Source organism: Amedibacillus dolichus DSM 3991, assembly GCF_000154285.1.
Classification (GTDB): domain Bacteria; phylum Bacillota_I; class Bacilli_A; order Erysipelotrichales; family Erysipelotrichaceae; genus Amedibacillus; species Amedibacillus dolichus.
In genome coordinates this window covers 115,344-172,203 of the sequence record NZ_DS483473.1, presented here as the reverse complement: position 1 = coordinate 172,203, position 56,860 = coordinate 115,344, and the positions used below count along the sequence as shown (strand labels likewise).

64 protein-coding genes, 1 tRNA gene and 1 riboswitch (1 of these 66 running past the window's edge) are annotated in these 56,860 nt (G+C 38.5%); of the genes, 64 read left to right on the top strand and 1 reads right to left on the bottom strand.

Annotated elements, in window-relative coordinates; genetic code table 11:
- The 62 genes from fusA to EUBDOL_RS02590 all read left to right on the top strand — a co-directional run.
- A protein-coding gene (fusA, locus tag EUBDOL_RS02895) for an elongation factor G (RefSeq protein WP_004798279.1) crosses the window boundary here: on the top strand, positions 1 to 142 show its 3' end. 1,937 nt of this gene lie to the left of the window's left edge; 142 of the gene's 2,079 nt are visible here — the last part of the coding sequence; the start codon falls outside the window, past its left edge; the stop codon is at positions 140 to 142.
- 68 nt (positions 143 to 210) lie between these two features.
- Positions 211 to 1,395: an elongation factor Tu gene (tuf, locus tag EUBDOL_RS02890; RefSeq protein ID WP_004798278.1), complete on the top strand. Its 1,185-nt coding sequence runs from the start codon at positions 211 to 213 to the stop codon at positions 1,393 to 1,395.
- Positions 1,396 to 1,464: 69 nt separating this feature from the next.
- A riboswitch (TPP riboswitch) is annotated at positions 1,465 to 1,569 on the top strand.
- Between the two features lie 50 nt (positions 1,570 to 1,619).
- Positions 1,620 to 2,192: an energy-coupled thiamine transporter ThiT gene (locus EUBDOL_RS02885; protein ID WP_004798276.1), complete on the top strand. Its 573-nt coding sequence runs from the start codon at positions 1,620 to 1,622 to the stop codon at positions 2,190 to 2,192.
- A gap of 398 nt (positions 2,193 to 2,590) precedes the next feature.
- The gene (rpsJ, locus tag EUBDOL_RS02880) at positions 2,591 to 2,902 is read left to right on the top strand and encodes a 30S ribosomal protein S10 (RefSeq protein WP_004798272.1); all 312 of its coding nucleotides are present in this window, start codon (positions 2,591 to 2,593) and stop codon (positions 2,900 to 2,902) included.
- Between the two features lie 14 nt (positions 2,903 to 2,916).
- Positions 2,917 to 3,606 carry a 50S ribosomal protein L3 gene (gene rplC / locus EUBDOL_RS02875; RefSeq protein WP_040462971.1) on the top strand — a complete coding sequence of 230 codons (690 nt, stop codon included), beginning with the start codon at positions 2,917 to 2,919 and terminating at the stop codon, positions 3,604 to 3,606.
- Between the two features lie 3 nt (positions 3,607 to 3,609).
- Positions 3,610 to 4,239: a 50S ribosomal protein L4 gene (gene rplD, locus EUBDOL_RS02870; RefSeq protein ID WP_004798268.1), complete on the top strand. Its 630-nt coding sequence runs from the start codon at positions 3,610 to 3,612 to the stop codon at positions 4,237 to 4,239.
- Complete coding sequence (gene rplW / locus EUBDOL_RS02865; protein ID WP_004798267.1) at positions 4,239 to 4,535, top strand: 50S ribosomal protein L23; 297 nt, start codon at positions 4,239 to 4,241, stop codon at positions 4,533 to 4,535. The genes rplD and rplW overlap by 1 nt, the downstream gene beginning before the upstream one ends.
- A gap of 56 nt (positions 4,536 to 4,591) precedes the next feature.
- Positions 4,592 to 5,425: a 50S ribosomal protein L2 gene (gene rplB / locus EUBDOL_RS02860; RefSeq protein WP_004798264.1), complete on the top strand. Its 834-nt coding sequence runs from the start codon at positions 4,592 to 4,594 to the stop codon at positions 5,423 to 5,425.
- 19 nt (positions 5,426 to 5,444) lie between these two features.
- Entirely contained in the window at positions 5,445 to 5,723 is a 279-nt protein-coding gene (gene rpsS / locus EUBDOL_RS02855) for a 30S ribosomal protein S19 (protein WP_004798260.1), read from the top strand.
- Positions 5,724 to 5,738: 15 nt separating this feature from the next.
- A complete protein-coding gene (rplV, locus tag EUBDOL_RS02850; protein WP_004798259.1) occupies positions 5,739 to 6,074 on the top strand; it encodes a 50S ribosomal protein L22 in 336 nt (111 codons plus the stop codon).
- An 11-nt stretch (positions 6,075 to 6,085) separates the two neighbouring features.
- Positions 6,086 to 6,886: a 30S ribosomal protein S3 gene (gene rpsC / locus EUBDOL_RS02845; protein WP_004798257.1), complete on the top strand. Its 801-nt coding sequence runs from the start codon at positions 6,086 to 6,088 to the stop codon at positions 6,884 to 6,886.
- 3 nt (positions 6,887 to 6,889) lie between these two features.
- Positions 6,890 to 7,306, top strand: coding sequence for a 50S ribosomal protein L16 (gene rplP, locus EUBDOL_RS02840; RefSeq protein ID WP_004798256.1), 417 nt, complete (start codon positions 6,890 to 6,892; stop codon positions 7,304 to 7,306).
- Positions 7,307 to 7,308: 2 nt separating this feature from the next.
- Complete coding sequence (gene rpmC / locus EUBDOL_RS02835) at positions 7,309 to 7,509, top strand: 50S ribosomal protein L29 (RefSeq protein WP_004798255.1); 201 nt, start codon at positions 7,309 to 7,311, stop codon at positions 7,507 to 7,509.
- Positions 7,510 to 7,525: 16 nt separating this feature from the next.
- Positions 7,526 to 7,786, top strand: coding sequence for a 30S ribosomal protein S17 (rpsQ, locus tag EUBDOL_RS02830; RefSeq protein WP_004798250.1), 261 nt, complete (start codon positions 7,526 to 7,528; stop codon positions 7,784 to 7,786).
- Between the two features lie 21 nt (positions 7,787 to 7,807).
- Positions 7,808 to 8,176 (top strand): 50S ribosomal protein L14, encoded by a 369-nt coding sequence (rplN, locus tag EUBDOL_RS02825; protein WP_004798249.1) that lies wholly within the window; start codon positions 7,808 to 7,810, stop codon positions 8,174 to 8,176.
- Positions 8,177 to 8,188: 12 nt separating this feature from the next.
- Positions 8,189 to 8,512, top strand: coding sequence for a 50S ribosomal protein L24 (rplX, locus tag EUBDOL_RS02820; protein ID WP_004798248.1), 324 nt, complete (start codon positions 8,189 to 8,191; stop codon positions 8,510 to 8,512).
- 13 nt (positions 8,513 to 8,525) lie between these two features.
- Complete coding sequence (rplE, locus tag EUBDOL_RS02815; protein ID WP_004798246.1) at positions 8,526 to 9,065, top strand: 50S ribosomal protein L5; 540 nt, start codon at positions 8,526 to 8,528, stop codon at positions 9,063 to 9,065.
- A 12-nt stretch (positions 9,066 to 9,077) separates the two neighbouring features.
- The gene (locus EUBDOL_RS02810; protein WP_022420240.1) at positions 9,078 to 9,263 is read left to right on the top strand and encodes a type Z 30S ribosomal protein S14; all 186 of its coding nucleotides are present in this window, start codon (positions 9,078 to 9,080) and stop codon (positions 9,261 to 9,263) included.
- Positions 9,264 to 9,284: 21 nt separating this feature from the next.
- On the top strand, positions 9,285 to 9,680 hold the full coding sequence (gene rpsH / locus EUBDOL_RS02805) for a 30S ribosomal protein S8 (RefSeq protein WP_004798245.1): 396 nt from the start codon (positions 9,285 to 9,287) through the stop codon (positions 9,678 to 9,680).
- Positions 9,681 to 9,707: 27 nt separating this feature from the next.
- A complete protein-coding gene (rplF, locus tag EUBDOL_RS02800) occupies positions 9,708 to 10,253 on the top strand; it encodes a 50S ribosomal protein L6 (RefSeq protein ID WP_004798244.1) in 546 nt (181 codons plus the stop codon).
- A 21-nt stretch (positions 10,254 to 10,274) separates the two neighbouring features.
- Positions 10,275 to 10,631 (top strand): 50S ribosomal protein L18, encoded by a 357-nt coding sequence (gene rplR, locus EUBDOL_RS02795; protein WP_004798242.1) that lies wholly within the window; start codon positions 10,275 to 10,277, stop codon positions 10,629 to 10,631.
- Positions 10,632 to 10,643: 12 nt separating this feature from the next.
- Positions 10,644 to 11,153, top strand: coding sequence for a 30S ribosomal protein S5 (rpsE, locus tag EUBDOL_RS02790; RefSeq protein ID WP_004798241.1), 510 nt, complete (start codon positions 10,644 to 10,646; stop codon positions 11,151 to 11,153).
- Positions 11,154 to 11,168: 15 nt separating this feature from the next.
- Positions 11,169 to 11,609: a 50S ribosomal protein L15 gene (gene rplO, locus EUBDOL_RS02785; RefSeq protein WP_004798238.1), complete on the top strand. Its 441-nt coding sequence runs from the start codon at positions 11,169 to 11,171 to the stop codon at positions 11,607 to 11,609.
- A gap of 2 nt (positions 11,610 to 11,611) precedes the next feature.
- Positions 11,612 to 12,907, top strand: a complete 1,296-nt coding sequence (gene secY / locus EUBDOL_RS02780; RefSeq protein ID WP_004798236.1) for a preprotein translocase subunit SecY — start codon at positions 11,612 to 11,614, stop codon at positions 12,905 to 12,907.
- 12 nt (positions 12,908 to 12,919) lie between these two features.
- On the top strand, positions 12,920 to 13,567 hold the full coding sequence (locus EUBDOL_RS02775) for an adenylate kinase (protein WP_004798235.1): 648 nt from the start codon (positions 12,920 to 12,922) through the stop codon (positions 13,565 to 13,567).
- Positions 13,568 to 14,341, top strand: a complete 774-nt coding sequence (gene map / locus EUBDOL_RS02770; protein WP_004798232.1) for a type I methionyl aminopeptidase — start codon at positions 13,568 to 13,570, stop codon at positions 14,339 to 14,341.
- Positions 14,334 to 14,552 (top strand): translation initiation factor IF-1, encoded by a 219-nt coding sequence (infA, locus tag EUBDOL_RS02765; protein WP_004798231.1) that lies wholly within the window; start codon positions 14,334 to 14,336, stop codon positions 14,550 to 14,552. The genes map and infA overlap by 8 nt, the downstream gene beginning before the upstream one ends.
- A 22-nt stretch (positions 14,553 to 14,574) precedes the next feature.
- On the top strand, positions 14,575 to 14,691 hold the full coding sequence (rpmJ, locus tag EUBDOL_RS02760; RefSeq protein ID WP_008979808.1) for a 50S ribosomal protein L36: 117 nt from the start codon (positions 14,575 to 14,577) through the stop codon (positions 14,689 to 14,691).
- A 17-nt stretch (positions 14,692 to 14,708) separates the two neighbouring features.
- A complete protein-coding gene (gene rpsM, locus EUBDOL_RS02755) occupies positions 14,709 to 15,074 on the top strand; it encodes a 30S ribosomal protein S13 (protein ID WP_004798230.1) in 366 nt (121 codons plus the stop codon).
- 22 nt (positions 15,075 to 15,096) lie between these two features.
- Complete coding sequence (gene rpsK / locus EUBDOL_RS02750) at positions 15,097 to 15,492, top strand: 30S ribosomal protein S11 (protein WP_004798228.1); 396 nt, start codon at positions 15,097 to 15,099, stop codon at positions 15,490 to 15,492.
- A 27-nt stretch (positions 15,493 to 15,519) separates the two neighbouring features.
- Positions 15,520 to 16,479, top strand: coding sequence for a DNA-directed RNA polymerase subunit alpha (locus tag EUBDOL_RS02745; protein WP_004798227.1), 960 nt, complete (start codon positions 15,520 to 15,522; stop codon positions 16,477 to 16,479).
- Positions 16,480 to 16,503: 24 nt separating this feature from the next.
- A complete protein-coding gene (gene rplQ / locus EUBDOL_RS02740) occupies positions 16,504 to 16,869 on the top strand; it encodes a 50S ribosomal protein L17 (protein WP_004798225.1) in 366 nt (121 codons plus the stop codon).
- Between the two features lie 114 nt (positions 16,870 to 16,983).
- Positions 16,984 to 18,075, top strand: a complete 1,092-nt coding sequence (locus tag EUBDOL_RS02735) for a M15 family metallopeptidase (protein WP_004798222.1) — start codon at positions 16,984 to 16,986, stop codon at positions 18,073 to 18,075.
- A gap of 52 nt (positions 18,076 to 18,127) precedes the next feature.
- Entirely contained in the window at positions 18,128 to 18,703 is a 576-nt protein-coding gene (locus EUBDOL_RS02730; protein ID WP_022420245.1) for an O-methyltransferase, read from the top strand.
- Between the two features lie 73 nt (positions 18,704 to 18,776).
- Positions 18,777 to 19,358 carry a ribonuclease E inhibitor RraB gene (locus tag EUBDOL_RS02725; protein WP_004798218.1) on the top strand — a complete coding sequence of 194 codons (582 nt, stop codon included), beginning with the start codon at positions 18,777 to 18,779 and terminating at the stop codon, positions 19,356 to 19,358.
- A gap of 141 nt (positions 19,359 to 19,499) precedes the next feature.
- Positions 19,500 to 20,327 carry an energy-coupling factor transporter ATPase gene (locus EUBDOL_RS02720; RefSeq protein ID WP_004798217.1) on the top strand — a complete coding sequence of 276 codons (828 nt, stop codon included), beginning with the start codon at positions 19,500 to 19,502 and terminating at the stop codon, positions 20,325 to 20,327.
- A complete protein-coding gene (locus tag EUBDOL_RS02715) occupies positions 20,303 to 21,163 on the top strand; it encodes an energy-coupling factor transporter ATPase (protein WP_004798215.1) in 861 nt (286 codons plus the stop codon). Before EUBDOL_RS02720 ends, EUBDOL_RS02715 begins: the two co-directional genes overlap by 25 nt.
- Complete coding sequence (locus EUBDOL_RS02710) at positions 21,156 to 21,956, top strand: energy-coupling factor transporter transmembrane component T family protein (RefSeq protein WP_004798212.1); 801 nt, start codon at positions 21,156 to 21,158, stop codon at positions 21,954 to 21,956. The genes EUBDOL_RS02715 and EUBDOL_RS02710 overlap by 8 nt, the downstream gene beginning before the upstream one ends.
- Positions 21,949 to 22,707, top strand: coding sequence for a tRNA pseudouridine(38-40) synthase TruA (gene truA / locus EUBDOL_RS02705; protein ID WP_004798211.1), 759 nt, complete (start codon positions 21,949 to 21,951; stop codon positions 22,705 to 22,707). Before EUBDOL_RS02710 ends, truA begins: the two co-directional genes overlap by 8 nt.
- A gap of 40 nt (positions 22,708 to 22,747) precedes the next feature.
- A complete protein-coding gene (locus EUBDOL_RS02700) occupies positions 22,748 to 23,539 on the top strand; it encodes a histidinol-phosphatase (protein ID WP_022420249.1) in 792 nt (263 codons plus the stop codon).
- 480 nt (positions 23,540 to 24,019) lie between these two features.
- On the top strand, positions 24,020 to 24,997 hold the full coding sequence (locus tag EUBDOL_RS02695) for an extracellular solute-binding protein (protein ID WP_040462968.1): 978 nt from the start codon (positions 24,020 to 24,022) through the stop codon (positions 24,995 to 24,997).
- Entirely contained in the window at positions 24,985 to 25,773 is a 789-nt protein-coding gene (locus EUBDOL_RS02690; protein WP_004798204.1) for an ABC transporter ATP-binding protein, read from the top strand. Before EUBDOL_RS02695 ends, EUBDOL_RS02690 begins: the two co-directional genes overlap by 13 nt.
- On the top strand, positions 25,763 to 27,343 hold the full coding sequence (locus EUBDOL_RS02685) for an ABC transporter permease subunit (protein ID WP_004798202.1): 1,581 nt from the start codon (positions 25,763 to 25,765) through the stop codon (positions 27,341 to 27,343). Before EUBDOL_RS02690 ends, EUBDOL_RS02685 begins: the two co-directional genes overlap by 11 nt.
- A 12-nt stretch (positions 27,344 to 27,355) precedes the next feature.
- Positions 27,356 to 28,264 carry a phosphocholine cytidylyltransferase family protein gene (locus tag EUBDOL_RS02680; RefSeq protein ID WP_004798201.1) on the top strand — a complete coding sequence of 303 codons (909 nt, stop codon included), beginning with the start codon at positions 27,356 to 27,358 and terminating at the stop codon, positions 28,262 to 28,264.
- A 302-nt stretch (positions 28,265 to 28,566) separates the two neighbouring features.
- Entirely contained in the window at positions 28,567 to 33,675 is a 5,109-nt protein-coding gene (locus tag EUBDOL_RS02675; protein ID WP_004798199.1) for a fibronectin type III domain-containing protein, read from the top strand.
- 16 nt (positions 33,676 to 33,691) lie between these two features.
- The gene (locus tag EUBDOL_RS02670) at positions 33,692 to 34,444 is read left to right on the top strand and encodes a hypothetical protein (protein ID WP_004798197.1); all 753 of its coding nucleotides are present in this window, start codon (positions 33,692 to 33,694) and stop codon (positions 34,442 to 34,444) included.
- 626 nt (positions 34,445 to 35,070) lie between these two features.
- Positions 35,071 to 35,802, top strand: a complete 732-nt coding sequence (locus tag EUBDOL_RS02665; protein ID WP_040462966.1) for an NTP transferase domain-containing protein — start codon at positions 35,071 to 35,073, stop codon at positions 35,800 to 35,802.
- Positions 35,803 to 35,869: 67 nt separating this feature from the next.
- Positions 35,870 to 37,024, top strand: a complete 1,155-nt coding sequence (locus EUBDOL_RS02660) for a helicase-related protein (protein ID WP_040462964.1) — start codon at positions 35,870 to 35,872, stop codon at positions 37,022 to 37,024.
- Positions 37,021 to 37,719, top strand: coding sequence for a ComF family protein (locus tag EUBDOL_RS02655; protein ID WP_004798191.1), 699 nt, complete (start codon positions 37,021 to 37,023; stop codon positions 37,717 to 37,719). The genes EUBDOL_RS02660 and EUBDOL_RS02655 overlap by 4 nt, the downstream gene beginning before the upstream one ends.
- A 1-nt stretch (position 37,720) precedes the next feature.
- A complete protein-coding gene (locus tag EUBDOL_RS02650; RefSeq protein WP_004798189.1) occupies positions 37,721 to 37,918 on the top strand; it encodes a cold-shock protein in 198 nt (65 codons plus the stop codon).
- Positions 37,919 to 38,013: 95 nt separating this feature from the next.
- Entirely contained in the window at positions 38,014 to 38,211 is a 198-nt protein-coding gene (locus EUBDOL_RS02645; RefSeq protein ID WP_004798187.1) for a cold-shock protein, read from the top strand.
- A 197-nt stretch (positions 38,212 to 38,408) separates the two neighbouring features.
- Positions 38,409 to 40,748 (top strand): preprotein translocase subunit SecA, encoded by a 2,340-nt coding sequence (gene secA / locus EUBDOL_RS02640; RefSeq protein ID WP_022419684.1) that lies wholly within the window; start codon positions 38,409 to 38,411, stop codon positions 40,746 to 40,748.
- 2 nt (positions 40,749 to 40,750) lie between these two features.
- Positions 40,751 to 41,852, top strand: a protein-coding gene (gene prfB / locus EUBDOL_RS02635; protein WP_177254212.1) for a peptide chain release factor 2 whose coding sequence is annotated in 2 segments (ribosomal slippage) — positions 40,751 to 40,822 and positions 40,824 to 41,852 — 1,101 coding nt in all. Because the reading frame shifts where the segments join, the coding sequence is not laid out codon by codon here.
- Positions 41,853 to 41,915: 63 nt separating this feature from the next.
- Positions 41,916 to 42,710 (top strand): glycosyltransferase family 2 protein, encoded by a 795-nt coding sequence (locus tag EUBDOL_RS02630; RefSeq protein WP_106381509.1) that lies wholly within the window; start codon positions 41,916 to 41,918, stop codon positions 42,708 to 42,710.
- A gap of 211 nt (positions 42,711 to 42,921) precedes the next feature.
- Complete coding sequence (locus EUBDOL_RS02625; protein ID WP_004798179.1) at positions 42,922 to 43,782, top strand: YitT family protein; 861 nt, start codon at positions 42,922 to 42,924, stop codon at positions 43,780 to 43,782.
- Positions 43,783 to 43,925: 143 nt separating this feature from the next.
- A complete protein-coding gene (gene ftsX, locus EUBDOL_RS02620; RefSeq protein ID WP_004798178.1) occupies positions 43,926 to 44,822 on the top strand; it encodes a permease-like cell division protein FtsX in 897 nt (298 codons plus the stop codon).
- Positions 44,819 to 46,195, top strand: coding sequence for a murein hydrolase activator EnvC family protein (locus EUBDOL_RS02615; RefSeq protein WP_004798177.1), 1,377 nt, complete (start codon positions 44,819 to 44,821; stop codon positions 46,193 to 46,195). Before ftsX (EUBDOL_RS02620) ends, EUBDOL_RS02615 begins: the two co-directional genes overlap by 4 nt.
- A gap of 41 nt (positions 46,196 to 46,236) precedes the next feature.
- Complete coding sequence (gene ftsE / locus EUBDOL_RS02610) at positions 46,237 to 46,926, top strand: cell division ATP-binding protein FtsE (RefSeq protein ID WP_004798176.1); 690 nt, start codon at positions 46,237 to 46,239, stop codon at positions 46,924 to 46,926.
- A complete protein-coding gene (gene ftsX / locus EUBDOL_RS02605) occupies positions 46,919 to 47,821 on the top strand; it encodes a permease-like cell division protein FtsX (protein WP_004798175.1) in 903 nt (300 codons plus the stop codon). The genes ftsE and ftsX (EUBDOL_RS02605) overlap by 8 nt, the downstream gene beginning before the upstream one ends.
- A 200-nt stretch (positions 47,822 to 48,021) precedes the next feature.
- Entirely contained in the window at positions 48,022 to 49,497 is a 1,476-nt protein-coding gene (locus EUBDOL_RS02600; RefSeq protein ID WP_004798174.1) for a S41 family peptidase, read from the top strand.
- Positions 49,487 to 51,463, top strand: a complete 1,977-nt coding sequence (gene uvrB, locus EUBDOL_RS02595; protein WP_004798173.1) for an excinuclease ABC subunit UvrB — start codon at positions 49,487 to 49,489, stop codon at positions 51,461 to 51,463. Before EUBDOL_RS02600 ends, uvrB begins: the two co-directional genes overlap by 11 nt.
- Positions 51,464 to 51,481: 18 nt before the next feature.
- A complete protein-coding gene (locus EUBDOL_RS02590; protein WP_004798172.1) occupies positions 51,482 to 52,624 on the top strand; it encodes an AI-2E family transporter in 1,143 nt (380 codons plus the stop codon).
- Positions 52,625 to 52,779: 155 nt separating this feature from the next.
- On the opposite strand, the gene EUBDOL_RS02585 is transcribed toward EUBDOL_RS02590, so the two are convergent.
- Positions 52,780 to 54,276: a carboxypeptidase M32 gene (locus tag EUBDOL_RS02585; RefSeq protein ID WP_004798171.1), complete on the bottom strand. Its 1,497-nt coding sequence runs from the start codon at positions 54,274 to 54,276 to the stop codon at positions 52,780 to 52,782.
- Between the two features lie 104 nt (positions 54,277 to 54,380).
- Between EUBDOL_RS02585 and EUBDOL_RS02580 the strand changes: the two genes are divergently transcribed.
- Positions 54,381 to 56,162 (top strand): DUF885 domain-containing protein, encoded by a 1,782-nt coding sequence (locus tag EUBDOL_RS02580; protein ID WP_004798170.1) that lies wholly within the window; start codon positions 54,381 to 54,383, stop codon positions 56,160 to 56,162.
- A gap of 300 nt (positions 56,163 to 56,462) precedes the next feature.
- Positions 56,463 to 56,539, top strand: a tRNA-Arg gene (locus EUBDOL_RS02575).
- Positions 56,540 to 56,860: the final 321 nt, after the last annotated feature.

Sequence of the window (56,860 nt, the reverse complement as noted above, 5' to 3'; positions counted from 1 at the left end):
ATCAGAAATGTTTGGATATGTAACAGATTTACGTAGCTTTACTCAGGGGCGTGGAAATTACTCTATGAAGTTTGACCACTATGCCGAAGTACCTAAGAGTATTGCTGAGAAAATCATTAAAAACAATAGTTCTGACAATTAACTGTTGCTTTTATAAAACGTTTGAATTAGAATATATTTGAACTTGAAAATTTAGGAGGACATTAAAAAATGGCTAAAGAAAAATTTGACCGTTCCAAGACTCACGTTAACATTGGAACTATCGGACATGTTGACCACGGTAAAACTACATTGACTGCGGCAATCACTAACGTACTTGCAAAAACAGGTATGGCTGAAGCAAAAGCTTACGATGCAATCGATGGTGCTCCAGAAGAAAAAGAACGTGGTATCACAATCAACACTGCACACGTTGAATATCAGACAGCTACTCGTCACTATGCACACGTAGACTGCCCAGGTCATGCTGACTACGTTAAGAACATGATCACTGGTGCTGCTCAGATGGACGGTGCGATCCTAGTAGTTGCTGCATCTGACGGACCTATGCCTCAGACTCGTGAGCACATCTTGCTTGCTCGTCAGGTAGGTGTTCCTTACATCGTTGTATTCTTGAACAAATGCGACATGGTTGATGATGAAGAACTTATCGACCTTGTTGAAATGGAAGTTCGTGAATTGTTAAGCGAATACGGATTCGACGGAGACAACGCTCCAGTTATCCGCGGTTCTGCTCTTAAAGCACTTGAAGGTGATGAAAAATACGTTGGTGCTATCAATGATTTGATGGCAGCTGTTGATGAATTCGTACCAGATCCAGTACGTGAAACTGACAAACCATTCTTGATGTCAGTAGAAGACGTTATGACTATCACAGGACGTGGTACAGTTGCTACCGGACGTGTTGAACGTGGTGAAGTTAAACTTAGTGAAGAAGTTGAAATCGTTGGTATTCACGAAACTCGCAAGACAGTTATTACTGGTCTTGAAATGTTCCGTAAGCAGTTGGATCTTGCACAGGCAGGAGATAACATCGGTGCATTGCTTCGTGGTGTAAACCGTGATGAAATTCAGCGTGGACAGGTTCTTGCTAAACCTGGATCAGTAAACCCACACACAAAATTTAAAGCTCAGGTTTACGTTCTAACAAAAGAAGAAGGTGGACGTCATACTCCATTCGTATCTAACTACCGTCCTCAGTTCTACTTCCGTACAACTGACGTAACTGGTGTTATTACTCTTCCAGAAGGAACTGAAATGGTTATGCCTGGGGATAACGTAGAAATGACTGTTGAATTGATTGCTCCAATCGCTATCGAAAACAACACAAAATTCTCTATCCGTGAAGGTGGACGTACTGTAGGTTCAGGAAACGTAACTGAAATCTTAGGTTAATTTTACAAAGAAAGAGCGCTTTATGTGCTCTTTTTCTTTACATATCAATGAGATGATGTATAATGGTATTAGTCATGACAGGGGCGCTGAAAGGCTGAGATTTGCGTGAAAACGCAAGGTCCCTTATGACCTGATCTAGTTAATGCTAGCGTAGGGAGTCAGATCTAATCGAATAAACGATTTTTTTAGATTTGTTTGCTTACGCCTCATGGAGGTGTTTTTTTATGAATCAGAAAACTAGAAAACTTGTATTTGTTGCATTTTATGCAGCGCTTGGTATCGTGTTGAACTATTGCACAGAATTTCTGCCATCTATGCCAAATGGAGGGACGATTGAAATTACGGTTATTGCCTATTTTGTGGCAAGCTTTCATCTCGGGTGGCAATATGGACTTGCAACAGCTGTGCTGGGGTGGTTAGTAGGCTGCTTGTTTGGCTTAAGCAATTATATTGTATCGCCTATGCAAACAGCACTAGATTACATTGTACCGGTGGCAGCGTGTGGTTTGGCGGCCTTGTACCCTAAAATTAAATTTGGGAAATGGAGCATAAGCAATGTTTACTCCGGTATGGTTATCGGAATGTTCTTGAAGTATGCTTCCCATGTGCTGGCAGGTGTTTATTTTTGGTTTCCGGAAGGAAGTGCTGCCGGAAGCCTAGCTGCTTGGATCTATTCAGCTTGGACTTATAATTTGGCATACAATTTAGCGACCTTGGTTGTATGCTTGCTGATTGTACCGGTGTTGATCAAAGCACTGCAGCATGCTAGTAAGGATAAATTTGCAGGTATTAAATAGTGAATGGAAAAGTCAGAGTGGTGATACACTTTGGCTTTTTTTATAATTTAGGGGGATTTTCAAGGAAGGGAAAGAGAAAAAACATGTGGGTTGAAGAGCATGTTAAGGTGCAATGGTATGAAAGAAATGGTGTTGTATATGCGCAAAGCTCGGTAGTTGATATATTATGAAAAAAGATAAAAAAGACTGCATTTATCGGGATTTAAGCGATTTGTAAAGAAATCTAAAAAGTTTAAAAAAGTGCTTGCAAAGACATATTGCTTTTTGTTATAATGGGTGCATGACCGCGAGGACATGCGAGGTTGCCGACCCACTGAAAGGCGTTGTCATGAAGACAGTGCTTCGGGGAATTCGCATCGAGCGAGTCTATAGTCGATATAGACGAAAGGAGAATATTCATGGCAAAAAATAGCGTAAGAATTCGCTTAAAGGCTTATGAGCACAGAATTTTGGACGCATCTGCAGAAAAGATCGTTCAGGCTGCTAATGCTCACGGAGCTAAAAAAATTGTTGGACCCGTACCTCTTCCAACAGAAAAGCAGGTAGTAACTGTCCTGCGTGCGGTACACAAGTACAAGGATTCTCGTGAACAATTCGAGATCAGAACTCACAAGCGTTTAATTGAGATTGTTGGACCTACAGCAGAAACAATCGACTCATTGAGCCGTTTGGAATTGCCTAGTGGTGTTGACATCGAAATTAAGCTGTAATGGAGGTGGACAACATGAAAGGAATTTTAGGACGTAAACTTGGGATGACACAGGTTTTCACTGAAGATGGAACATTGATTCCGGTTACAGTGGTTGAAGCTTGCCCTAATATCGTATTACAGAAGAAAACTGTTGAAAACGATGGCTATAATGCTGTGCAGATTGGATTTGAGGATATCAAAGAAAAACGCACAACAAAAGCTAACGTTGGTCACGCTAAGAAAGCAAACACTACTGCAAAGCGTTTTGCTAGAGAAGTTCGCGATGCAGACTTCGCTGATTTGGATCTTGGCGCTGAAGTAAAGGTTGATATCTTTGTTGCTGGAGAAACCGTTGATGTTATCGGTACTTCAAAGGGAAAAGGTTACAACGGCACAATCGTTCGTAACAATGCTCATCAAGGACCTAAGACACACGGTGGTTCTAAGAACATTCGTCATATCGGTTCTTTGGCAACCAACGGTATTACTTCCCGTCAGGGTAAGATCCTGAAAGGGACAATCATGGCTGGTCAGGAAGGTGGATATAGAACTACAAACCAGAACCTGACAGTTATCAAGGTAGATGTTGAAAACAACTACTTGTTAATCAAAGGAAACGTGCCTGGGCCTAAACGTGGTCTTGTCATGGTTAGATCTGCGAAATGTTCAAAAGGTAACAGCGAGCCTGTAACATTGGTAGATTACACGAAAGAGGAGGAATAAAAGATGCCTAAGATGGTCGTACTTAGCCAGAATGGTAAAGAGCTAAAAGAAATCACTCTTGCAGATTCTGTATTTGGCATCGAGCCAAATCAGCAATGTATCTTTGATGCCATTGTTATGCAGCGCGCAAGCGTTCGTCAGGGTACTCACGATACAAAAAACCGCACGGAAGTAAGCGGTGGTGGACGTAAGCCTTGGCGTCAAAAGGGTACTGGTCGTGCTCGTCAGGGTAGTATCCGTGCTACACAGTGGAGAGGTGGAGGAATCGTATTCGGACCAACACCAAGAAGCTACAGCTACAAATTAAACAAAAAAGTTCGTCGTCTTGCACTGAAATCAGTGTTATCTGAAAAAGTGTTGGAAAACGCTATGAGTGTTGTTGACAAGTTTGAATTGGCTGAACCAAAAACAAAAGCATTCAATCAAATTATTGCAGATATCAACGCACCTAAGAAAACATTGTTCGTAGTAAGCGAAAACGAAGACTTTGAAAATGCATTCCTAAGCATGCGCAACATTCCGACAATGATGATGCTGACTGCTGATGGTATCAATGTTTATGACATTGTAAATGCTAACAAGATCGTGTTCACAGAAGCTGCTGTGAAAGATGTTGAGGAGGCACTTGCATAATGAATAACTATAAAGATATTATTATTCGTCCGATCATCACAGAAAAAACGATGAAATATATGGACGCTGATAACAAGGTAACATTCGAGGTTGCGAAGGGTGCTAACAAGGTGTTGGTTGCTCAGGCAGTAGAAAGCATCTTCGGTGTTGATGTTGAAAAAGTAAACATCGTAAACGTTAAACCTAAAACAAAAAGAATGGGACGTTACGTTGGAAAAACAAAAGCTATCCGTAAAGCTTATGTAAAAATCAAAGCTGGTCAGGATATCAACTTATTCGGCGAAGAAGCTGAATAAAATCAGGAAGAAGCACGCTATTTCCTGAATAAATATTGCGTAAGGAGGAAATTTAGATGCCAATTAGAAAGTATAAGCCGACCACTCCAGGTCGTCGTGGCATGACAAGTTTGACGTATGAAGAAATTACGACAAACAAGCCAGAAAAATCATTGTTAGCACCTTTGAAAAGCAAGGGTGGACGTAATAACAATGGTCGTATCACTACTCGTCATCAGGGTGGTGGACACAAAAGAGCATATCGTATCATCGACTTCAAGAGAAACAAAGATGCGATTCCAGCTCGTGTAGCAACGATTGAATATGATCCAAACCGTTCTGCAAATATCGCATTGTTGAATTATGCGGATGGTGAAAAACGCTATATTATCGCTCCGAAAGGTTTAACTGTCGGAATGGAAGTTGTTTCCGGAAGTGAAGCGGATATCAAGGTTGGTAACTGCTTGCGTCTAAGAGATATTCCAGAAGGTACATTCGTACACAACATTGAATTGAAGCCGGGGAAAGGCGGACAGCTGGCACGTTCTGCCGGTACATCTGCACAGATCCTTGGTATTGAAGAAAAATATGCTATTATTCGTTTAGCATCAGGTGAAGTTCGTAAGATCCTTGCTGATTGCCGCGCTACTATCGGTCAGGTTGGAAATGAAGATCACAGCCTTGTAAACTATGGTAAAGCGGGACGTAACCGTTGGAAGGGAATCCGCCCTACTGTTCGTGGTTCTGTAATGAACCCTAACGATCACCCTCATGGTGGTGGTGAAGGACGTACACCAGTTGGACGTAAATCACCAATGACTCCTTGGGGCAAGAAAGCTATGGGTGTGAAAACTCGTAAGAACAAAAAAGCTTCAACGAAATTAATCGTTCGTCGTCGCAACGGTAAATAGGCAAAGGAGGAAATGAAAAATGAGTCGTAGTCTTAAAAAAGGCCCATTCTGTGATGATCACTTGATGAAAAAAGTGGAAGCACTGAATGCTGCCGGTAAAAAACAGGTTATTAAAACATGGTCACGTCGTTCAACTATATTCCCTCAGTTCGTGGAACACACATTTGCTGTTTACAATGGTAAAGAACACCTGCCTGTATATGTTACAGAAGATATGGTAGGACACAAACTTGGTGAATTCGTGCCAACTCGCAAATATGGTGGGCATGGCGATGATGACAAGAAAGCTAAGAGATAAGGAGGAACGTGAACAATGGAAGTTAAAGCAACCGCAAAAACATTACGTATCCCACCTAGAAAAGCTCGTATTGTTATCGATTTAATTCGTGGGAAAGATGCTGCAGAAGCTGCTGCAATCTTAAAATTTACACCAAACGTTGCTGCCGAAGCAATTGGCAAAGTTTTGAAATCAGCTGTTGCCAATGCAGTGCACAACAACGAAATGAATGAAGAAAAATTATACGTGAAAGCATGTTATGCTAACGAGGGAGTTACTCTTAAACGCTTCATGCCACGTGCAAAGGGATCAGCAAGTGCGATCCACAAACGTACCAGCCACATTACAGTAGTGGTTGCAGAGCGTGATTAAGGAGGTAGCCCATGGGACAGAAAGTTAGTCCGATCGGATTACGTGTCGGTGTCATTCGCGACTGGGAGTCAAGATGGTATGCTGACAAAGAATATGCCGATTTATTATTAGAAGATGTTAAAATTCGTGAATTTATTTTCAAAGAGCTGAAAGCTGCATCTGTTTCTCGCGTAGAAATCGAGCGCTCTAAAAATCGTGTCGAAATTATGATTCGTACAGCTCGCCCTGGTGTTATCATCGGAACAAACGGTGAAAGCATTGAATTGTTGAAAAAGAAGATTGAAAAGCTAACTGGTGGTAAAAATATCTACCTAAAGGTTTTGGAAATTGCTAACCCTGATTTAGATGCTAAGCTAGTAGCTCGTAGCATTGCCGATCAGTTGGAACAGCGTGCAAGTTTCCGTACAGCTCAAAAAAGAGCTATTCAAAGAACTATGCGTGCTGGTGCAAAGGGTATCAAAACAGCTGTATCCGGTCGTCTAGGTGGCGCAGATATGGCACGTACGGAAGGTTATTCTGAAGGAAATGTTCCTTTGCATACACTTCGTGCGGATATCGATTATGCTTGGGAAGAAGCACACACTACTTATGGACGTTTAGGTGTTAAGGTTTGGATCTGTCGTGGAGAAGTATTGCCAGGTCAGATGGTAACAGAACCTGAAGCCCCTAAAAACCCAATGAATGATCGTCGTCGTCGCAATAACCGCGGAGGAAGAAACGATCGTCGTAACAACAGAAATAATGCAAAAGCAGCTCCTGCAAAGGAAGCAAATGCTGAGCAGGCTCCTAAAGCTGAGGAAGGAGGAAACTAAATTATGTTAATGCCTAAGAGAACAAAATATAGAAGACCTCATCGCCTAAGCTATGAAGGGCGTGCAAAAGCCGGACGCGATGTTGCGTTTGGTGAATATGGTCTTGTTGCGGATACTGGTGCTTACATCAGCAACCGTCAGATCGAAGCGGCTCGTATCGCTATGACACGTTACATGAAACGTGGTGGTAAGGTTTGGATTCGTATCTTCCCTCACATGGCAAGAACGAAAAAACCATTGGAAGTACGTATGGGTTCTGGTAAGGGTGCACCTGAAGGTTGGGTAGCAGTCGTTAAAGCAGGACGCGTAATGTTTGAAATCGCCGGTGTAAGTGAAGAAGTGGCTCGTGAAGCGTTCCGTCTTGCATCTCACAAATTACCGGTGAAAACAAAATTCGTTGTTAGAAAAGGAGATAAGTAATCATGACAGTGAAAGAGATCAGAGAAAAAAGCAATACTGAATTATTACAAGAGATCGAAACGCTTAAAGATGAACTTTTTAATCTTCGTTTCCAACAGGCTACTGGACAATTAACAAATACTGCTCGTATTAAGACAGTAAAGAAAACGATTGCCCGTATTAAAACAGTGATGACTGAGCGTGAGCTTAGTGGTCAGGATTAAGGAGGATCATTAAGTTATGGAAAGATCTAACCGTAAAGTTTATCGCGGTACTGTTGTATCTGACAAAATGGATAAGACAATTACCGTATTGGTATCAACTAAGAAAACACACCCATTATATGGTAAACGTGTTAACTATTCTAAGAAATTCAAAGCTCATGACGAAAACAATGAGGCTAAGATCGGTGATGTAGTAACGATTATGGAAACACGTCCATTGTCAGCTACAAAGCGTTTCCGTCTTGTTGAAATCGTTGAAAAGGCTGTTCAGCTATAAGCGCTAGGAGGTAAGATACTCATGATTCAAAACGAAAGTAGATTGCGCGTCGCTGACAACACGGGTGCTAAGGAAGTTTTGGTAATCCGTTGTTTAGGCGGAAGTGTTCGCAAGTTTTCAAACATCGGGGATATCGTTGTCTGTTCAGTAAAACAGGCTGCTCCTGGTGGAAGTGTTAAAAAAGGTGATGTTGTAAAAGGTGTAATCGTACGTACAAAACGTGGAATTCGCCGCGACAATGGAACATACATCAAATTTGATGACAATGCTGTTGTTCTTATTAAAGATGACAATACGCCACGTGGAACTCGTATTTTTGGACCAGTGGCAAGAGAATTGCGTGACAAAGACTTTATGAAAATCGTGTCTTTGGCACCGGAAGTACTATAAGGAGGTGTCTTTGTGAAAATCAAAAAAGGTGATAAAGTTCAGGTTATTACAGGTGCTTACAAGGGCACTATCGCTGAAGTAATTAAAGTTTTCCCTAAGGACGATAAAGTAATCGTTGAGGGTGTTAACATGGTTAAGAAACACTTGAAACCAACACAGGCAAACCCAGATGGTGGCATCATTGAAAAAGAAGCTCCTATCCACGTTTCCAATGTTATGGCATACGATGCAAAAGCTAAGAAAGCAAGTCGTATCGGTTATGAAATCAAGGAAGATAAAAAAGGCAACAAAGAAAAAGTACGCGTCTATAAAGCAAGCGGCGCTGCTGTGAAGTAGGAGGGGTTAAAAGATGAACCGCCTAAATGAGAAATATACACAGGTTGTTGTACCAAATATGATGAAAAAATTTGGTTACAAATCCGTAATGGAAGTACCTGCTGTTGAAAAAATTGTAATCAATATGGGAATTGGTGAAGCTATTCAGAATCCAAAATTATTGGAAGAAGCAGTAGCTGAACTAGCTCAGATTACTGGACAGGCTCCAGTAATTACAAAGGCAAAAAAATCCATTGCGAACTTTAAGCTTCGTGAAGGTATGCCTATCGGATGTAAGGTTACGCTTCGTAAGGAAAAAATGTATGATTTCCTTGATAAGCTAATGAACATCTCATTGCCACGTGTTCGTGACTTCCGTGGAGTAAGCGATACTTCATTCGATGGTCGCGGAAACTATACTTTGGGTATCAAAGAACAGTTAATCTTCCCAGAAATTAACTTTGATAAGGTAAACAAAGTACGTGGTATGGACATTGTAATTGTTACAAGTGCAAAAACAAATGAAGAAGCTAAGGCATTACTTACAGAAATGGGTATGCCTTTCAAGAAGTAGGAGGACTTATACATGGCTAAAAAATCAATGATCAACAAACAGAAACGTCCTCAAAAGTTCAAAGTGCGTGAGTACACACGTTGCGAACGTTGTGGTCGTCCTCACTCAGTTTTACGTAAATACAAACTATGCCGTATTTGCTTCCGTGAATTGGCTTACAAAGGTCAGATTCCCGGAGTAAAGAAGGCTAGTTGGTAGTCAGATAGGAGGAATACAGTCATGATTATGACAGATCCGATTGCAGATATGCTTACAAGAATCCGTAACGGGGTACAGGCTCGTCACGAAAGCGTAGAAATTCCTGCAAACAAAGAAAAAATTGAAATCGCTAAGATTTTGAAAAACGAAGGTTTCATTACAGACTATAGTGTTGAAGGTGATGTTAAGAAAACAATTAAGATCACTTTGAAATATGGTCCTAACAATGAAAAAGTTATCAATGGATTAAAGAGAATTTCAAAACCAGGTCTTCGTGCTTATGCAAAAGTGGATTCTATTCCACGTGTATTGAACGGACTAGGTATTGCGATTATCTCTACATCTCATGGTTTAATGACAGATAAAGAAGCAAAAGCAAAACATGTAGGTGGCGAAGTTATCGCCTACGTATGGTAATTTGCATAAGCTAACGGAGGTAAGAAGATGTCACGTATCGGTAATAAAGCGATTACCATTCCTGCCGGCGTTGAAGTAAGCATCGCCGCAGGCAATGAGGTGACTGTTAAAGGACCTAAGGGAACTTTAACTCGTCAGTTTAACCCTGCTTTAGGAATTAAAGTAGAAGAAAATGTTTTAACTGTAACAAGACCAAACGATGAAAAACACATTAAACAGCTACATGGTACTACACGTGCTTTGTTGGCAAATATGGTTGAAGGTGTTAGCAATGGATTCGTTAAGGAACTAGAAATCATCGGTATTGGTTATCGTTCTGCTGTTAGTGGAAAGAAATTAACATTGAACGTAGGTTATTCTCATCCAATCGAATTTGCGATTGAAGATGGTTTAACGGTAGAATGTACATCTGCAACCGAAATTAAAATTTCAGGTATTGATAAACAGCGTGTTGGTGAATTCGCTGCAAATGTACGTGCTGTAAGAAAACCAGAACCTTACAAGGGCAAGGGTATCCGCTATAAGGGTGAATTTGTTCGTCGTAAGGAAGGTAAAACAGCAGGTAAGAAATAGTGGGAAAGGAGAAATTGAACAATGCTTAAGAAGGTATCTAGAAATGATGAGCGTTTACGCCGTCACGTGCGTGTTCGTACCAAAATCAGTGGTACTCCTGAATGTCCCCGCCTGAACGTTTTCCGTTCAAACAGCAACATTCACGCGCAGATTATTGATGATGTTAATGGAAAAACTTTAGTTTCTGCAAGCTCTGTAGAACTAAAGCTTGAAAATGGTGGAAATGTAGAAGCTGCAAAAACAGTTGGTACTGAAGTTGCAAAACGTGCTTTAGCTGCAAATATTGAAAATGTAGTATTTGACCGTGGAGGTTACATTTACACTGGACGTGTTAAGGCGCTAGCTGATGCAGCTAGAGAAGCCGGATTGAAATTTTAGGAGGTTATGCGAATGGAACGTAAACCAAGAAGAAATGAACGCGAAAAAGAATTTGAAGAACGCGTTGTTACCATTAACCGTGTAACAAAAGTAGTTAAGGGTGGACGTCGTTTCCGCTTCGCTGCTCTTGTGGTTATCGGAGATAAAAAAGGACGTGTTGGTTTCGGTACAGGTAAAGCCAACGAGGTTCCTGATGCTATTAAGAAAGCAATCGAAGATGCTAAGAAAAACGTATTCCGTGTACCAGTTATCGGTACAACGATTCCTCATGAAATCGTTGGTACGTATGGTGCAGGTGAGGTATTCCTTCGTCCGGCTTCTGAAGGTACCGGAGTTATCGCCGGCGGTGCAGTACGTGATGTACTAGAGCTAGCAGGTATCAACGATGTACTTTCTAAATGTATCGGATCTCGTACGCCAATCAACATGGTACACGCGACAGTAGAAGCTCTTCAGAACTTGAAAACAGTAGAAGAAGTTGCTCGTCTTCGTGGTAAAAAACCAGAAGAAATTCGTGGTTAACAGGAGGACTAAGAAATGAAATTACATGAAATGAAATATACTGAAGGTGCACGTCGCGATTCATTCCGTGTAGGACGCGGACACGCTTCAGGAAATGGAAAAACGGCTGGTAAAGGACACAAGGGTCAAAAAGCTAGATCCGGTGGAGGAGTACGCCTTGGTTTCGAAGGTGGACAGACACCACTTGCTCGTCGTTTGCCAAAACGTGGATTTACTAACTTCAACCGTAAAGAATTTGCAATTGTTAATGTTGCATCTTTAAATAACTTTGCTGACGGTACAGAAGTTACTCCAGAATTGTTAATTGAATGTGGTCTAGTAAAGAAAGAACTAGATGGCATTAAAATCTTAGGAGAAGGTGCTTTAGAAAAGAAGCTTACTGTTAAAGCAAACAAATTCTCTAAGTCAGCTTTAAGTGCTATTGAACAAGCAGGCGGAAAAGCAGAGGTTATCTAATCATGTTTAGGACCTTTGTTGACATGTTCAAGAATAAAGATATTCGTAATCGAATTTTCTTTACTCTTGCCATGCTGTTTATCTTTCGCTTTGGTTCTGCAATTACGGTACCAGGTGTAGATGTTACAGAGCTCACAAAAGGTATTGAAAATAACTCACTATTCAACATGATCAATTTGCTAGGTGGTGGAGCCTTGGAACAATTATCCATTTTTGCAATGGGTGTTGGTCCTTATATTACGGCTTCCATCATCATTCAGCTGCTATCAATGGACGTTGTTCCTACCCTTACAGAACTTGCTAAGGGTGGTGCTTCAGGGAAGAAACAGATCGACCGCTATACTCGTTATTTAGCGGTTGTTCTTGCATTCTTTCAAGCAACTGTGCTTGTATATGGATTCTCTCAGCAATATACAACATTGCTTATTGGCGGACAGTCATGGGCTTCCATTTTATATGTTGTAACATTATTGACTGCAGGTTCTATGTTTACTTTGTGGATCGGTGATCGCATTTCAATGAAGGGTATCGGAAATGGTATCTCTATGTTGATTGCTGCAGGTATCATTGCCAGACTTCCACATCAGTTCACAAGTGCTTGGCAGACAATGGTAGGAGAAAGTGCAACGGCAGCCGGTATCGGAAGCTTTGCAATTTATCTTATTTGTTATCTATTGATTATCGTATTTGTTGTTTGGATGCAAACAGCAGAGCGTAAGATACCGATTCAATATACAAGCAGTACAGTAACAACGAGAAAGCAGGATAATACATACTTGCCATTAAAGATTAATTCCGCGAGTGTAATTCCGGTTATCTTTGCTTCGGCTATTATGGTAGCACCATTACAGATTTGTCAGATGATCTGGCCAGATGCAAGCTGGATCTCAACAATGGCTCGCTTTATGGGAATGCAGACTGTTGAAAGTTTAGTAATTTACGTAATTCTGATTATCTTATTTACCTTCTTCTATGCTAAATTGCAGGTCGATCCTGAAAAAATCGCAGAGAATTTAGGTAAATCCGGAACGTATATTCCAAATATTCGTCCAGGTGCGGAAACAAAGGATTATGTAAATAAAGTATTAAGCAGAATTACGGTATTAGGATCAATCGGACTAGCTTTCATTGCTGTTCTTCCACATGCCCTTCCATTGATTAAAAGTATCAACCTTCCTGCAAATATGGGAATCGGTGGTACCGGAATTATCATTGTTGTCGGTGTAGCAATGGAAACAGTGAAGCAGATCAAAGGACGATTGACACAAAAATCATACCAAGGATTTATGCAGAAATAGAAGGTGAAAGCAATGAACATATTGATTATGGGAGGACCCGGTGCCGGTAAAGGTACGATGTCCGCTAGAATCGTTGAAGCTTTTGATGTAAACCATATTTCAACCGGAGATATTTTCCGTAGTGAAATCGGGAAACAAACAGAGCTTGGAATGATGGCAAAAAGCTATATGGATCAAGGTCTATTGGTTCCTGATGAAGTTGTTAATAATATGGTAAAAAGCTATTTGGAAAACTTAGAGGACAAGAAAAACGGTTTCTTGTTAGACGGATATCCAAGAACACTTGATCAGGCAAAAGCCTTCGATGAATTATCAAAGGGTAGCGATTTGGAAATTAACAAAGTTATCTTATTGAATATTGAACTTGAAGAATTAACAAATCGTATTACCGGTCGCCGCCTTTGTAAGGATTGTGGCGAAATCTATCACATGACATCAAAACGCCCGGCTGTTGAAGGTGTTTGTGATAAATGTGGTGGAGAATTGTATCAGCGTAAAGATGATACAGTGGAAAGCCTGCAGGTTCGATTGGACGAATATAATCGTTTGACTGCCCCTGTCATGAATTATTATGCAGATAAAGGTTTAGTTTATACGATTGAAGCAAATCAGCCAATGGAAAATGTTTGGGCAGACGTAAAGAAAGCTCTGGAGAAGTAAATGGTGAGAGCCAAATCAAATCAAGAGTTGACATTTATGAGAAAAGCAGGTATAATTGTTGCGCTTGCACATCGTGCTGCAAGCGCAGCGATGCGTGCTGGAATTACAACAAAAGAAGTTAATGACATTGTCGAAGATGTCATAAGAAAAAACGGCGGAGAGCCGTCTTTTAAGGGTTTGTATGGATTTCCGGCAGCTACCTGCATTTCTATAAATTCCGTTGTTGTACATGGTATCCCAGATGATACAAAATTACAAAACGGAGACATTGTTTCAGTAGATATCGGTGCCAGTTATCATGGATGCCATGGAGACTCTGCGTGGACATATACCGTAGGCGAGATCAGCAATAATGCACGAGAATTGCTGATGATAGGAGAAAATGCTCTTTTCGAGGGTTTGAAAATGGTAAAAGCAGGGAATCATCTTACTGATATATCTCACGCAATCGGAGAGTATGTGTATGCACATAACTGTTCTGTGCCGCGTGAATTTTCAGGACATGGCATTGGAACTTCCGTTCACGAAGATCCAAGCGTTCCGAATTTTGGCTCTGCAGGACATGGGATTATTTTAGAAGAAGGCATGACGCTTGCCATTGAACCAATTGTTCTAGCAGGCAAACCAAAGATAAAAGTGATGAACGATGGTTGGACGGTTAGGACAAAAGATAAAAGTCTTGCGGTTCACTTCGAGCACACGATTGTCGTTACAAAAGACGGGTATGAGATACTGACCGCATGGAATAAGGAGGAACTTCCAGATAATGGGTAAACAAGATGTTATTGAAATTGACGGAGTTGTTGAAGATACTCTGCCAAATGCAATGTTTAAGGTGAAGCTAGCGAACGGACACGAAATTCTGGCTCACGTTTCTGGTAAAATCCGTATGCATTACATCCGCATTTTACCAGGGGATCGTGTAACTGTTGAGATTTCACCCTATGATTTAACACGTGGGCGTATTACATTCCGACATAAATAGTCGTGAATAAGGAGGAAAACGCATGAAAGTAAGACCATCTGTCAAACCAATATGCGATAAGTGCCGCATTATTAAACGTAAAGGCCGCGTTATGGTTATTTGCGAAAATCCAAAACACAAACAAAGACAAGGAAACTAATGGAGGTGTAATGTAAAATGGCTCGTATTGCAGGTGTAGACTTACCACGCGATAAGCGCGTAGTAGTGTCATTGACGTACATTTACGGTATCGGTCGTCCAACAGCAGAAGAAATTTTGGCTAAGGTTGGAATCAGTGAAGATATCCGTGTAAAAGATTTAAGCGAAGAGCAGGTAAATGCAATTCGTAAAGAAGTTGACACCATTAAAGTAGAAGGTGATTTGCGCCGTGATGTTCAGTTGAACATTAAGCGTTTAATGGAAATCGGATGCTATCGTGGCATTCGTCATAGAAGAGGATTGCCAGTACGCGGTCAGCGTACTAAGACAAACGCACGTACTCGTAAGGGGCCTGTGCGTACAGTGGCAAATAAGAAGAAATAGGACGATAGGAGGAAATTAAATAATGGCAAAGAATGTAAAAGCGGGCGCACGTAAACGTAAAGCACGCAAGAATATTGCTCGTGGATGTGCACACATTCACTCAACTTTTAACAATACCATCGTTACTATTACTGATGAAAGCGGAAATGCCGTAGCATGGTCTAGTGCCGGAGCACTTGGGTTTAAAGGTTCTCGTAAATCTACTCCATTTGCTGCACAGATGGCCGGTGAGGCTGCAGGTAAGGCTGCGATGGAAAATGGAATGAAAACTGTATCAGTAAACGTTAAAGGACCTGGTCCTGGACGTGAAGCTGCTGTTAGAGCATTGCAGGTAGCTGGATTAGAAATTACAATGATTAACGATGTAACGCCTATTCCACACAACGGATGTCGTCCACCAAAACGACCACGTGGTTAATCGCAAACCTAAATGAGGAGGTAACGTATGCAAAAATTCGAACGTGCACACTTTGAAGTAAAAGAATACAATGAAGCAGACAATTATGGTAAGTTTGTATTTGAACCTTTAGAAAGAGGTTTTGGAACAACGATTGGAAATGCACTTAGACGTGTTTTGCTCTCCTCTTTACCAGGAGCTGCTGTATTTTCCATTAAAGTAGACGGAGTATATCATGAATTTACATCAATTCCGGGAATTGTGGAAGATGTAAGTGCAATGATCTTGAATATCAAAACATTGGTTATGAAAATTCAAGATGATGAGATTTATACTCTGCGTATTTCTAAACAAGGTCCGGGCGAAGTAACCGGTGCGGATATTATTTGTCCGGAAGGTGTTGAAGTCTTATCGAAGGATCTTCACATTTGTACTTTGGAAGAAGGCGGTATGCTGGAAATGGAACTGCAGGCACGCAATGGACGTGGCTATGTTAGTGCAGACACAAACAAGCAGTTATATCAGACACCTAATCAACCGTTAGGTATCATTTATACAGATTCAATTTATACGCCAATCGAAAGAGTGGCATATAATGCGGAACCAACTCGTGTTGGGCAAAATGCACACTATGATAAGGTAACCTTGGAAATCTGGACAGATTCTTCAATCTCTCCGGCAGAATCCGTTGCGCTTGCTGCAAAGATTTTGATTGATCACTTAGAGCTACTAACGAATGTTCACGAAGCTGTAAACGATATGGAATCTTTGATGAAAGAAGCACAGGGTGAGGTTCAAAATAAAGGACTTGTCATGATGATTGAAGATCTAGACTTATCCGTTCGTTCCTATAACTGTTTAAAACGTGCAGGTATTCAAACTGTTGAAGAACTTACACAGAGAACAGAAGATGAAATGATGCGTGTAAGAAACTTAGGTAAGAAATCATTAAAAGAAGTTAAAGATAAGATCTATGATCTGGGGCTTAGCTTCAAATCATACGAATAGACTCGTAAGGGAGGTTAATGACCAATGTGGAATCGTAAATTAGGACGCAGTGCTGATCACCGTAAAGCAATGTTACGTAACATGGCTACTTCTGTTATTGCTCATGGACAAATCGAAACAACGGAGATGAAAGCAAAAGAACTTCGTAGCGTTGTTGATGAATTGATCACATTAGCAAAACGTGGGGATTTACATGCACGCCGTCAGGCAGCTGCTTATGTACGCGATATTGTTGTGAACGAAGAAACTGGACAGACTGCTGTTCAGAAATTGTTCGATGAAATCGGACCTGCTTATAAGGATCGCAACGGTGGATATACTCGTGTTATTAAAACAAGAGTACGTCGTGGTGATGCTGCTCCAATGGCTATCATTGAGTTAGTAAAATAATCTATAAAGCACTGTGTTGATCATAGTGCTTTTCTTTTATTTGAAATTCTTAGTGAAGAAAGGTATGATATAGATGAGTAAAAATAAATTACTTTGATTATATTGGAGGAAGCTATGAAAAAGAAAACAATACTAGGGATTGTTGTTGCAAGTATTCTTGTTCTATGTATTATTATGGTATGTATTATATGGAAATCAAAAGCAGATGCGATTGTATTTGTGGAAGATAATGTAATTGAATACGGTTCAAAAATAACAAGCAAAGAGTTGGTAAAACAGTCTAAAGGTGAAATTTTGGAATATCCAAAACTGAATACGAAAAAACTAGGGAAGCAAAAATTAACTTATAAAGTAAAATATTCATTTGGAAGCAAAGCTATTACTCATGAGGTAATAATTAAAGATACACAAAAACCGATTATTGATTTAAAGCAAGAGAAAATTACAATAATGCAGGGAGATTCTTTTGATCCCGAAGAAAATATAAATGGAGTTAAAGATGTGGTAGATGGTGCTTTAAACAAAGCAAAAGAAACAGTACCCGGTTCTTACACTGTATCATCGAAGGTTGATATTGATACGATCGGAACCTATGAAGTAGAGATAGTAGCGCACGATATTCGTAATAATCGGAGTACGAAAAAATATAAGGTAATCGTGGAGGAGAAAAGTTCAAATCCAACAGAATATGGAAATGAAAATGAAGCGAAGCCATATTATGTTAATGGAATTTTGCTTGTTAATAAAAAACATGCCCTTCCAAGAACCTTTGGTGGATATAACGAAGAAGCGAATCAAGCGCTTGCTAAGCTACAAACTGCTGCTAGTCTTGAAGGATATGATCTTCCGACATTATCAGCATATCGTTCCTATGATTACCAAGCAGGGCTATATAACGATTATGTAGCGAGAGATGGAAAAGAGGCAGCAGATCGCTATTCAGCGCAACCGGGAAAATCAGAACATCAGACAGGATTAGCTTTTGACATCGGGCAATTAGATGATAGTTTCGGTGAAACACCGGCAGGAAAATGGTTAGCACAGCACGCTCATGAGTATGGATTCATCATTCGCTATCCAAAAGGAAAAGAACATATTACCGGATATATGTATGAACCTTGGCATGTACGCTATCTTGGCATTGATACAGCAACCTCTGTTTATCAAAGTGGGCTAACCCTTGAGGAGTATTTGAATGATTATTAAATAATTATTACCTAGGAAATATTACAATACAATGATTATAGGAGGATTTATAATGCTTATTCAAGAAATGGAACAATATGCAAAAGAATATAAGGTTCCTATTATGCAGGAAGAAGGGCTAAGCTTTATGCTCGACTTTATAAAAGAACATAATATAAAAAGAATTTTAGAAATTGGCAGTGCAATAGGATACTCGGCAATCCGTATGGCTATGCTTGATGATGACATTCATGTAACAACTATCGAGCGTGATGATGAAAGGTATCAGAAAGCATGTGAAAATTTAGCAAAATCATCTTGTCAAAAACAAATTCAAATATACCATGCTGATGCTTTAGAGGCGGTGATTGATGGCGAATATGATTTGCTGTTTATTGATGCCGCAAAAGCGCAATATCAACGTTTTTTCGAGCGTTATGAAAGCAATTTGAAACAAGGCGGATACATTATCAGCGATAATTTATCTTTCCATGGCTATGTGGAACACCCGGAAAGAGAAATGTCGCGAAGTCTACGGCAGCTTGTTCGTAAAATTAAAAATTTTCGATTATATTTAGAATCTCGCGATGATTATGAAACAAAATATTATGAATTGGGAGATGGCATAGCTGTATCAAGAAAAAAATAGTTTTTCTGTATGCTTTCCTATATTTGTGATACAATAGCTGTAGAAGCTAAGAAAAAGAAAGTGGTGATTATTTATGAAAAAAGCATTACCGGTATTAGCAGCATTAGGAGCAGTTGCGGCTTTTGCAATCTATAAAATCAAAAAAGAAGAGCAAAAGAAAATCGTCGATTTAGATGAAGGACTGCTTTATGATGATGAAAGTGATGCCGTAGAGGATTTCACAAATAATGTAAAAGAAAACTGTGAAACAGTAAAGGAGGAAGCGCTCGTAGCTGCCAATGATATAAAAGCGCATGCTGAAACTGCTATAAAAGAATTCAGTCAAGATTTCCCGGAGCTTTTAAAGGAAGAGGTCGAAGATTTAAAAGAAACGATTAAATCCGCAATCTGCGATTTGCAGGAAGCAGGAACTGTAATTGAAAAAGAACGACCAATTCAACATCTTGTTACATTTACAAATGCTGAGGATCTTGAAGCATTTAAGAATGCAATCATCAATCGTGGATATGTAGTAAGTGTTGGTGATGAAGAAAATACACTGAATGTTCTTCATATCTGTCCACTGGATATTGATAAGGTAGCAGCAAATGTTTTATATATCGCAAATGAAGCTCGCAAGCATCATGGTTGTTATTCCGGTTGGTTTAGTAAGTAATATATTAAAAGAAAACACTTTAAGCTTTGTAAAGATACATGGCAAAAGTGTTTTTTTTGCTGCATCGTCAGAAAAAATAGCTTAGAATTGTCAGAATAAGGTATTCGTTGTATAATGTATAAGCTTTGAGGAGTGAAAAGTATGGATAAAATAAAGGTAGAACAGCTAACCTTTTCTTATGATGGTGAACATAATGCAGTTGAAAATGTTTCCTTTCAAATTGAAGCAGGTAGCTATACAACAATTGTCGGACATAACGGTAGTGGAAAAAGTACAATTGCTAAACTGCTAATTGGATTGTTGGAAAAAGGAAATGGTGCTATTTATATTGATCAAATAGAATTAACGATTGATAGTGTGTATGATATACGCAATAAGGTAGGAATCGTTTTTCAAAATCCGGATAATCAATTTATCGGAGCAACGGTTGCTGATGATATCGCTTTTGGCTTGGAAAACCATCAGGTTCCAACAGAAAAAATGCAGGATATTATTGAACGATATGCCGAAAAAGTCAATATGCGTAAGTATCTGAATAGTGAGCCAACCCGACTTTCCGGTGGACAAAAGCAACGTGTAGCAATTGCCGGAGTCTTGGCTATGCAGCCGGAAATTTTAATTTTCGATGAATCCACAAGTATGCTTGATCCCCAAGGAAAAGCAGAAATCAATGCACTGATTCAAGAAATCCATCAAGAATCCAATATTACGATTATATCCATTACTCATGATATTGAAGAGGTCGCAACAGCCGATCATGTGATCGTGATGGATCGTGGACATGTTGTTATGGACGGAAAGCCTGATGATATCCTCTTATATGAACAAAAGCTATTAGATTTACAGCTGGATATACCATTCGCCCTGAAATTTCGTAACGCATTAAAAAAACAGCAGGTTGAAATCTCTGCCTGCACAACCATAGATAAGGTGGTGGAAGAACTATGCCAATTACGTTCAAACAAGTAGCACATACCTATAATCCGGATTCACCGCTTTCTTATGCTGCTTTAAAAAATGTTAATTTAGATATTGCAGAAGGTAAGGTAACGGCTATTATCGGTGAAACGGGAAGTGGAAAATCAACCTTGGTTCAGCATTTGAATGCGTTATTATTACCAAGTGAAGGAAAAATCGAAATTATAGATAAAATCATCTATGCACAGGAAAAACCGAAAAATTTAAAAGATTTAAGAAAACAAGTAGGGCTTGTTTTTCAGTTTCCGGAATATCAGTTATTTGAGGAAACGATTGAAAAGGATATTAGCTTCGGACCCAAAAATTTCGGCGTAAGCGAAGAAGAAGCAAAACAAAAAGCGAAGCAGATGCTATCAATCGTCGGACTTGACGAGAGCTATTTAGAAAGATCACCCTTTGATCTATCCGGAGGACAAAAGCGTAGAATTGCAATTGCCGGTATTTTGGCTATGGATCCTCAAGTGCTTGTTTTAGACGAGCCTACCGCCGGATTGGATCCTCAAGGGGCAAAAGATATGATGCAGTTGTTTGTACGCATGAACAAAGAGTTTCATAAAACCGTACTGATTGTAACACATGATATGGAACATGTACTGCAATATTGTGATGAGGTTGTCGTCATGCAAAATGGTGAAGTTGCGCAAACCTGTGATGTGCGCTCCTTTTTCGAACAAATAGCATTATTGGAACAGCTACATATCAATCCTCCGGCAGTTATTCGTTTACGTGAAGAATTGCGTCGAAAAGGATTTACGATTGATAAAACGATCCTGGATATTGATGAGTTGGCACGTGTAGTCGCAAGTGAGGTGAAAATGCATGAATAATATTGCCTTAGGCAGCTATCTGCCTTTAAATTCAATCATTCATCGTCTAGATCCACGTGCGAAAATTTGTGCGATGCTATTGATGATGATTGCTATTTTTTTACCGGCAGGTTATCTAGGTTATGTAGTGCTCGGCATTTGCATTATTTGTGTAAGTATGTTAGCCAAGCTAAAATTGAGTTTTTTATGGCGGGCAATGAAGCCGATGCTTTTTATGCTTACCTTCTTATTGATTATCAATTTGCTTGTCGTGCGTGAAGGAAGCATATTGTTTACGATTGGAAGCTTTGCGATTTACAGCGGTGCGGTTTCACAAACTTTGTATATCGTTGTACGTTTGGCATTGATGATCATGATCACAACCATTTTAACCGCAACGACAAAACCTTTGGAACTGACGTTAGCGATTGAGGATCTCTTGAAACCATTTCAGGTTATTCATGTACCGGCTCATGAAATTGCGATGATGATTTCGATTGCTTTGCGCTTTATTCCGACATTGATTGAAGAAACACAGCGCATCATGAAAGCACAGGCATCACGTGGAGTAGACATGGAAAATGGAAAGCTAATGGAAAAGGTAAGAGCGATTCTTTCCTTGATCGTTCCTTTGTTTGTATCGGCATTTCAGCGTGCTGAGGATTTAGCTTATGCCATGGAGGCAAGAGGCTATATTCCCAATCGTCCGCGTTCACGTTATAAGCAGTTGAAAATGAGTGGAAAGGATTATCTATTGTTAGCAGGAACGATGCTTATTCTTGCGGCAACTGTTGTGCTCGTTATTTATGGATAGATATAAAGTAACTGTTTGTTATGATGGCACAAATTATGCAGGCTGGCAAAAACAAGATAATGCACGTTCTATCCAGGAAGAAATTGAATGTGCTTTAGCAAAAATCAATGAAGAAGCAGTCGAAATAGTAGCAAGTGGAAGAACAGATGCACATGTGCATGCACTTGCACAGGTATTTCATTTTGATGCCAAAAAAGCATTATCCGATGAACAATGGGTACGTGCCTGCAATTCCTTGCTTCCTAAGGATATTCGCATTCTTAAGGTAGAAAAAGTATCGGATAGCTTTCATGCTCGATTTGATGCAGTACGTAAACGATATGATTACTATATTACCAACGATGTTTTAAATCCGTTTTTAGAAAACTATATGGGAAAGGATCGTAAAAGCCTTGATGTAGCATATATGCAGGAATGTGCGAATGTATTTATAGGTACACATGATTTTACAAGCTTCACAAGCAGTAAAATAGATGAACGCAAATCCCGTATAAAAACGATTTATCGCCTAGAGGTTCAACAGGAAGCCAATGCTGTTCATATCATTTTTGAAGGCAATGCTTTTTTACGTTATATGGTGCGAATGCTTGCGCAAGTATTGATTGAAGCTGGAAAGCATCGTTTAACAAAGGAAGCGATAAGTCAGATGTTAGAGGCGAAGGATAAGCATGCTTGCCGCTATAAAGCCAGTGCAAACGGCTTGTATTTGGTAAGAGTCGATTATCAAGATAACAGCTCCCCAATGGGTTAAACTCCAAAGGGGAATTTATGTATATGTTAGGAGGTAGATTATGCGGAAAACAAATTATCATACACATACATATCGGTGTATGCATGCCGGTGGAAGCGATGAGGAGTATGTCTTGGCAGCGATAAAAGGCGGTTATGAGGAAATCGGTTTTTCCGATCATTCACCATGGAGATATGATAGTGATTTTGTTGCCCACATGCGAATGTCTTTATCACAGTTCGATGATTACTATTCTTCTATCATGACATTAAAGGAAAAATATAAGGATCAGATTTCGATTAAAATCGGTTTGGAATGTGAATATTTCCCTAAATATATGAAATGGCTTAAACAATTTGTAAAAGAAAAGCAGCTGGATTATATTATTTTCGGAAATCATTATCGTGAAAGCGACGAGCTTCGTATTTATTATGGGAATGCTTGTATTGATGATGATGAACTACGAAATTATGTAGATGATGCAATTGAGGGAATGAAAACCGGTTTGTATGCTTATCTTTGCCACCCGGATTTATTTATGCGTAGCGGACGTAAGTTTGATGATACTACAAGAGAGCAATGCTATCGTCTATGTGAAGCTGCTAAAAAATACCAAATTCCTTTAGAGTATAATGGGGCAGGATTAGAATTCAATATGCTTCATCGGGTGGAGGAGTATCCGTATCATGAATTTTGGAAGATTGCGAAAGAGGTTGGAAATACTGCAATTATCGGGATTGATGCACATACCCCAAGAGCATTGGCGAATCCTACATATTACGAACAAGCACTGCATAATTTGGAAACGATCGGAATTTCATTGACAGACAGTATTCGTTTTTTTGAACATTGATATAGTAGAGAAAAAGTTGAAATCTTACAAGCTGAAGTTTGATAACGAGTTGTTAGATTTTAGCGTACGATGTATCTCTTTATCTATTGATGTCTTGTTTACGGTTTAGTTTTGAGCTTATAACATGCATAAAAGAAGGGATTGCGTATCTTCTTCATTAAAGGATACGCTTTTTTTGTACTCAGAATTATCTGTCAAAGGTTTGTAAATATGCCATAAGCAGTAAGAATTTGATAGGTAATCTGCTGATAGGAACGAAGCTTTTGTGATATCAAAAGGATATAGAAAAACGAATGGATTGTTAAATTGCGGAGCTATGAAAAGTATAGATTTTATAATCAAATATTTATATCATATATACATTTTTGAACACAAAACTGATAATCTATTCACAAAATTATTTCAAAACTGTAATATTTATATCATTTTCGTTCATTTTGTGTTATCATTTTACATAAAGTGAACAAAGGTGATATATCTATGAAGAAACTATTTGTATTTTTAATTATGGTTGCGGCTATTTTAACTTATGATGTTGTTCAATCGGAACAAGGAAGCATCATTGTTTATTCATCAATGGAACAATATCGAACAGAGGAGCTTCAAAAACAGTTGAATGAGCAATTCCCCGATAAAAACATTTTAGTTATGTATGTATCTACTGCAAAATCAGCTGCTAAAATTAAAGTCGAGCAGGAAAACTCCGATGCGGATATCGTAGTAGGATTAGAAACCTCTTATTTGGAAAAGGTAAAGGATTCTTTGCAAGATTTATCGGGATATCAAACGCATGAATATGTAGATGGACTTACCTTAGCAGATAATGACAATAAATATATCACATGGGAAAGGCAAGCCGGAGCATTTATTATCAACAAAGAGGTCTTGAAGAAATATCATTTGCCAATTCCTAAAACCTACGATGATTTATTGGATCCACAATATCAAAATTTAATTGCAATGCCGGATCCTAAAACAAGTGGTACAGGCTATTTCTTTTATAAAAGTATCATGAATACCAAAGGCGATCAAGAAGGGTTAGCTTACTTTGATGCCTTAGAGAAGAATATCAAAACATTTACCGAATCCGGTTCCGGACCGGTCAAGCTATTGATTCAAGGGGAAGTTGCAATCGGGCTAGGTCTTACGTTCCAAGCAATTGATGAAATCAATTCCGGTTCTCCTTTTGAAATTGTATATCCACCGCAAGGATCGCCATACAGTTTAACCGGAACGGCGATGATCAAAGGAAAGAACAGCAAGGAAGTTCAAGAAGTTTTTGATTATATTGCCAATGATTTCTTTCTATATGATAAAGAGAACTTTTCGCCGGAACAGGTATTAAAGAAACAAAAAAATAAAATAAAGGGCTATCCGCAAAATATACCGTATGCGGATATGCATGGGATTTCAGAAATTAAAGAAAAAGAAAGGCTGTTGGAATTATGGAAATATTAAAGCAGGATATTAAATTATCGGTAAGGAAGCTGTATAAGAATTTTGATGGCAAAGATGTATTAAAACATCTTTCCTTCGATGTTAAAGAAGGAGAGTTTTTGAGTGTTCTAGGGCCAAGTGGCTGTGGTAAAACAACACTTTTACGTATTTTGATTGGTTTGGAAAGCCAAAATAGTGGAGAAATCTTACTAGATGGTAAAGATATTTCCAACTTAAAGCCTAATGAACGAGGTATGGGAATCATTTTCCAAAATTATGCTTTGTTTCCTAATATGACCGTCTTTGAAAATGTCGAGTATGCCTTGAAATTAAATCCGGAAGTAAAGCCACGCAGCAAAGAAATCGCAACTGCAACGTTGGAACAAATTGGAATGATGGAGCACTGTGATAAAAAGCCAAGTCAGCTTTCCGGTGGACAACAGCAGCGAGTAGCGATTGCCAGAACGCTTGCTTTAAATCCCAAGGTCATTTTACTAGATGAACCAATCTCCGCTCTAGATGTAACCAATCGTGAAATTATGAAACGTGAGCTAAAGGAAATTCAACGTAAGTTTAACTCAACGATGATTTTTATTACGCATGAACAAGAAGAAGCATTTTACTTATCCGATCGTATTATGGTCATGAGTGAAGGGAATATCGAGCAGTTGGATACTCCGAGAAATATCTATGAGCACCCTGCCAATCAATATATCAAAGATTTTGTCATTGCTCACTTGGATCAAAAGCTAGCCTCACTTGAAAAATGCACAGGACGTGGTAGCCATGAAAAATAGAACATTTCGTGCCGGTAAGCTGCTAGTCATTGTCTTTTTATTGATTAGTGTGGTATTTCCGCTTGCATCGCTTGTCTTAAATATCCAAATGGAAGATGTTTCGAAGGTTATCTCTGCACCGCAGTTTATACCCATGTTGTTTAATTCCTTATTAGCAACCAGTATCGCAACTGCACTATCCGTAGTTATTGCATTCGGACTTGCATGGTGTGTCAATCGTACCAATATACGCTATAAGCAGGTGTTTTCGATATTATTCACGATCCCGATGCTCATTCCTTCCATTTCGCATGGTATGGGCTTGGTGCTTTTGTTAGGTGATAATGGACTGATTACCAATTTCCTACACATCAATATCGGTCTTTACGGCTACTTGGGAATTATCATCGGTTCGATTCTGTACTCTTTTCCGGTTGCTTTTTTAATGCTAACGGATATCTTTAAATACGAGGATTATACGACTTACGAGGCAGCACAGGTACTTGGCTTATCCAAGAAACAACAATTCTTTACGATTACATTACCAAATATGAAGGGTGCTTTGATTTCTGTTATCTTTGCGACCTTTACCATGATCTTTACCGATTATGGTGTACCGCTTGTTGTCGGTGGTAAGATTATGACACTGCCGGTATATATGTATCGGGAGGTTATCGGTTTATTGGATTTTTCAAAGGGAGCGATTATCGGTGTTATCTTGCTGATTCCCGCCTTTATTGCCTTTTTCATGGATTTGAAAAATGAAAGTAGTGGAAATAGCAGTACCATAACACGTAGCTTTCAAATTCAAAAAAATAAAAAGCGTGATATCATCAGCTATTTCATCTGTATTTTGACTGTATTTTTAGTTTCCTTGCCAATTCTGGCATTTGTCATTTTATCTTTTGTAAAGCAATATCCGATCGACATGAGCTTTTCACTTGCCAATATAAAGGAAGCCTTCCAACTAGGTGTGGGTATGTACTTGAAAAACTCTTTAGCTATTGCGCTAGTAACGTCTTTGGTAGGGATTTGCGTTATCTATTTTACTGCCTATATCACTGCTCGAGCGAAGCGCAGCTTTACGAATGCAGCCCTGCATCTGATTGCAATGGTATCTTTGGCAATACCGGGAGTGGTGCTTGGTTTATGCTATGTTATCTTTTTTGAGGGAAGCCTTCTATATGGAACAATTGCCATCTTAATTCTGGTTAATACGATTCATTTCTTTGCATCACCATATTTGATGGCTTACAACTCCTTAAAGAAATTTAATGAAAACTTAGAAGATATTTCTGCTTGTATGGGGATTAGTAAGCTTAAAATGCTATTTGATGTATATATCCCATGCACGCGTGCGACCATTATTGAAATGTTTTCTTATTTATTTGTAAATTGCATGGTTACGATATCCGCAGTATCTTTCCTAGCGAATTTCCGCAATATGCCATTGGCCTTGTTAATACCGCAATTTGATTCCCAATCGCTGATTGAAGCGACTGCATTTATTTCGGTTATCATTTTGTTGGTAAATAGTATTTTGAAGCTTGCTGTATATGCTGTGAAGCGTTATGCACAAACACTTAGATGAAAAGGAGAAGTTATGAATTTAACACAAACACAATTTGAAATTTTAACAACGATTGAACGTCATCAGGATCAAAAGCACTCGCAGCGTTCTTTGGCAACTACTTTGGAAATATCCGTAGGAGCAGTCAATAAGGCGATTGGAGAGCTATGTGATTTGGAACTGATGAAAAGCCTTGGAAACAGTCATTACGATGTAACTCTAAAGGGATATGAATGGTTGGAGCCTTATCGTGTAAAAAAGGCAATCTTTATGGCTGCCGGTTTTGGAAGCCGTATGGTTCCGGTAACCTTAAATACTCCTAAGCCGCTAATTTTAGTTCATGGAAAGCGCATTATCGAAACGCTGTTAGATGCGGTTGTTGCGGCAGGGATTCAAGATATTACCATTATTCGCGGATATTTAGGAGAACAGTTTGATGTATTGTTAAAGAAGTATCCGATGATTAAATTTATCGAAAATCCACTGTATAATGAATCAAACAATATTTCCAGTGCGTATGTGGCAAGAGATATGTTGGAAAACGCTTATGTGTTGGAGTCGGATTTGGTTTTATACAATCCGGATTTGATTCGTAAATATGAATATACAACCAATTATCTTGGTATGAAGGTAGATGTAACAGATGATTGGTGCTTCGAAACGAAAAAAGGTATCATTACTAAAGTAAAGGTTGGTGGAAGAGATGTTCACCACATGTTCGGTATTTCGTATTGGTCAAAGGAAGATGGACAAAAAATGGCTGCGGATATTGATGAAGTATATCATATGCCTGGTGGAAAAGAAAAATATTGGGACGAAGTTGCTTTAACGGTATGCAAGGAAAACTATGAGGTAGCTGTGCGTCCGGTGCAGAAAGGCGATGTTATCGAAATTGATACGTATAATGAATTAAAACAGATTGATTCGATTTATAATGTTTAAAAATGAATAAGAATGATAGCGAAGTGTACTAGTAGACTTCGTCTTTTTACCGTTTTATGTGAATTATGGGAAAATAAAAATTTGATTCATAAGACTCATATTTTTTTTGAGTAAAAGTGTTGCCTTTTTATCTCAAATTAAATATAATCTTACCGATAAGAAATTAGCAAACCAGTTGGAACAAAGTATGCAACACTGAAGGCTTTCTTTAATGGAATAAGATTCCTGTTAAATCAGTGATTCTTACTTGCTTACTTGTTTCAAAAGGAGAGCTTTTTTTTAGGTATGGAAGGAGAAATAAAATGCGTAAATTTATAGTAAGTCTGCTTGCGGTATGTTTACTGATGAGCGGTTGCATACAACCTGCAGGGAATATGCTTCATGCACAGGAAGTAACTAAAGAAGTACAGGAAGATACTATTTCTGCAAGTGGAAAAATAAAAGTAGGAATAACTTCTGTAAAAGCATTAGTAGAAGAAGAAAATTTCGAACTTCAATTAAGTAAGAACGGTTATGAAAAAAAAGAGGTTATTTCATTAGAAGTGAATGGAGATGATAACCTGAATAGTTATGGAAGTGTAGAATTTTCTGATTTAGAAGATGGTAATTATACATTGACAATTACTTCGACAACGAATAAATATCAGGAATATAAACAAGATTTTGTCGTAGAGGGATTGGAGTATGCTATTCAGCTATATGCCGGAGAAATGGAAGTTGATACACAGCAAAATGCTCATCTTGGAGTACTTCAATATCGTATGTATGGTGAACAAGAATTGAAAGAAATTCTTGATGAAATTGAAAAAAGAACAGATACATTGGATTATGATTTGAATAGTGATAATGTTGTAAATTTACTTGATTTGCAGCTGTTTTCAGCATATTATTCCACAAATCCAAAAGAAAATATTTTATCAACAATAGAGACAAGTGTTCCTTCTTCTATTGTTCAAAGTAACCTTGGAGAAAATGTAGAAATTAAGAGTGGTAGTTTAGAACAGGTACTTGATCAAGAAACACAGGAAAGTGTGCAGCTTGCGACAAAAGAAGCAATCAGCGAAGAAAATCCATTAGAAGTTTCTTTCATTTTAGGTAAAGCAGATACAGCAGTTCCTTTAGAAGGAATTTCTATTCAGTCCGGTGCTGTTGAAAATCAAATTAGTGGTGGTAGTATTCTTATAGAAACGCAAGATGGTGTAAAAGAAGAATATACAATTACCCGCGAGGTAGGTAGAGGAATTTTAGCAAGTGAAACAAAGACTGCTGTCCTTCACGATGATGGTTCTATTAGCATTGATTTCGGTGGACAGATTGCAGTTAAAAAAGTTACGATTAAAGTAACTGCTACGGCAACCAAAAACGGTAATCTTGTAGAAATTTCTAAAGTTGAATTTGTAAATGATATGGAAAATAAAATTCCGGCACCGGAATTGAATATTCCCAGCAATTTGCAGGCGAAAGCCGGTAATAAAGAATTTACGTTGAACTGGTTGAAAGGTAATAATATTACCGGATATGAAGTAAGTGTACGCACGGAAAACGGAAAAGAAGAAGTATATTCTACTTCGAAAAATACGATTACCATTGCGCAATATAATAAGGATAAATTGAAAAATAAAATCACTTATTTTGTAAAAGTGCGCTCTGTTAATGGAGCGTGGAAAAGTCCTTTTAGCGAAGAGATAAGCGTAATTCCTCGTACAGATGAAAAACCGAAAGCTCCGGATAACCTTGTTGTTAAGGGAAGCTATAAAACATTAGATTTATCTTGGAAACAAATGGAAGATACCGATACTTATAATGTTTATTACAAGAAAGATAGTGAAACATCATTTATTAAAATCAGCGGAATAAGCACAAATTCATATCAGCTGACAAATCTTGAAGATCAAACAAAATATCAGATCTATGTAACAGGAGTGAATGAGCTTGGCGAAGGTGCGAAGTCATTAACTGCAAGTGCTAAAACAACAAGCAATGAACCTGTAAAAATGCCTCTGTATCATTTGATCAATCTACCGAATGCAAGTGGAGAGTTATCGCAGCATATCAAAAGTGCTTCTGCAGGTTCCGGTCAAATGGTTAATAGTGCGTTAGATACACAAGGAAACAGTGCACTCGGTTTATTTGATAATGATTTCAATTCTTATTTAGAAACCAGTACATGGGATATTGGCGGTTGGAACAATAATGCTAATGCAGGTATTCATGTTACATTTGATAATGTTTATCAGATTGATGAAATCGTAATAGCAGAACCAAGAGAAATTGCAGATTATCCATATGTTCGTATTCACTATAAAGATGAGCAAGGAAAAATGCAATCGACTAAGAGAATGGAATTTGAAACACAGAATATAACGCAGGAAAATGGCAGACGTTATTATCGTATTAAACTTCCTTCACCGATTCGTACATCAGAAGTGATTGTTGGATTAGGTCGTTACGTAGCAGGCTCGCCATCGATAACGATTGCGGAAATGCGTTTTTATTCATATGATTCTTTGGAAGATGATATAAGTAATCTATATGAAGATGATTTGCATGTGCAGCTTAAAAACAGCGTTGATGAAAAACAACTTGAAGATTTGCAAAATCGTTTAGATACTACCGATAACGGAGAGTATCATCTGGATAGAAACTTGTTACAAAAAGAATTGGATACAGCAAAATCGCTGTTTGAAGATTCTGAAAAACTATATGATGTTACAAAAGTAAATACCAATATTACTGCGAAGAAAGATGGACATCTTGGATTCAGTGGATTAAATGCTTGGCAGCCATTGGGAGTCAGTGCTTCTGCAAATGAAAAAATAGTTGTTTATGTAGGTGGAAAAGGAAAGAAAACCGGACAAAATGTAAACTTGCAGTTAGTGGCTACACAGCAACATGCAGAAAGTAGCAATTTATCAAAAGTTGTCGCAACATTGAAAACTGGAAGAAATGAGATTACGATTCCGGAACTTACATCAACAGATGTAGAACGCGGTGGGGCATTGTATGTACAGTATACGGGGAATGACTCAAAAGAAGAATTAGCGGTTCGTGTAATGAATGGTACAAAAATTCCCGTATTAAATTTATATGGAGTTACTGACGAAAAAGAACGTCAAAACAAAATCAATGCATATATGGAAGAAGTAAAAGCACATACGAAGCAATTAAAGACTTTACATCGTAAACAAAAAGGCTTTTCTTTATTCTCGTTATTCCAAGGATATGATGAGAAAACTTCAATTGTAAACACAACAGATATTATGTTAGATCAAATGATGATTTCGATACCTGCTTCTCAGGTTGTTGCCGGTACAAATGGAGATGCCGATACGCTTGCTTCTTCATTACAAGCAATGGACGAAATGATGATATTGTTTTATCAACAAAAAGGATTAACAAATTCATTTAGCGAAAAAGATTTGAGTAATAAATTGAATGTAAAAAATTCTTTGCCGTCTCAGCATTTAAATATTCGTTATATGAAAATGTTTGCCGGTGCGTTTATGTATGCAGCAGGAAATCATATTGGTATTGAATGGAATGAAACAATTGGCATGGTAAATACAACTTCTGTACAAGCTGATAAAGATGGAAGATGGTTGAGTGGACAATATTTCGGTTGGGGAATTGCACATGAAATCGGACATAACATAAATCAAGGAAAATATGCAATTGCAGAAGTAACAAACAACTATTTTTCGTTAATTGCGCAAGCAAAAGATACCAATGACAGTGTGCGATTTGATTATGAAAAGGTCTATGATCGTGTAACATCAAATGTGAAAAGCAGAAGTGAAGATGTCTTTACACAATTAGCAATGTATTGGCAGTTACATTTAGCGTATGATCGCTACTATAACTATAAATTATTTGATAATTATGAAGATATTTACAACCATGTGTTCTTTGCGAGAATAGATAGCTTTGTCAGAGATACTTCCAAAGCACCTTCCCCAAATGAAATCGCCTTAACCTTGGGAAATGACAAAGATCAGAATTTTATGCGTTTGGCAAGTGCGGCAGCAGAAAAAGATTTAAGTGAATTCTTTATGCGTTGGGGATTGATTCCAGATGATACGACCAAAGCATATATAGAACAGTTTGAAAAAGAAATGCGAGCAATTTATTATGTAAATGATGAAGCCAGAGTTTACGAGATGGAACATGAAAATGCGGATAACTTCTTGAATAAGAATATTGTATATGCGGATATAAAAGAACAAAACCGCAATAAAGTAAGTCTTGAATTAGGTGTCGATAATGCGGATAAGAATACTTTATTAGGGTATGAAATTACAAGGATCTTAACAGAAAACGGAGAAAGCAAAGAAGAAGTCGTTGGTTTTACTACTCAAGATATATACGAAGATACGATTAACTCAATTAGCAATCGAAGTGTTTCTTATAAAGTAGTGGCAATTGATAAAAAATTAAATCGTTCTGCTCCTATTATGACGAAAACAATTAAAGTAGAAGGCGATGGAAGCTATACGAAGGAAAATTGGAATATTGAAACGAATTTGATTTCAGAACTTGATTTAGAAAATCCGGCAGATAGCAATGACCCATGTGCTCCTGAAAAAATTCCGGCATCTTATATGATGATCGATGATAAAAAAGATACTGTATATATTGGAAAAACAAAGGAAACCCCCTATATCACAATTGACCTTGGTAAAGTCGAAACTATAAATGCGCTTCGCTTTATCAATGGACAAAGCGTTGATGATATTGCTGCATATAAAATCGAAGTTAGTAAGGATAATAAGACATATACAACGCTTAATAACAAAAAACTTAAAGATGAAAAAGGTGTTGTAACGATGTATTTCAATAATGGCGAAGATCCATGGGTTACAAGTTATGATGCTTCCTATATTCGAATTACTTTGAATGGATATAAGAATAAAGAAGTTAGCCTTGGTGAGATTGATGTGTTGGGACCTACAGGAGACAATATAGAGTTTCACACAGTAGATGGGACAACGGCGATAGGTATTTTAAGTAAAGATTTTATATATCAAGAAAAAGACGAAACACAGGAAGAAATGAAAATACCTGCGGGTTCTATTGTCTTTACCGGTGAATATAAAGGAAATCCGGCATATAATGTGGTTCTTTTATATGACGAGAACGCTCAGATCATCGGGGGAAGTGATACAGAAGGAAATCTTAATGCTGAACAGATTATTTTAGCCCCAAATCCGGGTGATGGATTGCTTGGTGAAACGGAAAGCGGAAAATGGATATATTGGATTGATCGTCAATATGCTGCAAAATTACCAAATAAAGTACGTGCTGAATTGTATCGAGTAGATAATGCATTAACGAATGAGGGACAGCGCTTGGTAAGTGATACTTTATTTGTAGAAATTCCGGAAAAACTGCCTGAAATTTCATTGACAAAATAGAGAGAGGAGTGAATTTATGATAAAAAAACGAATTATGGCTATTGTTCTATGTGTTGCTTTTCTATGTTTTCCACAAACAATTGCAGCACAAGAACAAAGAAACATTTTTTTAGATGTGAATAATAACAAGGTTGATGTATATATAGATATGCGTAATTTATCTTCTATTACATCTTTACAGCTTAGTTTGAAAGTAACCTCGGAAAAAGAAACTTTGGATTTAGAAAACTTTGCCTTTGAATTTAATGAAAATATTGAAAATAAAATACAAAAATGGACGTATCAACCCGAAACAGGAGTTTTAAATATTTATTTAGCGGATCAAGAAGTAACTACACTTACTGCACAGTCAAAACTTTATTTGGGTATATTGAGTGTTCGAGCATCAAATCTTGAAAATGTTAAAATTACCGTCGATGAAAATGCTTTACAATATGTAAATAAAGAGAACTTATTAACTCAAGATGAGAAAACCGTATCTTCAACAGTAACGCTTGGAAAAAAAGATGATTCACAAGAAAATGGAGATAATGCAAATGGTAATCATGGAGGAGATACAGATGAAGATTCTTTAGATTCACAAGGAGATGATCATCTGAATGATGCCGATAAGGGTGATGGTGAAGATACTAAGAAACCTGTTAAAGAAGATATTCAAACAGGACGAGTAGTTCCTATTGCTCTATATACTGCCACAGTTTTAGCTACATTAATAGCAGGTGCTATTTTAATCGTTTTGAAGAAAAAAGAAGAATTAACAAGGCGTTAAAGGAAAAAACATTCCCTTAAAATGAAGAGGGAATGTTTTTTTATATACGCTAAAAAAAGAGAGACACGTTGCTAGGATATCGCAGTAAAAGTGTTTCTGTAATGAGAGTGGAGAAGCAAACAAGCTTATCAGTTATTAGAATCAAACTAATGAATAGGTTAGACGAGCAGACAAAGAACAAGCGATGGAACGAATTATGTATGAAATCGGCTTTGTTACATAAAAAAGATTTACATTCAGTAAAAAGATTGTGCGGATATCTGATGAGAAGGTGTGTAAGAAACGGCTATAATATTGAGAAAAGATATCATGAGTAGATAAAATTGTTATAAACAACGTATCAAAGCAGCATGATAACATAAAAGATAAAGCATCAAAGAAAAGACTTTTTACATAAACCGTTAAGGAAGATAACCAATTCATATGATTATGTATATAGAAAATCTTAATGTGCAAAAAATATTGAAGTTAAAAACTTTGACAAATCAATTATTGATAATGGTTGGCGAATGTTCATAAATTGAAATTGATTCCTTTGTTACATAGATTTACTAATTTACAATCCGTGGTTGTAATCTCTTTCATTTTATACTACAATGGAATGTGGGAAGAAAGAGGTATTTGACATGAATGCAATCATATTAGCAGCCGGTGCCGGTTTGCGAATAAAAGAGATGGCTACACAGGGACATAAAGCGTTTCTGCCTATCGGGGGAGTTCCAATCATTGAGCGAATCATTCGCTATCTGCATGAAGCAGAAATTACGGATATTACCATTGTAACTGGTTATAAGCATGATCAGTTTCTTTTTTTAAAAGAACGCTATGGAGTTAAATTACTTTATAATAAACGCTATGCAACGCATAACAATCTTGAATCCTTAGAGCTGGTATTGGATCGAATCGGAGATACCTTTATCATACATGGTGATATTGCACTTTTTAAAAATATTTTCAAAATGGAAAATCGAGGCTGTTCGTTCTTTTACACGATGCTAAAGGAATCAAAGGGAGTTCCACTTACACGAATCCACTGTAATCGAAACCGTATTATTACCGATTATGAAGGCTATGCCGGAAGAGAAACGGTTGTAACCAATCTGGGAATTTCTTATTGGACAAGAAATGATGCTGGTGATTTCAAACGCTTTTTTCATCAACGAGTCGATGAGAAAATGAAAAAACGTTTTGGTTTAAGTTGGGAAGATATTTTTCTTGCACTTAGCTGTGAAAAGGCGCTCGAAGCACATCAGCTGGATCGAAAATACGGCTGTGATATCAATATACTCATGGACTATCTAAATGCGTGCAGTATCTATGATCGTCTTTGGAAAAACTGTGATTCAATCAAAAAATGAGCAAATACGAAAGACTTTTAAAGTTTTTCGTATTTTTTTACGTATGACATATAATGGAGGTGATCGTATGCGCTGTTTACGCTGTGGGAATACCCAACAAAAATATTTTTATCAAGATGGCAGTGTTTGGTATTGTCGTAAATGTATTGCCTTTGGGCGAATGAACGTCGGAGAACTGCCAAGAGCAAAAAAGTATCGGCAACAACGGCACGCTTGTGATTATGTTCTTAAATATCCACTAACCCCCAAACAACAAAAAGCATCTGCGGAAATTGTATGGCATGCCAAACACCAACAGTCGCAGCTGGTGTATGCGGTATGCGGTGCGGGAAAAACCGAACTGGTCATGGAAGTAATCAAGCAATTTTTAAATGCGGGGAAAAAGGTTGGCTTTGCGATTTCGAGAAGGCAGGTCGTTTTGGAAATTGCCACACGTATGAAAGAAGCATTTCCCATGATTGAGGTGATTGCAGTATGTGAAGGTTACAGCGATATATGCGATGGGGATTTGATTGTTTGTACAATGCATCAGCTGTATCGCTATTATCAAACATTTGATTTGTTAATTATGGACGAGGTCGATGCTTTCCCCTATCGCGGCAACGAGGTTTTGCAGGCGATTGCGCAGCATGCTTGCCGTGGAGTTATGGTATATTTGACCGCTACACCGGACGAATCCATGTTGAAAGATGTTGAAGATGGAAAGTTGGCATTGGTTGAGCTGTTTGAGCGACCACATGGGTATCCGTTGATTGAACCGGAAATTCGTACTTGTGCGAATCGTATGCAGCTTTTTTATCTGATTGCTTTTCTTTATCAACAGCGTAAGGCAGGTATTCAAACCTTGGTTTTTGTTCCTACCATTCGTATGGCAAACGAGCTGCATAAAAAGCTGTGTCTGTTATTTCGCTGTAAGGCGTTTACTTCTCAAAGTGAGGATAAAGAAAAAATCGTTGATGATTTCCATAAGAAAAAGTATGAATGTTTGATTACGACAACAATTTTAGAGCGTGGAATTACGATTAAAGGAATCTATATCATCATTTTACAAGCAGATCATGTAGTATTTAACGAAGCCAGCTTAACACAGATTATCGGGCGAGTGGGAAGAAGTATTGAAATGCCGAGTGGCAAAGGGATTTTTCTTTGTGAGCGTGTAACAAGAGATATCGAACGCTGTAAGCATGCGATACAGCATATGAATAAGGAGAGCTTTTCATGAAAGAGGAGTATTGTCGCTTGTGTATGGAGGATATTACAAGAAATATGCGTGTGAAGGATTTTCTTACTCAGGATCAACTGCTTTGTGCCGATTGTCTTGCGAAACTAAAGCGCATTGATCGTCATGTTGTTTGGGAAGGGATTTCGATGCATATTTTGTATGAGTACAATGATTTTTTAGAATCTATGATATTTCAATTTAAGGAGGGGCATGATGTTGCGCTTGCAGATGTGTTTTTTTATTCGGATATCAAAAAATTAAATGACAAATATCGACACTGTGCCTTTGTACTTTTGCCATCTAGTGAAGAAAAGCTAAAAGAACGCGGATTTTTGCCAATGAGAGAAATGCTGAGACGTGCGCATGTGGAGATTGTGGAGCCCTTCTATAAGACAAGCAACTATAAGCAATCTTTGCAAAGCTTTAAAAACAGGGGAGAAATACGCCATGTGATGCGTCGAAAAGATGATGTTATCTTGCCGAAGAAACGCTTGGTAATCGTAGATGATGTATGTACGAGCGGCTCCAGCATTGCATGGGCATATCAATTATTGTCCTCGCATACATATAAAATAGAGGTCTTGGTCTTAAGTGCTACCCATTTGTTTGTCGAAAATTGCGATAAAAAAGGTTTGAAAAAGCAGATGATGTTTTCTATACTTGGACATGTAAGACGTAAAGGAAAGGTGAAGTAAAATGACAGGTAATGTAAAGTGGTTTAATGCGGAAAAAGGGTTTGGTTTCATTCGGACAGAGGAGGAAAAAGATATTTTCGTACATTATTCGCAGATCGTGCAAGATGGATATAAAAGTTTGAATGAAGGGGAAGCGGTGCGCTTTGAAATTTTTGAATCGGAAAAAGGGTTGCAGGCGAAAAACGTAGAAAGAGCTTAGCATGTTAAGCTTTTGTTAAATATGGAAAAAACGATTGTTTATAGATCACAGCTTCTTTATAATTAAAGATATATTAGGAAAGGTAGAGTATAAGAATGCAAGGAAAAGTAAAGATGTTTAATCAGGAAAAAGGCTATGGATTTATTACCCGTGAGGGTGGAAAGGATATTTTCTTTCATTATTCGCAGTTGGTTATGGAAGGATATAAAACCATTGATCCGGAAGCAAGCGTGGAATTTGAGCTTGTGGAAACCGAGCGTGGTCCGCAGGCACAGCATATCGTTCGTTTGTAGAAGTATGTAATAGGTCATGCAGCAATGCATGGCTTTTTTTGTTAAGGGGGAAGAAAGTGGTACGTTTAAAATGTAAGAGGTTGCAAAGGAGTAAACTATTTTCCTATTTCTTATAGTGTTCATGATATTTTTGTGTTACAATAAATAGGTCTATACGAGTATAAAATAAGGTATATTTAAAATACATGGAGGTTCTTATGGCGAATTTTTTAGAACGCTGGATAAGCGGAGAGGGAAAAGCATTAAAACGCTTGGAAAGTAAAGCAGATGCAGTGCTTGCCCTTGCTGATGAAATGGCAGCATTGAGCGATGATGCGTTAAAGGCAAAAACAGATGAATTTAAGGAACGCTACGCAAAGGGAGAAACATTAGACGAATTGTTGGTAGAGGCCTTTGCGACTGCAAGAGAGGCAGCCCGTCGTACGATTGGTGAATATCCATATCGTGTTCAGATCATGGGTGCTGTGGCAATGCATGACGGTGATATTGCCGAAATGCGTACCGGTGAAGGAAAAACCCTGACTTCAACAATGTGTATCTATTTGAATGCATTAGCCGGAAAAGGTGTGCATGTTGTTACTGTCAATGATTATTTGGCAGGTCGTGATGCGGAGTGGATGGGACAAATCTATCGCTTCTTGGGAATGAGTGTTGGTGTCAATTCACGTCCATTATCTCCTGCGGAAAAGCGTGCGGCTTTTGCATGTGATATTACATATACGACCAATTCCGAATTGGGATTTGACTATTTGCGTGATAACATGGTTACCGATATTAAGGATCGTGTATTGCGTGGCTTGCATGTGGCAATTGTCGATGAGGTCGATTCGATTTTGATTGATGAATCCAGAACACCGCTGATTATTTCCGGAGGGGCAAAAAAGACAGCGAATCTTTATTTGCAGGCAGATGCATTCGCAAAACGCTTGCAGGAAGATGATTATGAAATTGATGAAAAAACCAAGCAGATCATGCTTACAGAAAAAGGTGTTAACAATGCCGAAGCTTATTTTAAGGTAGATAATCTATATGATGTAAACCACACGCAGTTGGTACATCATATTACGCAAGCCTTAAAAGCTAACTATATCATGAAAAACGAAGTGGAATATGTGGTGCAGGACGATGAGGTTGTTATCGTCGATCAGTTTACCGGACGTACTATGCCGGGACGTGCTTATTCCGATGGTTTACATCAGGCGATTGAAGCAAAGGAAGGTGTTTCTATTAAGGAAGAAACTTCTACCTTGGCAACGATCACATATCAGAATTTCTTCCGTTTATATGATAAGCTTGCCGGTATGACCGGTACGGCAAAAACCGAAGAGGAAGAATTCTTGGATATCTATAACATGCGAGTTGTGGAAATTCCAACCAATCGTCCGATTTTGCGTGTGGATTATCCTGATGCGATTTTCGCAAGTCCGGAGCTGAAATATGCGGCATTGGTAAATGAAGTAAAAGAGTTGTATGCAAAAGGTCAGCCGGTGTTGGTTGGTACGATTTCGGTGGAAAGCAGTGAATTGGTTGATAAGCTGTTAAATAAAGAAGGTATTCCGCATGAAGTGTTAAATGCGAAAAACCATGCACGAGAAGCAGAAATTATTGCTAAAGCAGGACGTCCGAAGTCTGTAACCATTGCAACCAATATGGCAGGGCGTGGTACCGATATTAAGCTTACAGAGGAATCTAAAGCACTTGGCGGCTTGGTTGTGTTAGGTAGTGAACGTCATGAATCAAGACGTATTGATAATCAGCTGCGTGGACGTAGTGGTCGTCAAGGAGATCCGGGTTATTCTCGCTTCTATGTATCCTTACGTGATGAGCTGATGATTCGTTTTGGCGGCGATAAATTCCAAAAGCTATTTGATACCTTAGGTGATGCGCAGATTGAATCTAAAATGGTAACGAAATCCATTACGCAGGCACAGAAGCGTGTTGAAGGCTATAACTACGATATTCGTAAACAGTTGATTGATTATGATGATGTATTGCGTAAGCAGCGTGAAATCATGTATGCACAGCGTGATTATGTGTTGGAAAATGAAGATGTACATGGTATTGTTAAAGATATGGTAGATCGCGTTATTCGTGATGTTGTCATGGCAAATGTTGATGCGAACCACAAAAATGTAAACTATGAATCTGTTGTTCAAGGCTTGGAAATGCTTGGCATGGAAGCTAAGGATAATGTAACAGTAGAGGAAATCCAAGGCAAGAATGCAGATGAGGTTGCGCAGTATTGCAGCGATCGAATCTTTACACAGTATGATGAGAAGATCAAAGATGTACGTGATCAATTCACACAGTTTGAAAAGACCATCGTACTTCGTAATATGGATCGTAACTGGATTGAGCATATTGATATGATGGATAAATTGAGAAATGGTATTCATTTGCGTTCGTATGCACAAAATAATCCGCTTCAGGCATATATTGAAGAAGGTTATCAGATGTTTGAGGAAATGCAGGGAAGAATCGCTCGTGAGGTTGTATTCTTTGCATTGAAGATTCAAATCGAAAGAAAGGCTGCTTAGCTATGGAGCTATATGAAATAAGACAAGGAGTGGCTACTCATCAAGCGCGTTTACACGAGCTTGGTGAGTCGCTTTGACTTAGCAGAAAAAAAGCATAAGATTGAAGAGCTGACAGCACGTACGATGGAAGAAAGCTTTTGGAGCGATCCGCAGCATGCACAAACACTTATTCAGCAACTAAATGGTCTGAAAGATGTTGTGGAAAGCTATGAACAGCTGGATCATGCTTTAGCGGGAATGGAAGAAACCCTAACGCTTTTAAAAGATGATTTTGATACGGAAATTTTTGAACTATTGGAAATGGAATATCATGAGATGGAGGAGCGTTTTGAACAATTTGAATTAAAGATGCTGCTATCACATGAATATGATCATTCCAATGCGATTTTAGAGCTTCACCCCGGAGCCGGAGGAACGGAGTCTTGTGATTGGGCGGATATGTTGTATCGCATGTATTCACGTTGGGCAGAGAAAAAAGGCTACAAAGTCAGTGTGCTTGACTATTTGGCAGGCGATGAAGCCGGTATTAAATCCATTACCTTTCTTGTCGAAGGGGATATGGCTTATGGCTATTTAAAAGCTGAAAAGGGTGTACATCGTTTAGTGCGTATTTCACCTTTTGATTCCGGAGGCAGAAGACATACCTCTTTTGCATCTTTAGATGTAATGCCGCAATTTAACGATGAAATCGAAATCGAAATTCGTCCGGAGGATTTGATTGTTGAAACAAAGCGTGCCAGTGGTGCCGGTGGTCAGCATATCAACAAAACCGATTCGGCAATCCGCATGGTGCATAAGCCAACCGGTTTGGTGGCAACCTGTCAAAACGGACGTTCTCAGCATGAAAACCGTGAAGAGGCCTTGCGTATCTTGAAAAGTCGTATTTATCAAAAAATGATTGAAGAACAAGAAGCAAAGATAGCGGAAATCAAGGGAGAACAAAAGGCAAATGAATGGGGTTCGCAAATTCGCTCTTATGTGTTCCACCCATATTCGATGGTTAAGGATCATCGAACCGGTTATGAAACAAGTGATACACAATCGGTCATGGACGGAAACCTAGATGCTTTTATCTTTGCTTATTTAAAAACATTGATTCATTAAAGGATAGCTTGCTATCCTTTTTCCTTGAATATATAGAATGTCATGAAAAACAGGAGGTATGCTATGAAAATCAGTGTCATTATTCCCGCCTATAATAGTGAAGCGGTTTTGATGGACGCCGTACAATCGGTATGCAATCAAACCTATCTTTCATATATTTGTGAAATTGTGATTGTCAATGATGGCAGCAAAGATCAAACGGCTAAGGTTATGCAGCAAATTGCAAAGCAGGTAACGCAAGTTCCGATTACGTTAATCAACAAGGAAAACGGCGGAGCCAGCAGTGCTCGCAATGCCGGTATCAAGGCGGCAAGTGGAGATTGGATTGCTTTACTAGATGCTGATGATGAGTGGCTTGCGAATAAATTAGAGCGGCAGGTTCAAACTTTGCAAGAGCACCCGGAAATTGATTTTTTAGGGTGTGGAAGTGATGATCGCACATTACGTATTTTATTCCATAAGGTAACTAAGCTTTATCATGCAAGTGTGCGTGATTTATGCATCAAAAGTTTTCCGGTAACGCCATCTATTCTTTTTCGAAAAAAGATCGTAGATACGATCGGATATTTCGATGAACATAAAAAATATATGGAAGATGCCGATTTCTGTTTACGTGTTGCAGAGAAATTTCAATATTATTACTTGCCGGAAAGCTTGGTTCGTACAGGACATGGGAAGAAAGCAATGGGAGCTAGTGGGCTAAGTGCAAATGTAAAGGGAATGTATCTTGGAATGGTACAAAATCTTAAAGACGCACACCAACGGGGCAGTATCTCTATCGGCTTTTATGGAATGCTTAGAATTTTTTCTTATATGAAATATATTCGCCGTTGCATTTTAACAAAATTAGGAAAGTAAATCATGCTGTAGTATGTGTCGGCAAATATCGTCATATACTACAGCTTTTATATGTTGAAAACTTAGAAGTATATAAGCATAATTGATAAAATATCGATACTTGGTAAGGTAGATTTTACAAATCAAACACATATAAAAGGGATAGGATTGTAGCATTTTTCAATCGAAAACAAGATGGCTTTGTGCTATAATCATACACGGTGATAAGAGAATGCATATAACAAAAGAAAAGGTTATGGAAATGGGAATGATTGTTCTTGGAAATTTGGCAATTGCGATTGGTGTATCTTTTTTTATTTTACCATCGAATATTTTATCCGGTGGAGTTGCCGGGATTGCGGTTGCATTAGAACCGGTATTTCATATTGAACCACGCCTTGTTATTAACGGTTTGACTATTGGTTTATATATCTTAGGAGCGGTGTTGCTAGGAAAACAGTTTGCCTTGAAAACCTTTGTTTCAACGATCGTATATCCATTGTTTATAACCGTATTGGGAATTTGGTTTGCCGATGTACGAATTACATCAAATCCGTTGTTGGCATCGATTTACGGCGGCATCTTTGTCGGAGCCGGAATCGGCTTGGTTTATCGCGTTGGGGGCAGTACCGGTGGTATGGATATTCCTCCATTGATTATCAATAAATATACACATATTCCACTATCTAGCTTGGTTATGATGATTGATGGCTTAACGGTGCTTTTAGGCGCAATCGTATATGGCATTGAGGCCTCTATGATCGGTTTGGTTTCCGTTTGGGTATGTGGTCAGGTTATCAATAAGCTTATTACCTTAGGTGCAAGAGAGGCAAAAAATGTTTTGATCATCTCTGAGAAGCATGATGAAGTTATCCAACAAATTTATCAACAAATTGATCGTGGGGTTACGATTCTACATGCGACCGGTGCCTATACACAACAGGAAAAACCGGTAATCATGGTTGTTTTATATAAAAAACAGTTTATTGAATTAAACCGCGTGATTGCCGCAGTAGATCCGGAAGCCTTTGTAATTGTAAGTGATGTGAATGAGGTACAGGGAAGAGGTTTTACGTATTCGAAAATGCTGTAATCCTTCACACAAAATTGTAAGAAATTACTAGCCCAATTCTATGAGAATTGGCTTTTTTTATGTTATAATGGAAATTGTTGAAAAGAAGAAATCACCTAAGAGCAGGTGAAACGATAAAAACGCAGAAAGGGGTAAGCTTTCGCATGAAAAACTTTTTAAAAAGCTTGCCGAAGCATTTTACAACAGCTGTTAAAAATCTTGTGCGCCATACGGCAATGAGCTTCTCTAGTGCATCGGCTGTAACGGTAACCTTGATTATGATGGCTTGTTTTATGCTTTTGGCAGGAAATATATCCGGTTTTACAAGCAATGTAGAAACCGATTTGAAAATTCGTGTTGAAATTGACAATATCGTAACGGAGGAAGGAATTGCGGCTATGCAACAGCAAATAGAGGCAATCCCCGGTGTAAAAAGCTTGACCTTTTCCAGTAAGGAAGCGGAAATGGATATTTTGATCGAAGAAAACGGATCGGTTTTTCAACGCTATAAAAATAACAATCCATTGCCTAATGTATTCATTGTAGAAACGCAAACGGCAAAGCAGATGAAGGCTGTAACCAAACAGCTGCGCTCACTTGATGGGGTAGCAAATGCGGAGTATGGCGGTGAGGAAATCGAAAGCATGGTAGAAGCGTTTGAATGGGTGCGTATCGGTGGCGGAATTTTCTTGCTTGCCTTAGCCTTTGTTGCTGTTTTCCTAATTTCCAATACGATTAAGATGACGATTTATACACGTATGACGGAAATTAAGATCATGCGGAATGTCGGCGCAACCAATTGGTATATTAAGATGCCGTTTATGTTTGAGGGAATGCTGATTGGAATGATCGGAGCGATTTTGCCGATGATTTTAACAGCAGCTGGTTATAATTTTATATATCATGGCTTAAATGGTACCTTTATTTCTTCAATGTTTGTGATGCAGTCTCCACACCCCTTTGCGACATGGATTTGTTTGATTTTATTGGCAAGTGGTGCACTTGTCGGAATTTTAGGAAGCTTACATGCGGTAAATAAATATTTGAGGTGGAATCGATGAAAAAAGTAAAATATATAGCTTTGGCAGTAGTTATGACGGTCTTTACATTATTTCCTTACGAAGCAATCGGTGCAGTTGATTTTTCCAGTGATGAGCAGGGGTGGCTGAATCGCTGTCGTGTTCCGCAAAGCAGTCAAGCAGATGTCGAGCTTTGTCGCCAATTTCGTGCATATTATGAAAAGAAGCAAGCAGCTTTAACCGATGATTTAAATGCTATGCGAGATCGCGTCAATGAATTGAAAAACGATATTTCCAAGGCATCTAGCTATTCGAAAGAGCTAAAGGAAAAAATGGCATATTATGATGGCTTGATTGCAACAAACAATGAAAGCATTGCAGTTATTCAGAAGGAAATCAATCGTTTGTCCACTGCAATCGAAGAAAAACAGAAAAATATTGATGCTCGTTATGATTTGATTAAACAGCGCATGCTAGATGAACAGGCAACACTGGGAACCAATATGGAATTGGAAATTATCATGGGAGCGAACGATTTGGTAGATATGCTCCGTAAAATTGACGGTTTAGCTAAAATAACCGAAAGTGATAAGAAGGAAATCGAAATTATCAAGGAAGAACAGGCGAAGCTGAAGCTTGATAAAAGTGAACAAGATCGTTTAAAAGAAGAAGCGGAAACGGTTAAGAGAGAAAATGAGCAGAATCGCAGAAACATTGAGGTATTGAAGGAAGCACAAGATGCTGCGATTGCTTATTATCAACAGCAGGAAGCAGATTTGGCTGCGCAAATGCGTTCAACGCAGGCTGATATCAGTGCAATTGGTAATAATATCATTCATATTGATGTTTCCGATGTTGTAATCGGCGGAAATACCGGCTTTATTTCTCCGGTTGCCGGAGGGTATGTTTCTGCCGGAACTTGGTTTTATCCGGGTGGTGGAGCTCATTTAGGTATGGATATCAGCACTGCAATCGGTACTCCGTTAAGAGCGCCGGCAGACGGTATTGTTTTGTATGCAGCTAATCCGGTTGGCTCAAATAGCGGATATCTTGGAAATTGGAGTGGATATCCGGCAGGAGGCGGCAATACGATTCACTTTTTAACGCAAGTAAACGGAATTACGTATGCGATGAGCTTTTTCCATTTATCACAAAACGGATTTGCGGTAAGTGCAGGTTCTCAGGTTTCTGCCGGACAAATGATGGCACTTACGGGAAACAGTGGAAACACCTCAGGTCCACACTGTCATATTGAGGTTATCAATCTTGGCAGCATGAGTGTTAGTGAGGCTGTTTCAAGATTCCAAAGTACGGCTGATTTTTCATGGGGAAACGGTTGGGGCAGTTCAGCTGTCAATAACAATTGCAGCGTAAAGGCAGCACCATGCCGTATTCGTCCGGAAACAATATTTTAAATATATTCTTACAGTGAAATGTAAGGTTAGGAGTTGAGATTATGATCCTTTTGGAAAATGTATCAAAGGAATATAAAAATGGCGTACATGCGCTACGTGATATCAATTTATCAATTGAAGATGGTGAGTTTGTTTATATTATCGGTCCGACAGGATCAGGGAAATCAACCTTAATTAAGCTTTTAGACGGAGAGGAAATTCCCAATAGCGGTACTGTTATGGTAGAAAATATCAATGTTGGAAAATTAAAGCATTCCAAGGTTCCGGTCTATCGTCGTAACATTGGAGTGGTGTTTCAGGATTTCCGCTTATTGCCACGATTGACTATTTTTGAGAATATTGCCTTCGCCTTAGAGGTTATTGGTATGGACAAGGTGGAAATTCGCCGTCGTGTTCGAGAGGTTTTAGAGCTTGTATCACTAGAGGATAAGGCAAAATCCTTTCCTAATGAGCTATCCGGTGGACAGCAACAGCGTGCAACGATCGGACGTGCGATTGCTAATCACCCAAAGGTGCTGATTGCAGATGAACCGACTGGAAATTTAGATCCGGAGAAATCTGCGGAGATTATGGAATTGTTAGAGAAAATCAATCAGGTAGAGGGTACGACAATTTTAATGGTTACGCATGATTCTAATATTGTAGATCAATTTAAAAAACGTACGATTTGTTTACAGGAAGGCTACATTGTTGCGGATATCATGAAGGGTGGTTATTTAAAGCATGATTAGTTTCTTGAAAGCATTTCCCCGTCATGTAAAAACAGCCTTTCTTAGCATCTTTCGTCATTTGGCAATGTCGCTATCCGCTGCCAGTGCGGTAACGATCACATTGGTGCTTTTGGCGGTATTCTTAGTATTAGCCGGAAATATCAGCTTATTTACAAGCTCGATTGAAGAAGATTTGAGCATTCATGCTGTTTTATCAACAGACATAAAAGAAGAAGCGGATATTCAATTCATTGAGAAAGAAATCCAATCCATTGATGGTGTAAAACAGGTTCGCTATTCTACGCCTGAGGAAGAATTGGAGTTATATATCGAGGAGCAGGGAGAAGAATTTGCTATGTTTCGCGGTGAAGAAAATCCTTTGACCGGAGCTTTCTTCATTACAGTGAAAAAAGCAGATCAGATTGCATCAATCACGAAGCAAGTTCAACAGGTAGCAGGAATTCGTCAAGCGGTTTATGGCGGTACTTCGGTTTCCGATATGATCAATATGTTGAATACTGTTCGCTTTGGTGGTATGATCTTTATTGTTTTATTGGCTCTTTTAGCATTGTTCCTTATTAGTAATTCGATTAAGATGACCATTTATGCTCGTAATCGAGAGATTAGCATCATGCGTAATGTCGGTGCTACCAATGGTTATATCAAGGTTCCATTTATGCTGGAAGGAATGATTATCGGCTTTATCGGTTCTCTAATTCCATGCTTGATCACCTATTTCGGTTATCGCTATTTATTCGATGTAATGGGTGGGCAGATTTTCAGCAATATGTTTAGCTTGCAGCCGGTTATGCCATTTACCTTGGAAATCTGTGCAATCTTAATTGTTGCGGGAATGCTTGTCGGTCTGTTTGGAAGCTTTTTCTCAACAACCAAATATTTGCATTGGAAACGATAAATCAGAAGAAAACAGAGAAAGAACAATTTACGCTATGCGCAGTTGTTCTTTTTTTGTGAAATGCAGATTTACTTTATAGACAATATTACATATAGAAAGCGTTGTTTATTACATAAGGAAATGCTTCTTGCAAGGGTATTATAAATATGAAAAATATGGTATGATAATAAATATTATTTATAAACTGAGGTGAGGTTTTCATGGCAGAAAAGAAAGTTGTAAGATATAAATTAGTAAAGCATAAATGGCCAGATGAGATTAAGGCAGAGCGTGATCGTCGCAAGAAGCGCTTTGCGGTTGTGGCAGCTTGTATATGCTGTTTCGTAGCCGGTTACTTTGTACATACAGTCGTAGGAAGCAGCAGTGTGCAAAATGATGAGGACTTTGAAAAGCTTGCAAGTATTTATGAAATTATGAAAAATGACTTTTATTTCGGAAAAGATATCGAAAATTTAGATGAAACGTTGTTGAACGGAGCTATTTTCGGTATGGTAGAATCCGGTGGTGATCGTCATACAGCCTATATGCTTCCTGCTGAGGCAAAGGAATTTACCAGCTCGATGGAAGGCAGCTTTGTCGGTATCGGTGTACGTTATTATAGTATTGACGAAAATACCTTTATTGTCGATAAGGTGCTAAAAAATTCTCCTGCCGAGGAAGCCGGAGTGCAAGCAAAGGATCAGATTTATGCTGTTAATGGTACGGTATGCCAAAATATGAAGCTTGATGATATTGAAAAGCTGATCAAAGGAAAAGAAGGCAGTGATGTGGAAATCGAGCTTATTCGTGATGGAAAGCATATAACCAAAACGATGGCACGACGTGCGGTTTCCGGGACAGTATTCAGTGAAATTCGTGGAAATACCGGTTTAATTACCTTGGATTCCTTCGCTGATACAAGCAGTGATGAATTTCATGCACATTTAGAAGATTTGAAGGCTTGTAAGCAGCTTGTGCTTGATTTACGTAATAATGGCGGAGGCTATTTGAATGCGGCACAGGAAATTGCCAGCTATTTGATTCCAAGTGATGATGTGATTTTCAAAGAAAAAACAAAAAGTGAAGATCCGGTGGTATATTATGCATTGGATTATCCAAAATATACCTTTGAACAGATTGTAGTAATCGTAAACGAGGATACTGCCAGTGCAGCCGAGGTGTTGGCAGCTGCTCTTGCGGAAAATAAGCATCTCAATGTTACCCTTGTCGGTACACAAACCTATGGAAAGGGAACGGTGCAGGTGCCTTTGACGTTTAAAGACGGAAGCTATTTGAAATACACCGTAGCACAATGGCTGACTCCAAGTGATACATGTATTGATGGAGTAGGAATTACTCCGGACGTAGAGGTAAAGCTCGATGAAGCAATTACGATCGGTGCTCCGGATATCGAAGATGAGGTCTTTGAAGCAGATACGGTAAATGTTGCGGCAAAAAGCGTACAGTTATATTTGAAATTCTTAGGCTATCCGGTAGATCGTAGCGATGAATATTTTTCTCTACAATCCTCAAAAGCCTTAGCCATGTTTCAAAAAGCGGAGGGCTTAACGGCAGATGGAAAGATTCATGCGGAAACAATCGAGAAGCTGATTTCTTGTGTTGTGAAGCAATGGCGTTTACATGAGGTTTACGATACACAGCTTACGAAAGCGTTGGAGATAGCAAATGGAAGATAAATTATTTGATCTGGTATCAGAATATAAGCCACAGGGCGATCAGCCCAAAGCAATCAAGGCGTTGGTAGAAGGTGTAAAGGAAGGTAAGAAACAGCAGGTATTACTAGGAGCAACGGGAACCGGAAAAACTTTCACGATTTCCAATGTGATTGCACAGGTAAATAAGCCTACTTTAATTTTTGTGCATAACAAAACTTTGGCAGGGCAGTTGTATAGTGAATTTAAAGAATTTTTCCCTCACAATCGAGTCGAATATTTTGTCTCAAATTTCGATTATTATCAGCCGGAGGCATATATTCCAAGCTCGGATACTTATATTGATAAAAATGCAACAACCAATATGGAATTGGATATGCTGCGTATGGCAGCGGTTAATTCTGTATTGGAACGCAGAGATACGATTATTGTTGCCTCGGTAGCATGTATTTACGGTGCCAGTAATCCGGAGCAATATCGGGATATGTTTTTTTCCATACGTGTCGGTGATGTGATTGATCGTAAGGAACTAATGAGCAAACTGGTAGCTCGCCAATATACTAGGAATGATATGGAGTTAGGACGTGGCTGCTTCCGCGTACGTGGTGATGTGATTGAGGTAGCTCCAGGACATAGCGATGCGTATATTTTACGAATCGAAATGTTCGATGATGAAATCGAGCGTATTTGTGAGGTTGATCCATTAACCGGAAAAGTATTGAATGCCTATACTGTTTATGTCGTATATCCGGCGAGCGGTTATGCAACGAAGCAGGAAATTATCAATCGTGCCGCCGATACCATTGGTGAAGAACTTGAGGAGCGTCTTGCCGTACTAGAACAAGAGGGCAAGTTGTTGGAAAAGCAGCGTTTGGAACAACGTACACGCTACGATATGGAAGCATTGCGAGAATTTGGGGTATGTCCCGGTATCGAAAACTATTCACGACATATTGACGGGCGAAAACCGGGCGAGCGTCCATACACCTTATTTGATTATTTTCCCGATGATTTCTTGTTGGTTGTAGATGAATCGCATGTATCCTTGCCACAGATTCGAGGAATGTATAACGGCGATCGAGCACGTAAGGAAACACTGGTAAACTATGGGTTTCGTTTACCAAGTGCATTGGATAATCGACCGATGCGCTTTGAAGAATTTGAAGATATGATTCATCAGGCAATCTTTGTATCTGCCACACCGGGGGATTATGAGTTAGAAAAGACACATGGAGAAATTGTCGAACAGATCATTCGTCCGACCGGCTTATTGGACCCATTGGTCAGTGTACGTCCGACACAGGGACAAATTGATGATCTAACTGATGAAATTCGTAAGCGTATTGAAAAAAACGAACGTGTTTTAATCACGACACTAACCGTACGTATGGCTGAGGATTTAACAAGCTATCTTAAGGGTATGGATTTTAAGGTGGCATGGCTGCATCATGAGGTCAAAACGATTGAACGAACGGAAATCATTCGAGATTTGCGTAAGGGAAAATACGATGTATTGATTGGTATTAACCTTTTACGAGAGGGCTTAGATATTCCGGAGGTGTCATTGATAGCGATTCTTGATGCGGATAAGGAAGGCTTCCTTAGAAGCGAGCGCTCCTTGATTCAGATCATTGGGCGTGCTGCACGTAATGCGCATGGTGAGGTTATCATGTATGGAGATCATATTACCGATTCTATGCATAAGGCGTTGGAAGAAACATCACGTCGTCGAGCAATTCAAACCGCCTATAATAAGGAGCATCATATCACACCGCAGACCATTATTAAACCGATTCATGAAGTGGTACGTAGTAAAGAAACGCAGGAAATGACTGCGAAATATATCCATAAGAAAGCTGCTGTTAATAAAAAGGATAAGGATAAGCTCATTGCTAATTTACAAAAAGAAATGAAGGAAGCAGCTAAGGTTTTAGATTTCGAACGTGCGGCACAGCTGCGAGATATTTTATTTGAATTACAAAGCACGTAAGTAGTAAGGAGAGGAATTATGCGAGAAACAGATAAAAAGTTAAATCGTTTGACGATGAAAAATATCCTGTTTATCATCACTTTTACCATTGCATTAGTTTGGGTGATCCTGCATTTCAATGAATGCATTGAGGCAGCTTTGATGATTCTTGGACTATGCAAACCATTTATTTACGGTATCATGATTGCATTTGTCTTTCACCTTCCTTTATCGTATTTTCAAAGAAAGCTGCCGAAATCTATAAAGGGGAAAACACGAAATATCGTTGCGGCGATATTAGCTTTGTTGGTCATTATCGGTTTACTGACATTTATTTTTTGGATCGTTGTACCACAGGTTGTAGATAGTGTTCGTTCTTTGATTGTAACCTTACCGGGTTATGTTGAAGATGTCATGGGAATGCTGGAACAGGCAATCAGCGGTAAAAAGATACCTAGTGAATTGGTGGAACAAATCAATGAATTCGGTGATGGTTTTGTAGAAGCAGCAAGTAATTTTGTGAAAGAAAAACTACCACAGCTGTTGTCCATGGCAAGCGGCTTTGCGAATGGAATTGCGAATACCTTTATGGCAGTGGTCATTGCTGTATATTTAACGGTATCAAAAGATCGTTTGATTCGCCAGTTGAAACGAGCTTTGTTTGCTTTTTGCAGTGAGAAAAAATATCATTATCTCTTGCATGTAGGAGAGCTTGTAAATAAAACCTTTTCCAGCTTTTTAACCGGTCAGTTGACCGAAGCTCTCATTATCGGTGTACTGTGTTATATCGGTTGTTTAGTGTTCAGATTCCCATACGCACCAATCTTATCGGTTATTATCGGCTGTACGAATATCATTCCTATTTTCGGTGCTATCTTCGGTGTAGCAGTCAGTGCTTTGTTGGTAGCATTTGTAAATCCATTGCAGGGCGTGTTCTTTGTCATCTTTGGAATTGTATTGCAGCAGTTCGAAAGCAATTTGATTTATCCTAAGGTAGTTGGAGGAAGTGTTGGTCTTTCCGGGCTGTGGGTATTGTTCGCAATCACCATCGGCGGTGGATTGTTTGGGTTTGTCGGTATGTTGCTGGGACTTCCGACCTTCTCGGTTATCTATTTCTTGTTGCGCGAAGAAATCAATCGTAGAGTAGCTTTAAAAACAGCCGGAAAGCCGAAAAGTGTTTAAGTGAAAAAAGTAAGTGATATGAATATCATTTGCTTTTTATTCTCGTAAATAGCTTGAGATGTTTAATTATGTATTTTATCTATATATGAAAAACAAATGCATTTTGACAAAATAATTGTCTTGCATTTGTTTTTCTTTTGATCCTGTGTTGATATTTATAGATCTATGTTATAGAGTGGCGCAAACTTATGCTTAAGATATTCGATATAGTAAGTAACATCAAAAGCTTCACCGGTGGTATTTTTCATAATTTCATCAGCGGTTTTATATGCCCCATGGGTGTGAATGTTTTTCTTTAACCATTCATAAATCGGTGTAAGCTCTCCACGATTTAACAACTCATCTACCGCAAGCTCTTTTTCCATTGCGGACATGAACTGCGCCGCATAAGCACTTCCTAGAGCATAGGTTGGAAAGTAACCGAAATTGCTGGCACCCCAATGCATATCTTGCAGGATTCCCTCACTTGCATTGCTTGGGCGAATGCCTAGGTATTCCTCATATTTATCATTCCATGCTTCATCGAGGTGTGCTATGTCGGCAGTTCCATCAAAGATAGCTTTTTCTAACTCGTAGCGAATGAGGATATGGATTGGATAGGTTAATTCATCAGCTTCGGTGCGAATGAAGCTTGCGTAAGAAACGTTGATCATTTTCATAAAATCTTCAAAGCTAACCTCTTTGAATTCTTCGAAGCATTCTTGGAAGGAAGGATATAACGGTTCCCAAAATGCAGGGCGGCGGGCGATGTTATTTTCCATTAAACGAGATTGTGATTCATGCATAGCAAAGCCGATGTTGTTCTTTAAGGTTGTACCATTGTAAGCAGGATCGACATGTAAGCCGTAATTGGCATGACCGAATTCATGAATCGTAGAGAAAATAGCAGACATTACATTCTCCTCATAGTAGTGTGTGGTAATGCGTGATTCATCGGTAGAATAGAAATCGGTAAAGGGGTGTTCGCTCGTTGTTAAATAGATTTTATTGCGATTTGCTTGCAGATGCTTCATTAAAATATCCATAAAGCGTTCTTGCTTCTGCTGATCAACATGCGTAAACATGATACGATCATCAATCGGTGTACCTTCCTTTTGTAGTTTTTGAATGAATGGCAAAAGCTCCGATTTGATCTTTGCAAAAAATTCATCATAAATCTTACTGTTAAGTCCTTCTTGATAACTGTCTAACAAAAAGTCATAATCATCACAATACTTATCCACATAGCTAAGTACCTTTTTCTGCATTTCGATTACTTTTTTTAAATGTGGTTGAAAAAGTGCATAATTATCGGTTTGCTTCGCTTCCTGCCAAGCATTTTGACTGTCCGCAATTACTTTTTCATTAGCAATGAAAACATCTTTTGGTAAAACTCGGATCTTTTCTAAATCGCGCATGAGCAGATCCACTTCACGACGTGTGGTTGCATCTAACTCACATTTTGATAATTCCTCTAGCATAGCCAAATGCTTAGGGTCTGTTTCATGGGCAAAGCCTTCACCGGAAAGAATGGAAAGCATTTCATTACGATAAGGCTTGCCGTCTTTTGGTGCTACGGTTTGTAAATCGAAATAAACGGTTGAAATGGCTAGTGAGTACGCATTGCTTTTGTTTTTATAGTCCTGAAATTGTTTTAATAATTGTTCCTTCATAATAGGTCCTCCTGTTTTTTATATTTTAGCATAAAACGCTGAAGGAAGAAAATGATATAGTTTTTGTCCTAAGTATGATATAATCAATAAAAAGGAGGTTTTTTATGAACCGATTTTGGAAGAAAACAAGTCTGTTAGCATTGTCATCGACTTTGGCATTATCGCTTATCGGCTGTTCAAAGCCAGATGCCAAAGAGGAACAAAAAGCATTTGCGAGCTTTATGAAAGATGAATTTGTTGATACGATGGAAAGTGAGTATCTTTTGATCAATACATACTTAGAAGATCCGAAAGCTTATGGTATTGATATGAGCAAGGTAAAAGTAAATTTAGGCTCACGTTTTGATGCTAAAACAGCAAAGAGCGATTATAAGGAAATGCAAAAGGCTTATGAGGAGTTTGAGGGATTTGATCGTGATTTATTAACAAAAGAACAGCAAGATGAATACGATGCCTATGAATTTCAACAGTCTTTAGCTTTGGAAATGGGTGAACAGGAGTATGACTATTATGCACAGTTATTTTCCAGCATGTCCGGTTTGCAGTTTCAGCTTCCGACACTGTTTGCGGATTGGCAGTTAGACAGTGAGGAAGAGGTTGTGCAAATGCTTACTTGCTTGAGTGATGTCAGAGCTTATGTAAAAAGCGCCTTAGATTATACCAAGAAACAAAGCGAAAAGAATTTATTGATGACGGATATCGATGCGGTTATTGAATATTGTGATAGAATTGTCGCAAGTGGCGAAAACAGTTCGGTTTTGACTTCTATTAAGGAAAACATTGATAAATCAGGCATGAAGGGTGAGCAAGCGAATATTTATAAGGAACAAGCACGTGCTGTATTTACCGAATCCTTCATTCCTGCATATCAGGATATCAGTGCGACTATGAAGGAAATTAAAAAAGCCGGAAAAAACAATAGCGAGGGATATGCCAAATTTGAAAACGGCAAAGAATACTATGAACTTTTGGTTCAGCAAAACATCGGTAGTGATAAGTCTGTTGAAGATGTTAAGAAAATGATGGAAGATGCTTATGATGAATATTTGCGTGAAATGACCGCAGTTGTTATGGAAAATCCTGAAGAAGTAGAGCCGATTGTTTCTCAACAGCTTCCTAGCACCGGTTATAAGAGCTATACGGAAATTCTTGATGATATGAAATCTAAGATCACAAAGGAATATCCAAAGGTTAAAAACCTAGAATATAACATTAAAAATATGAATACAGAGGTTGCTTCTGATGGAATTGCAGCTTACTTTGTAATTCCTAAAATGGACGGTAATCCCGTAAAGCAGTTAAGAGTAAATCCGAATGGTGCCGATCCAAGCAGCATTTCAACCTTCAGCACTGTATCACATGAGGGCTTCCCGGGGCACATGTATCAATATGCGTATATGAGTGAAAATGTCGATAGCAATTTTATTAAAGCATTGTCAAACAATTTAGCCTATATAGAGGGCTATGCTGTGTATGCGCAGATGAATTCTTTGAAGTATTTGGAAGATAAGGAAATCAATTCTGCTTTATTAGATGCTTATCGTTTGAATGAGCTTACAACGTATTGCGTTATCGTTTTAGCGGACATCGGTATTCATTATGAAGGCTGGAAATTAGATGAATTTGTAACTTTCTTCCAAGATAAAGGTTTATATTTACCAGATGATCAAGCATTGGAAATGTATAATCAGCTACAAGCAAATCCTGCCGCATTTATGCCATATTATGTAGGGTATGCGGAATTTAAGGAGTTACGTGAAAATGCGGAAACAGCTTTAGGAGAAAGATTTGATGTAAAAGAATTTAATCAGGCAATCTTGGAATCCGGAACAGTACCTTTTGAGGTTGTAGAGCGTCATGTAGATGCATATATAGAAGCAAAATAAAAGTATTAAATATATACAGTTTTACAAAGCGGTTATCTCTTATAATGGGGTAGCTGCTTTTTTAGTATTTAGAAAGTTGTCTTGGTAGCTATAAAACAGATAGTTTAACTTTATTTGATTGGTTAAAAATTTTTATGGCTTAGATGACCTTGTTGAATGGAAGAATAGGAGAGGCAGTATGTTTGATAGGAGGTGCTATAAAGACACATTTTTACTTTTTCCTCTACAGGAAATATGCTATACTATATAAGTGCTGAATGAAGCTATGTTTATAAGAGATTCTTATATAATTGAATACTTGCCCTCGTACCTCATCAGGATAGAGGAATCGCCTCCTAAGCGATCTGTGGTTGGTTCGAGTCCAATCGAGGGCGCCATTTTTGTTGATAAATAGGGTTTTTCTTAACTATTAAGCTATTTTTATATGGTAATTTAGATATTGATTTTATTAATATAAATTCATATCTATTTATAAAGCAATCGGTTTAACTACTGATTGTTTTTTTATGCAATTCGAACTTTTTTGCCCTATTTTTGCTAATGAAAATGGGCGTTTTGCTAATTTGGAAATTAGCAAGTTTTTTAAATTATAAAACTAAATTTTAAAGTATACTTTAAGTATTATTTTACCATTTGTTCCTTCTCTTTCTATACGATTATTAATTTGCAGTCTATCAAATATTCTTTTTTTCGTTGCA

What these genes read in the sequence shown, in the direction of transcription:
- tuf (WP_004798278.1), top strand. Translation starts at nt 211, where the DNA reads ATGGCTAAAGAAAAATTTGACCGTTCCAAGACTCACGTTAACATTGGA.
- EUBDOL_RS02885 (WP_004798276.1), top strand. Translation starts at nt 1,620, where the DNA reads ATGAATCAGAAAACTAGAAAACTTGTATTTGTTGCATTTTATGCAGCG.
- rpsJ (WP_004798272.1), top strand. Translation starts at nt 2,591, where the DNA reads ATGGCAAAAAATAGCGTAAGAATTCGCTTAAAGGCTTATGAGCACAGA.
- rplC (WP_040462971.1), top strand. Translation starts at nt 2,917, where the DNA reads ATGAAAGGAATTTTAGGACGTAAACTTGGGATGACACAGGTTTTCACT.
- rplD (WP_004798268.1), top strand. Translation starts at nt 3,610, where the DNA reads ATGCCTAAGATGGTCGTACTTAGCCAGAATGGTAAAGAGCTAAAAGAA.
- rplW (WP_004798267.1), top strand. Translation starts at nt 4,239, where the DNA reads ATGAATAACTATAAAGATATTATTATTCGTCCGATCATCACAGAAAAA.
- rplB (WP_004798264.1), top strand. Translation starts at nt 4,592, where the DNA reads ATGCCAATTAGAAAGTATAAGCCGACCACTCCAGGTCGTCGTGGCATG.
- rpsS (WP_004798260.1), top strand. Translation starts at nt 5,445, where the DNA reads ATGAGTCGTAGTCTTAAAAAAGGCCCATTCTGTGATGATCACTTGATG.
- rplV (WP_004798259.1), top strand. Translation starts at nt 5,739, where the DNA reads ATGGAAGTTAAAGCAACCGCAAAAACATTACGTATCCCACCTAGAAAA.
- rpsC (WP_004798257.1), top strand. Translation starts at nt 6,086, where the DNA reads ATGGGACAGAAAGTTAGTCCGATCGGATTACGTGTCGGTGTCATTCGC.
- rplP (WP_004798256.1), top strand. Translation starts at nt 6,890, where the DNA reads ATGTTAATGCCTAAGAGAACAAAATATAGAAGACCTCATCGCCTAAGC.
- rpmC (WP_004798255.1), top strand. Translation starts at nt 7,309, where the DNA reads ATGACAGTGAAAGAGATCAGAGAAAAAAGCAATACTGAATTATTACAA.
- rpsQ (WP_004798250.1), top strand. Translation starts at nt 7,526, where the DNA reads ATGGAAAGATCTAACCGTAAAGTTTATCGCGGTACTGTTGTATCTGAC.
- rplN (WP_004798249.1), top strand. Translation starts at nt 7,808, where the DNA reads ATGATTCAAAACGAAAGTAGATTGCGCGTCGCTGACAACACGGGTGCT.
- rplE (WP_004798246.1), top strand. Translation starts at nt 8,526, where the DNA reads ATGAACCGCCTAAATGAGAAATATACACAGGTTGTTGTACCAAATATG.
- EUBDOL_RS02810 (WP_022420240.1), top strand. Translation starts at nt 9,078, where the DNA reads ATGGCTAAAAAATCAATGATCAACAAACAGAAACGTCCTCAAAAGTTC.
- rpsH (WP_004798245.1), top strand. Translation starts at nt 9,285, where the DNA reads ATGATTATGACAGATCCGATTGCAGATATGCTTACAAGAATCCGTAAC.
- rplF (WP_004798244.1), top strand. Translation starts at nt 9,708, where the DNA reads ATGTCACGTATCGGTAATAAAGCGATTACCATTCCTGCCGGCGTTGAA.
- rplR (WP_004798242.1), top strand. Translation starts at nt 10,275, where the DNA reads ATGCTTAAGAAGGTATCTAGAAATGATGAGCGTTTACGCCGTCACGTG.
- rpsE (WP_004798241.1), top strand. Translation starts at nt 10,644, where the DNA reads ATGGAACGTAAACCAAGAAGAAATGAACGCGAAAAAGAATTTGAAGAA.
- rplO (WP_004798238.1), top strand. Translation starts at nt 11,169, where the DNA reads ATGAAATTACATGAAATGAAATATACTGAAGGTGCACGTCGCGATTCA.
- secY (WP_004798236.1), top strand. Translation starts at nt 11,612, where the DNA reads ATGTTTAGGACCTTTGTTGACATGTTCAAGAATAAAGATATTCGTAAT.
- EUBDOL_RS02775 (WP_004798235.1), top strand. Translation starts at nt 12,920, where the DNA reads ATGAACATATTGATTATGGGAGGACCCGGTGCCGGTAAAGGTACGATG.
- map (WP_004798232.1), top strand. Translation starts at nt 13,568, where the DNA reads ATGGTGAGAGCCAAATCAAATCAAGAGTTGACATTTATGAGAAAAGCA.
- infA (WP_004798231.1), top strand. Translation starts at nt 14,334, where the DNA reads ATGGGTAAACAAGATGTTATTGAAATTGACGGAGTTGTTGAAGATACT.
- rpmJ (WP_008979808.1), top strand. Translation starts at nt 14,575, where the DNA reads ATGAAAGTAAGACCATCTGTCAAACCAATATGCGATAAGTGCCGCATT.
- rpsM (WP_004798230.1), top strand. Translation starts at nt 14,709, where the DNA reads ATGGCTCGTATTGCAGGTGTAGACTTACCACGCGATAAGCGCGTAGTA.
- rpsK (WP_004798228.1), top strand. Translation starts at nt 15,097, where the DNA reads ATGGCAAAGAATGTAAAAGCGGGCGCACGTAAACGTAAAGCACGCAAG.
- EUBDOL_RS02745 (WP_004798227.1), top strand. Translation starts at nt 15,520, where the DNA reads ATGCAAAAATTCGAACGTGCACACTTTGAAGTAAAAGAATACAATGAA.
- rplQ (WP_004798225.1), top strand. Translation starts at nt 16,504, where the DNA reads ATGTGGAATCGTAAATTAGGACGCAGTGCTGATCACCGTAAAGCAATG.
- EUBDOL_RS02735 (WP_004798222.1), top strand. Translation starts at nt 16,984, where the DNA reads ATGAAAAAGAAAACAATACTAGGGATTGTTGTTGCAAGTATTCTTGTT.
- EUBDOL_RS02730 (WP_022420245.1), top strand. Translation starts at nt 18,128, where the DNA reads ATGCTTATTCAAGAAATGGAACAATATGCAAAAGAATATAAGGTTCCT.
- EUBDOL_RS02725 (WP_004798218.1), top strand. Translation starts at nt 18,777, where the DNA reads ATGAAAAAAGCATTACCGGTATTAGCAGCATTAGGAGCAGTTGCGGCT.
- EUBDOL_RS02720 (WP_004798217.1), top strand. Translation starts at nt 19,500, where the DNA reads ATGGATAAAATAAAGGTAGAACAGCTAACCTTTTCTTATGATGGTGAA.
- EUBDOL_RS02715 (WP_004798215.1), top strand. Translation starts at nt 20,303, where the DNA reads ATGCCAATTACGTTCAAACAAGTAGCACATACCTATAATCCGGATTCA.
- EUBDOL_RS02710 (WP_004798212.1), top strand. Translation starts at nt 21,156, where the DNA reads ATGAATAATATTGCCTTAGGCAGCTATCTGCCTTTAAATTCAATCATT.
- truA (WP_004798211.1), top strand. Translation starts at nt 21,949, where the DNA reads ATGGATAGATATAAAGTAACTGTTTGTTATGATGGCACAAATTATGCA.
- EUBDOL_RS02700 (WP_022420249.1), top strand. Translation starts at nt 22,748, where the DNA reads ATGCGGAAAACAAATTATCATACACATACATATCGGTGTATGCATGCC.
- EUBDOL_RS02695 (WP_040462968.1), top strand. Translation starts at nt 24,020, where the DNA reads ATGAAGAAACTATTTGTATTTTTAATTATGGTTGCGGCTATTTTAACT.
- EUBDOL_RS02690 (WP_004798204.1), top strand. Translation starts at nt 24,985, where the DNA reads ATGGAAATATTAAAGCAGGATATTAAATTATCGGTAAGGAAGCTGTAT.
- EUBDOL_RS02685 (WP_004798202.1), top strand. Translation starts at nt 25,763, where the DNA reads ATGAAAAATAGAACATTTCGTGCCGGTAAGCTGCTAGTCATTGTCTTT.
- EUBDOL_RS02680 (WP_004798201.1), top strand. Translation starts at nt 27,356, where the DNA reads ATGAATTTAACACAAACACAATTTGAAATTTTAACAACGATTGAACGT.
- EUBDOL_RS02675 (WP_004798199.1), top strand. Translation starts at nt 28,567, where the DNA reads ATGCGTAAATTTATAGTAAGTCTGCTTGCGGTATGTTTACTGATGAGC.
- EUBDOL_RS02670 (WP_004798197.1), top strand. Translation starts at nt 33,692, where the DNA reads ATGATAAAAAAACGAATTATGGCTATTGTTCTATGTGTTGCTTTTCTA.
- EUBDOL_RS02665 (WP_040462966.1), top strand. Translation starts at nt 35,071, where the DNA reads ATGAATGCAATCATATTAGCAGCCGGTGCCGGTTTGCGAATAAAAGAG.
- EUBDOL_RS02660 (WP_040462964.1), top strand. Translation starts at nt 35,870, where the DNA reads ATGCGCTGTTTACGCTGTGGGAATACCCAACAAAAATATTTTTATCAA.
- EUBDOL_RS02655 (WP_004798191.1), top strand. Translation starts at nt 37,021, where the DNA reads ATGAAAGAGGAGTATTGTCGCTTGTGTATGGAGGATATTACAAGAAAT.
- EUBDOL_RS02650 (WP_004798189.1), top strand. Translation starts at nt 37,721, where the DNA reads ATGACAGGTAATGTAAAGTGGTTTAATGCGGAAAAAGGGTTTGGTTTC.
- EUBDOL_RS02645 (WP_004798187.1), top strand. Translation starts at nt 38,014, where the DNA reads ATGCAAGGAAAAGTAAAGATGTTTAATCAGGAAAAAGGCTATGGATTT.
- secA (WP_022419684.1), top strand. Translation starts at nt 38,409, where the DNA reads ATGGCGAATTTTTTAGAACGCTGGATAAGCGGAGAGGGAAAAGCATTA.
- EUBDOL_RS02630 (WP_106381509.1), top strand. Translation starts at nt 41,916, where the DNA reads ATGAAAATCAGTGTCATTATTCCCGCCTATAATAGTGAAGCGGTTTTG.
- EUBDOL_RS02625 (WP_004798179.1), top strand. Translation starts at nt 42,922, where the DNA reads ATGCATATAACAAAAGAAAAGGTTATGGAAATGGGAATGATTGTTCTT.
- ftsX (WP_004798178.1), top strand. Translation starts at nt 43,926, where the DNA reads ATGAAAAACTTTTTAAAAAGCTTGCCGAAGCATTTTACAACAGCTGTT.
- EUBDOL_RS02615 (WP_004798177.1), top strand. Translation starts at nt 44,819, where the DNA reads ATGAAAAAAGTAAAATATATAGCTTTGGCAGTAGTTATGACGGTCTTT.
- ftsE (WP_004798176.1), top strand. Translation starts at nt 46,237, where the DNA reads ATGATCCTTTTGGAAAATGTATCAAAGGAATATAAAAATGGCGTACAT.
- ftsX (WP_004798175.1), top strand. Translation starts at nt 46,919, where the DNA reads ATGATTAGTTTCTTGAAAGCATTTCCCCGTCATGTAAAAACAGCCTTT.
- EUBDOL_RS02600 (WP_004798174.1), top strand. Translation starts at nt 48,022, where the DNA reads ATGGCAGAAAAGAAAGTTGTAAGATATAAATTAGTAAAGCATAAATGG.
- uvrB (WP_004798173.1), top strand. Translation starts at nt 49,487, where the DNA reads ATGGAAGATAAATTATTTGATCTGGTATCAGAATATAAGCCACAGGGC.
- EUBDOL_RS02590 (WP_004798172.1), top strand. Translation starts at nt 51,482, where the DNA reads ATGCGAGAAACAGATAAAAAGTTAAATCGTTTGACGATGAAAAATATC.
- EUBDOL_RS02585 (WP_004798171.1), bottom strand. Translation starts at nt 54,276, where the DNA reads ATGAAGGAACAATTATTAAAACAATTTCAGGACTATAAAAACAAAAGC.
- EUBDOL_RS02580 (WP_004798170.1), top strand. Translation starts at nt 54,381, where the DNA reads ATGAACCGATTTTGGAAGAAAACAAGTCTGTTAGCATTGTCATCGACT.